General features: G+C 41.1%; 53 protein-coding genes (2 of these 53 running past the window's edge). 44 read left to right on the plus strand and 9 right to left on the minus strand.

Features of this window, described 5'->3' with window-relative positions; all coding sequences use genetic code 11:
- The 4 genes in view from C1721_RS12200 to glmM are tightly spaced (at most 54 nt apart) and all read left to right on the plus strand, a layout consistent with a single transcriptional unit that may run on beyond the window.
- Positions 1 to 154, plus strand: the final stretch of a protein-coding gene (locus tag C1721_RS12200) for a ComEC/Rec2 family competence protein (RefSeq protein ID WP_234347437.1). 962 nt of this gene lie to the left of the window's left edge; only the last 154 of its 1,116 coding nucleotides appear in the window; its start codon lies beyond the left edge, outside the window; its stop codon occupies positions 152 to 154.
- A gap of 40 nt (positions 155 to 194) precedes the next feature.
- Positions 195 to 1,244 (plus strand): DHH family phosphoesterase, encoded by a 1,050-nt coding sequence (locus C1721_RS12205; RefSeq protein ID WP_102408528.1) that lies wholly within the window; start codon positions 195 to 197, stop codon positions 1,242 to 1,244.
- A gap of 54 nt (positions 1,245 to 1,298) precedes the next feature.
- Positions 1,299 to 1,859, plus strand: coding sequence for a BamK family beta-barrel-assembly machinery protein (locus C1721_RS12210; protein WP_102408529.1), 561 nt, complete (start codon positions 1,299 to 1,301; stop codon positions 1,857 to 1,859).
- 9 nt (positions 1,860 to 1,868) lie between these two features.
- Positions 1,869 to 3,257 carry a phosphoglucosamine mutase gene (glmM, locus tag C1721_RS12215; RefSeq protein WP_102408530.1) on the plus strand — a complete coding sequence of 463 codons (1,389 nt, stop codon included), beginning with the start codon at positions 1,869 to 1,871 and terminating at the stop codon, positions 3,255 to 3,257.
- Between the two features lie 110 nt (positions 3,258 to 3,367).
- On the opposite strand, the gene C1721_RS12220 is transcribed toward glmM, so the two are convergent.
- Entirely contained in the window at positions 3,368 to 3,859 is a 492-nt protein-coding gene (locus C1721_RS12220; RefSeq protein WP_102408531.1) for an NUDIX hydrolase, read from the minus strand.
- 182 nt (positions 3,860 to 4,041) lie between these two features.
- Positions 4,042 to 6,078, minus strand: a complete 2,037-nt coding sequence (locus tag C1721_RS12225; RefSeq protein WP_102408532.1) for a DNA topoisomerase 3 — start codon at positions 6,076 to 6,078, stop codon at positions 4,042 to 4,044.
- A 153-nt stretch (positions 6,079 to 6,231) separates the two neighbouring features.
- Here C1721_RS12225 and C1721_RS12230 point away from each other — a divergent pair, with 153 nt between their 5' ends.
- The 5 genes from C1721_RS12230 to C1721_RS12250 all read left to right on the plus strand — a co-directional run bounded on the left by C1721_RS12230 (position 6,232) and on the right by C1721_RS12250 (position 12,714).
- The gene (locus C1721_RS12230) at positions 6,232 to 7,662 is read left to right on the plus strand and encodes a sulfatase family protein (RefSeq protein WP_102408533.1); all 1,431 of its coding nucleotides are present in this window, start codon (positions 6,232 to 6,234) and stop codon (positions 7,660 to 7,662) included.
- Positions 7,659 to 9,233 (plus strand): sulfatase family protein, encoded by a 1,575-nt coding sequence (locus tag C1721_RS12235; RefSeq protein ID WP_102408534.1) that lies wholly within the window; start codon positions 7,659 to 7,661, stop codon positions 9,231 to 9,233. The genes C1721_RS12230 and C1721_RS12235 overlap by 4 nt, the downstream gene beginning before the upstream one ends.
- A gap of 35 nt (positions 9,234 to 9,268) precedes the next feature.
- On the plus strand, positions 9,269 to 10,099 hold the full coding sequence (locus tag C1721_RS12240) for a metallophosphoesterase (protein ID WP_102408535.1): 831 nt from the start codon (positions 9,269 to 9,271) through the stop codon (positions 10,097 to 10,099).
- An 11-nt stretch (positions 10,100 to 10,110) separates the two neighbouring features.
- The gene (locus C1721_RS12245) at positions 10,111 to 11,034 is read left to right on the plus strand and encodes an endonuclease/exonuclease/phosphatase family protein (protein WP_102408536.1); all 924 of its coding nucleotides are present in this window, start codon (positions 10,111 to 10,113) and stop codon (positions 11,032 to 11,034) included.
- Between the two features lie 114 nt (positions 11,035 to 11,148).
- Positions 11,149 to 12,714, plus strand: a complete 1,566-nt coding sequence (locus tag C1721_RS12250; RefSeq protein ID WP_102408537.1) for a carboxylase — start codon at positions 11,149 to 11,151, stop codon at positions 12,712 to 12,714.
- A gap of 127 nt (positions 12,715 to 12,841) precedes the next feature.
- On the opposite strand, the gene rpiB is transcribed toward C1721_RS12250, so the two are convergent.
- Both rpiB and C1721_RS12260 read right to left on the minus strand, forming a co-directional pair.
- On the minus strand, positions 12,842 to 13,276 hold the full coding sequence (rpiB, locus tag C1721_RS12255) for a ribose 5-phosphate isomerase B (RefSeq protein ID WP_102408538.1): 435 nt from the start codon (positions 13,274 to 13,276) through the stop codon (positions 12,842 to 12,844).
- Positions 13,276 to 15,303: a transketolase family protein gene (locus C1721_RS12260; protein ID WP_102408539.1), complete on the minus strand. Its 2,028-nt coding sequence runs from the start codon at positions 15,301 to 15,303 to the stop codon at positions 13,276 to 13,278. Before C1721_RS12260 ends, rpiB begins: the two co-directional genes overlap by 1 nt.
- 245 nt (positions 15,304 to 15,548) lie before the next feature.
- Here C1721_RS12260 and C1721_RS12265 point away from each other — a divergent pair, with 245 nt between their 5' ends.
- A complete protein-coding gene (locus C1721_RS12265; RefSeq protein ID WP_102408540.1) occupies positions 15,549 to 16,577 on the plus strand; it encodes a PDDEXK nuclease domain-containing protein in 1,029 nt (342 codons plus the stop codon).
- A 25-nt stretch (positions 16,578 to 16,602) separates the two neighbouring features.
- Positions 16,603 to 17,181: a GNAT family N-acetyltransferase gene (locus C1721_RS12270; RefSeq protein WP_102408541.1), complete on the plus strand. Its 579-nt coding sequence runs from the start codon at positions 16,603 to 16,605 to the stop codon at positions 17,179 to 17,181.
- Between the two features lie 67 nt (positions 17,182 to 17,248).
- Here C1721_RS12270 and galK read toward each other — a convergent pair whose 3' ends face one another.
- The 3 genes from galK to C1721_RS12285 all read right to left on the minus strand — a co-directional run bounded on the left by galK (position 17,249) and on the right by C1721_RS12285 (position 20,909).
- A complete protein-coding gene (gene galK / locus C1721_RS12275) occupies positions 17,249 to 18,400 on the minus strand; it encodes a galactokinase (RefSeq protein ID WP_102409443.1) in 1,152 nt (383 codons plus the stop codon).
- A 116-nt stretch (positions 18,401 to 18,516) separates the two neighbouring features.
- Positions 18,517 to 19,794 (minus strand): MFS transporter, encoded by a 1,278-nt coding sequence (locus tag C1721_RS12280; protein WP_102408542.1) that lies wholly within the window; start codon positions 19,792 to 19,794, stop codon positions 18,517 to 18,519.
- Positions 19,795 to 19,829: 35 nt separating this feature from the next.
- Complete coding sequence (locus C1721_RS12285; RefSeq protein ID WP_102408543.1) at positions 19,830 to 20,909, minus strand: aldose epimerase family protein; 1,080 nt, start codon at positions 20,907 to 20,909, stop codon at positions 19,830 to 19,832.
- A 209-nt stretch (positions 20,910 to 21,118) separates the two neighbouring features.
- Between C1721_RS12285 and gluP the strand changes: the two genes are divergently transcribed.
- From gluP to C1721_RS12330, 9 genes are all read left to right on the plus strand, one after another.
- On the plus strand, positions 21,119 to 22,336 hold the full coding sequence (gluP, locus tag C1721_RS12290) for a glucose/galactose MFS transporter (RefSeq protein ID WP_102408544.1): 1,218 nt from the start codon (positions 21,119 to 21,121) through the stop codon (positions 22,334 to 22,336).
- Positions 22,337 to 22,596: 260 nt separating this feature from the next.
- Positions 22,597 to 23,550, plus strand: coding sequence for a tyrosine-type recombinase/integrase (locus tag C1721_RS12295; protein ID WP_102408545.1), 954 nt, complete (start codon positions 22,597 to 22,599; stop codon positions 23,548 to 23,550).
- Positions 23,551 to 24,298: 748 nt separating this feature from the next.
- Positions 24,299 to 25,315, plus strand: coding sequence for an MraY family glycosyltransferase (locus C1721_RS12300; protein ID WP_234347440.1), 1,017 nt, complete (start codon positions 24,299 to 24,301; stop codon positions 25,313 to 25,315).
- 74 nt (positions 25,316 to 25,389) lie between these two features.
- Entirely contained in the window at positions 25,390 to 26,229 is an 840-nt protein-coding gene (locus C1721_RS12305; RefSeq protein ID WP_262497565.1) for a sulfotransferase domain-containing protein, read from the plus strand.
- Complete coding sequence (locus C1721_RS12310; protein ID WP_102408548.1) at positions 26,226 to 27,440, plus strand: O-antigen ligase family protein; 1,215 nt, start codon at positions 26,226 to 26,228, stop codon at positions 27,438 to 27,440. The genes C1721_RS12305 and C1721_RS12310 overlap by 4 nt, the downstream gene beginning before the upstream one ends.
- A complete protein-coding gene (locus tag C1721_RS12315) occupies positions 27,403 to 29,121 on the plus strand; it encodes an ABC transporter ATP-binding protein (protein ID WP_234347443.1) in 1,719 nt (572 codons plus the stop codon). The genes C1721_RS12310 and C1721_RS12315 overlap by 38 nt, the downstream gene beginning before the upstream one ends.
- A 15-nt stretch (positions 29,122 to 29,136) precedes the next feature.
- Entirely contained in the window at positions 29,137 to 30,165 is a 1,029-nt protein-coding gene (locus tag C1721_RS12320) for a glycosyltransferase family 2 protein (protein ID WP_102408550.1), read from the plus strand.
- On the plus strand, positions 30,147 to 31,175 hold the full coding sequence (locus C1721_RS12325; protein ID WP_102408551.1) for a glycosyltransferase family 2 protein: 1,029 nt from the start codon (positions 30,147 to 30,149) through the stop codon (positions 31,173 to 31,175). The genes C1721_RS12320 and C1721_RS12325 overlap by 19 nt, the downstream gene beginning before the upstream one ends.
- A 1-nt stretch (position 31,176) precedes the next feature.
- Entirely contained in the window at positions 31,177 to 32,169 is a 993-nt protein-coding gene (locus C1721_RS12330; protein WP_102408552.1) for a glycosyltransferase family 10 domain-containing protein, read from the plus strand.
- Positions 32,170 to 32,641: 472 nt separating this feature from the next.
- Here the strand turns inward: C1721_RS12330 and C1721_RS12340 are convergent, their stop codons facing one another.
- Together C1721_RS12340 and C1721_RS12345 are read right to left on the minus strand one after the other, a co-directional pair.
- Positions 32,642 to 33,118 (minus strand): glucosaminidase domain-containing protein, encoded by a 477-nt coding sequence (locus C1721_RS12340; RefSeq protein ID WP_102409445.1) that lies wholly within the window; start codon positions 33,116 to 33,118, stop codon positions 32,642 to 32,644.
- Positions 33,119 to 33,132: 14 nt separating this feature from the next.
- Positions 33,133 to 33,558, minus strand: coding sequence for an HU family DNA-binding protein (locus C1721_RS12345; RefSeq protein ID WP_102408554.1), 426 nt, complete (start codon positions 33,556 to 33,558; stop codon positions 33,133 to 33,135).
- Positions 33,559 to 33,703: 145 nt separating this feature from the next.
- Here C1721_RS12345 and C1721_RS12350 point away from each other — a divergent pair, with 145 nt between their 5' ends.
- The 24 genes from C1721_RS12350 to C1721_RS12470 form a co-directional block, all read left to right on the plus strand.
- On the plus strand, positions 33,704 to 34,507 hold the full coding sequence (locus C1721_RS12350) for a glycosyltransferase family 25 protein (protein WP_102408555.1): 804 nt from the start codon (positions 33,704 to 33,706) through the stop codon (positions 34,505 to 34,507).
- A 93-nt stretch (positions 34,508 to 34,600) separates the two neighbouring features.
- Positions 34,601 to 34,846: a DUF4248 domain-containing protein gene (locus C1721_RS12355; RefSeq protein ID WP_102408556.1), complete on the plus strand. Its 246-nt coding sequence runs from the start codon at positions 34,601 to 34,603 to the stop codon at positions 34,844 to 34,846.
- Positions 34,847 to 34,867: 21 nt separating this feature from the next.
- Positions 34,868 to 35,539 carry an acylneuraminate cytidylyltransferase family protein gene (locus C1721_RS12360; protein ID WP_102408557.1) on the plus strand — a complete coding sequence of 224 codons (672 nt, stop codon included), beginning with the start codon at positions 34,868 to 34,870 and terminating at the stop codon, positions 35,537 to 35,539.
- 31 nt (positions 35,540 to 35,570) lie between these two features.
- The gene (locus tag C1721_RS12365) at positions 35,571 to 36,644 is read left to right on the plus strand and encodes an N-acetylneuraminate synthase family protein (RefSeq protein WP_102408558.1); all 1,074 of its coding nucleotides are present in this window, start codon (positions 35,571 to 35,573) and stop codon (positions 36,642 to 36,644) included.
- Positions 36,645 to 36,675: 31 nt separating this feature from the next.
- Positions 36,676 to 37,821, plus strand: coding sequence for an N-acetyl sugar amidotransferase (locus C1721_RS12370; RefSeq protein ID WP_102408559.1), 1,146 nt, complete (start codon positions 36,676 to 36,678; stop codon positions 37,819 to 37,821).
- A 286-nt stretch (positions 37,822 to 38,107) separates the two neighbouring features.
- Complete coding sequence (locus tag C1721_RS12375; protein ID WP_159063579.1) at positions 38,108 to 38,800, plus strand: glycosyltransferase family 52; 693 nt, start codon at positions 38,108 to 38,110, stop codon at positions 38,798 to 38,800.
- Positions 38,801 to 38,828: 28 nt separating this feature from the next.
- Positions 38,829 to 39,650, plus strand: coding sequence for a glycosyltransferase family 32 protein (locus C1721_RS12380; protein ID WP_102408561.1), 822 nt, complete (start codon positions 38,829 to 38,831; stop codon positions 39,648 to 39,650).
- A 62-nt stretch (positions 39,651 to 39,712) separates the two neighbouring features.
- Positions 39,713 to 40,606, plus strand: a complete 894-nt coding sequence (locus C1721_RS12385) for a sulfotransferase domain-containing protein (RefSeq protein WP_102408562.1) — start codon at positions 39,713 to 39,715, stop codon at positions 40,604 to 40,606.
- Positions 40,607 to 40,888: 282 nt separating this feature from the next.
- Complete coding sequence (locus tag C1721_RS12390) at positions 40,889 to 41,251, plus strand: hypothetical protein (protein ID WP_159063580.1); 363 nt, start codon at positions 40,889 to 40,891, stop codon at positions 41,249 to 41,251.
- A gap of 327 nt (positions 41,252 to 41,578) precedes the next feature.
- Positions 41,579 to 42,034, plus strand: coding sequence for a hypothetical protein (locus C1721_RS12400; protein WP_102408565.1), 456 nt, complete (start codon positions 41,579 to 41,581; stop codon positions 42,032 to 42,034).
- 4 nt (positions 42,035 to 42,038) lie between these two features.
- Complete coding sequence (locus C1721_RS12405; RefSeq protein WP_102408566.1) at positions 42,039 to 43,403, plus strand: replicative DNA helicase; 1,365 nt, start codon at positions 42,039 to 42,041, stop codon at positions 43,401 to 43,403.
- 1,361 nt (positions 43,404 to 44,764) lie between these two features.
- Entirely contained in the window at positions 44,765 to 45,985 is a 1,221-nt protein-coding gene (locus tag C1721_RS12410) for a DNA primase (protein ID WP_102408567.1), read from the plus strand.
- Positions 45,986 to 45,996: 11 nt separating this feature from the next.
- Positions 45,997 to 46,740 carry a sulfotransferase family 2 domain-containing protein gene (locus C1721_RS12415; protein ID WP_102408568.1) on the plus strand — a complete coding sequence of 248 codons (744 nt, stop codon included), beginning with the start codon at positions 45,997 to 45,999 and terminating at the stop codon, positions 46,738 to 46,740.
- Between the two features lie 36 nt (positions 46,741 to 46,776).
- Positions 46,777 to 47,853, plus strand: coding sequence for a hypothetical protein (locus C1721_RS12420; protein ID WP_102408569.1), 1,077 nt, complete (start codon positions 46,777 to 46,779; stop codon positions 47,851 to 47,853).
- An 8-nt stretch (positions 47,854 to 47,861) separates the two neighbouring features.
- Entirely contained in the window at positions 47,862 to 48,890 is a 1,029-nt protein-coding gene (locus C1721_RS12425) for a glycosyltransferase family 2 protein (protein ID WP_102408570.1), read from the plus strand.
- Positions 48,887 to 50,020, plus strand: a complete 1,134-nt coding sequence (locus C1721_RS12430) for a glycosyltransferase (protein ID WP_102408571.1) — start codon at positions 48,887 to 48,889, stop codon at positions 50,018 to 50,020. The genes C1721_RS12425 and C1721_RS12430 overlap by 4 nt, the downstream gene beginning before the upstream one ends.
- Before the next feature lie 19 nt (positions 50,021 to 50,039).
- Positions 50,040 to 51,014: a glycosyltransferase family 2 protein gene (locus tag C1721_RS12435; protein WP_159063581.1), complete on the plus strand. Its 975-nt coding sequence runs from the start codon at positions 50,040 to 50,042 to the stop codon at positions 51,012 to 51,014.
- 92 nt (positions 51,015 to 51,106) lie between these two features.
- A complete protein-coding gene (locus C1721_RS12440; RefSeq protein WP_102408573.1) occupies positions 51,107 to 52,096 on the plus strand; it encodes a glycosyltransferase in 990 nt (329 codons plus the stop codon).
- Positions 52,093 to 53,250, plus strand: a complete 1,158-nt coding sequence (locus C1721_RS12445; RefSeq protein ID WP_102408574.1) for a glycosyltransferase family 4 protein — start codon at positions 52,093 to 52,095, stop codon at positions 53,248 to 53,250. Before C1721_RS12440 ends, C1721_RS12445 begins: the two co-directional genes overlap by 4 nt.
- The gene (locus C1721_RS12450) at positions 53,247 to 53,801 is read left to right on the plus strand and encodes an acyltransferase (RefSeq protein WP_102408575.1); all 555 of its coding nucleotides are present in this window, start codon (positions 53,247 to 53,249) and stop codon (positions 53,799 to 53,801) included. The genes C1721_RS12445 and C1721_RS12450 overlap by 4 nt, the downstream gene beginning before the upstream one ends.
- 45 nt (positions 53,802 to 53,846) lie before the next feature.
- A complete protein-coding gene (locus C1721_RS12455) occupies positions 53,847 to 54,143 on the plus strand; it encodes an HU family DNA-binding protein (RefSeq protein WP_102408576.1) in 297 nt (98 codons plus the stop codon).
- The gene (locus C1721_RS12460; protein WP_234347446.1) at positions 54,140 to 54,931 is read left to right on the plus strand and encodes a polysaccharide biosynthesis/export family protein; all 792 of its coding nucleotides are present in this window, start codon (positions 54,140 to 54,142) and stop codon (positions 54,929 to 54,931) included. The genes C1721_RS12455 and C1721_RS12460 overlap by 4 nt, the downstream gene beginning before the upstream one ends.
- Before the next feature lie 7 nt (positions 54,932 to 54,938).
- Positions 54,939 to 57,260 carry a GumC family protein gene (locus C1721_RS12465; RefSeq protein WP_102408577.1) on the plus strand — a complete coding sequence of 774 codons (2,322 nt, stop codon included), beginning with the start codon at positions 54,939 to 54,941 and terminating at the stop codon, positions 57,258 to 57,260.
- A 12-nt stretch (positions 57,261 to 57,272) separates the two neighbouring features.
- Positions 57,273 to 57,671, plus strand: partial view of a hypothetical protein gene (locus tag C1721_RS12470; RefSeq protein ID WP_159063582.1) — the 5' portion only. The gene runs 282 nt beyond the window's last position; the window shows 399 of its 681 coding nt (coding positions 1-399); its start codon is at positions 57,273 to 57,275; its stop codon lies off the right edge, out of view.

Genomic DNA, 57,671 nt, shown 5'->3' on the forward strand with positions numbered 1-57,671 from the left:
CTTTTCGGATATGCTGATTGGCTATGGCATTCTATTTTCTGTAATGGCATCTATACGGAAATATACTCCGAAATACCTGCTTTTATGGCTGTTTTTATTGTTAATTAAATTGTTTGCCGAGCTTATTAAAAGGTATTATGCTTTTGGAATATAAAAAAGTAGTACCTTTGGCTGGGAAAATTTAGTAAGATTATATGATTACAAAAATCATTCAGGAAGAAAAGATTCAGAAAGCCAAGAAGTACGTAGAGAAAGGCGAAAATTTTGTTATAGTAACGCATGTATCGCCGGACGGTGACGCTTTGGGATCATCATTAGGATTGTATCATTTCCTGATGGCCTATGGCAAAGATTGTGTTACAGTAATTGTTCCAAACGAATTTCCATCATTTTATAAATGGATGCCCGGAAGTAAGGATATTGTGAATTATGAGAAATATCCCGATTTTGCGGAGCAACTGATTCGTGATGCGGATGTTATCTTTTGCCTTGATTTCAATGAACCGAAACGGATAGAGAAACTGGCGCCTGCCGTTGTTGCTTCTTCCGGGCGTAAGGTTATGATAGACCATCATTTGAATCCTGCGGATTTTTGTCGTGTAACGATGTCATATCCTGAAATGTCGTCTACAAGCGAGATGGTTTTCCGGTTTATCTGCCGTATGGGAATGTTCGATTTGATGGATAAAAATACGGCGGAATGTATCTATACGGGAATGATGACGGATACGGGTTCTTTCACATACAACTCCAACAAGCCGGAAATATATACGATTATAGGAGAGTTGATAAAAAAAGGAATAGACAAAGACAAGATATATCGTCAGGTAAATCAGGTATATTCCGAATCCCGCTTGCGTATGATGGGATATGTACTGTATGAAAAGATGAAAATATATCCCGAATATAATGCAGCTTTGATAACTTTGTCTGAGAAGGAACTGAATCGTTTTCATTATGTTACCGGAGATACCGAAGGGTTTGTAAACCTGCCGCTAAGCGTGGAAGGTGTCAGCTTTAGCGTATTTATTCGTGAAGATTCCGATTATGTAAAGATATCCCTTCGCTCGGTAGGCGATTTCCCATGTAATCAGTTTGCCTCAGCCTATTTTAATGGAGGAGGGCATAAGAATGCTTCCGGAGGGGAGTTTTACGGCACTTTGTCTGATGCTGTAGCTGCATTTGAGAAAGGATTAGAAGAATTTAATCCTAATAAAATAGAAGAATTAAATAAAAATGAGTAAGATGTGACGGAGATTATTTACATTTGCCGTGCATTATATTTTAAAGAATAACAGATGAAAAGAGGTTTTAATATCTTGTTGATTATATGTGCTGCTCTGCTTGCCATATCTTGTAATAAAGGAAAAACGTACACGGATATGTTGAAGGCAGAGAAAAAAGCCATAAACCGGTTGATTGATAAAGAAGGTATTGAGGTGTTGGACGATTATCCGGAAGACGGTGTTTTTAAACCGAACCAGTTTGTAAAGTTGGATAATGATGTCTATCTGAATGTAATAGATTCCGGGAACGGAAATCGTCCGGTACTGGCATCAACGAAAATATTATGTAGGTTTATTGCAAACCCGTTGTTGGGAGATACGACAAGTTTTAATACGCTGACAGAGAGCAACAGCTATCCAGAAGAGTTTACTTACGGGTATAACACTTCAACAAGCGGGCAATATACTTATGTCTTTATAGGTGAAGGATTGGCCAGTGCGTTAGCCTATGTCGGCGATAGTGCGTATGTAAAGATGATAGTTCCTTTTAAACGGTTCACACAGCAGACTTATTTTAACACCAATGGCATTCCTGTTTATTTTGAGAAAGTGAAATTTGTATTCGAAAAATAATCCGAACTTATGACTTTAATTAAATCTATTTCCGGTATCCGGGGCACAATCGGAGGTAGTCCGGAAGACGGACTGAATCCGTTGGCTATCGTGAAGTTTGTAGCTGCTTATGCTACCTTCATAAGAAAAAACACAAAAGCGAAAACGAATAAAATTGTTGTAGGACGTGATGCCCGCATATCCGGTCCGATGGTGAAACAGATCGTACTGGGTACACTTACAGGCATGGGCTTTGACGTTGTAGACATTGATCTGGCTACAACGCCAACTACAGAATTGGCCGTTGCTATGGAGCAGGCATGCGGAGGAATTATTCTTACTGCCAGCCATAATCCGAAGCAATGGAACGCCTTGAAATTATTGAATGAGAAAGGCGAATTTCTGAATGCTGCCGAAGGTAATGAAGTGCTTGAAATTGCTGCTTCCGAAAACTTTGTATTTGCGGATGTGGATCATTTAGGAAAAGTTATCGCAGACAACACCTACAAGCAAAAACATATAGAGAGCGTACTGAATCTTAAACTGGTGGATGTGGAAGCTATCAAGGCAGCCAATTTCCGCGTAGCAATTGATTGCGTCAACTCCGTTGGCGGTGTTGTGCTTCCCGACTTACTTTATGCTTTAGGCGTGAAAGAAATCTTTAAGTTGCATTGCGCACCTCATGGTAATTTTTTCCACAACCCCGAACCTCTACCGGAGAACCTGACAGAGATATCCGAATTGATGAAACATGCAAGGGCGGATGTCGGTTTTGTGGTTGATCCGGACGTAGACCGTTTGGCTATTGTATGCGAGAACGGCGAAATGTTTGGCGAAGAATATACACTGGTTGCCGTTAGCGATTATGTGTTGAGCCATACACCGGGTAATACCGTAAGTAATTTGAGTTCCAGCCGCGCATTACGAGATGTAACCCGTGCACATGGTTGCGAGTATAACGCTGCCGCCGTAGGAGAGGTGAATGTAGTTGCCAAGATGAAAGCAACAAATGCCGTAATTGGTGGCGAAGGCAATGGCGGTGTAATCTATCCGGCCAGCCATTACGGACGCGATGCTTTGGTAGGTATCGCATTATTTCTTACCCATCTGGCAAAGAAAAAGATAAAGACCAGTGAACTGCGTGCAAGTTATCCTCCGTACTTTATTTCCAAGCAGAAAGTTCAGCTTACTCCGGAGATAGATGTGGATGCGATACTAGCCAAGGTAAAAGAGAAATTTGCCCAATATGATATTACCGATATCGACGGAGTAAAGATAGATTTCCCGGATAAATGGGTACATCTCCGCAAGAGTAATACAGAACCAATTATCCGCATCTATTCGGAAGCCCATACCATGGAAGAAGCCGAAGAGTTGGGCGGTCAATTGATACAGATTATAAATGATATGTGCAAGTAAGGAATTATAAGGATATATCTTTTGCATAAAGAAGTCCCGTCTTAACACTTCAAAAGAGCTGACCTTTGAAATGTTAAGACGGGACTTTTGTGTGTAAAGGATATGTCTTTTTAAAGGAATAAACGTTCGAATTCCTTCTCAAAATTAGGCGTGAAAACATTCTTGCTCAGGTTGGCTTTGATTTCTTCTATCGACCAGAAACGGCCGTCGTCCAGTTCTTCTTTATCGGGGGTGATAATGCCGTTGTAGACTGTACGGAACGTATTTACTAACTCCTTTTCTATAGATGATTCAAAAACATAACGAGTGATAAATTCAGGGGTAAATTCGGTAATGCCTAATTCTTCACGAACCTCACGCCGAAGGGCTTCTTCTACCTTTTCGCCGTAATCAATGTGCCCACCTACGGCTGCGTCCCATTTACCGGGCTGAATGTCTTTTGTCATGGAACGTTTTTGCAAGTACAGATCGCCTTTGTCGTTAAAGATGTGCAGGTGCACTACCGGATGTAGTTGTTTGCTGCCGCTATGGCACTCTTGTCGGGTAGCTTTTCCTATTGTCTCTCCTTCTTCATTCACTAAAGGAAACCATTCTGTTTTCATTGTATAATTGTATTTTGCAGGACAAATATAGGGAATAAATCTTATCCCCGTTTCTCTGCTTACAGATTACCCGGCAACTTCCTGCATTCGGTAATACCGGAAGATGGAGGCTGAGCACTGTAATAGATTTATTAGTAATAATGTTGTTAGTAATAACGTTATTACTAAATAATTACATCGCTTTACTTCCCCATCATTTTGATAACCTCTATCAGTTCTTCGTCTGTCAGACCCTCGCCATAGGTGGTGTAATCCAGGCGGAAAGTACAACCGTTCTTGTATTCGGAACAACCGTAAGCTGCTTTGCCTCGCAGGATAGACCCTTTCTTGCAGATAGGGCAAACCGGCTTCTTGGCTCTTGGTTTTCGGGGTTTCTTTTCTTTCTTCGCCTTCTCTTTTTCTTCTGCCTGAGTTTCCAGTTCAGTCTTTTCGATAGTAATTGTATGATTACTCCGGTCTGATAAGACATTGATTACAATCTGCCCCACAAGTTGTTTCAGTTCTTCAAGGAAAGTGCGTGCCTCATAAGTCCCTTTTTCTATCTGGCGGAGTTTCTTCTCCCATAGGCCTGTCAGCTCCGCGCTTTTCAGTAATTCCTCCTGGATAGTGCCGATCAGTTCCGCTCCGGTTGCCGTAGGATATAGATTCTTACGCTCTTTACGTATGTAATTACGTTTGAATAACGTCTCGATGATAGCTGCACGCGTAGACGGACGACCGATACCGTTTTCCTTTAACGCATCGCGCAGTTCGTCGTTGTCTACCAGCTTGCCCGCCGTTTCCATAGCCCGCAATAGCGTTGCTTCGGTGTAAGGTTTGGGCGGCTGTGTCCATTTTTCACCCAGTGTAGGTTTATGCGGTCCGCTTTCTCCTACTTTGAAATCCGGCAATACGCCTTCCTCTTCCGTCGGTTCGGCATCCGGGTCTTTCTGTTCCGCACCGAATACAACACGCCATCCCGGTTTGAGTATTTGTTTTCCGGTTACCTTAAACTCTACCTTCCCTACTTTGCCCAGCACGGTTGTGGTTGATATGTCACAATCCGGATAAAAGGCAGCAATGAAACGGCGTACAATCAGATCATAGACCTTCCGTTCGTTATCCGTCAGGTTGCGCGCGGCAACGCCTGTCGGTATAATGGCATGGTGGTCGGTTACTTTGGAGTTGTCGAATACCTTTTTGCTTTTCGGGATTTTAGCTGCAAGTACAGGAGCTGTCAGCTCGGTATAGTCCACCAATCCCTTTAAGGTATTAGGTACTTTGGGATAAATATCCTCGCTCAGGAACGTGGTATCCACGCGTGGATAGGTAGTTACTTTCTTTTCGTATAAAGATTGTATCAGTTTTAATGTATCATCGGCAGTGAAGGCATATTTCTTGTTGCATTCCACCTGCAATGATGTCAAGTCGAACAAACGGGGAGCGTATTCTTTCCCTTTCTTCTCTGTAACATTGGTTACGGTAAAATCCTCTTGCTGTACTATTTCCAGAAAAGCTTCGCCCTCTTCCTTTTTGGTAAACTTGCCTTTGGCTGCTGAAAACGTGGTATTTCTGTACACCGTTTTTAATTCCCAATACGGCTCAGGCTTAAAGTTATCTATTTCGGCCTGCCTGTTTACAATGAGTGCCAGTGTTGGTGTTTGTACCCGTCCGATAGAAAGTACCTGTTTGTTTTGCCCGTAACGCAAAGTGTATAAACGCGTAGCGTTCATTCCTAACAGCCAGTCTCCGATGGCGCGCGATAAACCGGCTTCATACAGCTTGTTGAATTGAGTTTGTTCCTTTAACCCTTGGAATCCTTCCCGTATGGCCTCTTCTGTCAATGAAGAAATCCACAGGCGGTAAACCGGACATTTGCATCCTGCTTTCTGCATAACCCAGCGTTGTATCAGCTCTCCTTCCTGTCCGGCATCACCGCAGTTTATCACCATCTCGGCATTCTGCATTAATCCTTCAATAACTTTAAACTGCTGTTCGTAGGTAGGATTACTTATCAGCTTGATACCGAAACGGGGAGGTATCATAGGCAGTGAGCCTAAGCTCCAGCGTTTCCAGTTCTCCGTATATTCATGTGGTTCTTTAAGGGTACACAAATGGCCGAACGTCCAGGTTACCTGATAACCGTTTCCTTCGATATACCCGTTCATTTTATGGGTTGCACCGAGTACTTCGGCAATCTCACGTGCCACACTGGGCTTTTCGGCAATACAAACTTTCATCAACTCTTTAATTCGTTTCTAAATAAGTACACAAAAGTACATCATCCCGATCATTTATTCAAATCATCTCGATGATTCGTAAAAAACATCGGGATGATTTTTGGTCTTTCTTTTTATTTAGTTTAGTTTTGTATGACATAAGACACATATACCATGAACAACAAATTATTATTATTGGCTGCAACATCAAGCCTTTCTTTATCTGCCATTGCTGCAAATTACACAAATATCGTACTTATTAATCTGGATGATGCCGGTTACGGAGATTTCTCTTTCAACGGGGCATACGGTTATACAACTCCCAATATAGACCAGATGGCATCGGATGGCGTTCGTTTTACCCATTTTCTGGCCGGACAACCTATCAGCGGTGCTTCCAGAGCCGGTTTGATGACAGGGTGTTATCCTAACCGGATAGGCTTTGCTGGTGCTCCGGGACCTGACTCCAATTATGGCATTCATCCCGATGAGATGACCATGGGGGAGTTGCTGAAACAAAAAGGATACAGTACGGCTGTGTTTGGAAAGTGGCACTTGGGCAGCCAGGAGGAATTCCTTCCTCTGCAAAACGGCTTTGACGAATACTACGGATTGCCGTATTCCAATGATATGTGGCCCTTCCATCCGCAGCAAGGTGAGATATTCAACTTCCCGGATTTGCCTACATACAACGGCAATAATGTGGCAGGTTATAATACAGACCAGAGCCGGTTTACCACCGACTATACGACACGTTCCGTCAACTTCATAAAAAAGAATAAGAATAAGCCCTTCTTCCTCTATCTGGCCCATTCCATGCCGCATGTCCCGTTGGCTGTATCCGACAAGTTTAAAGGAAAAAGCGAACAGGGATTGTATGGAGACGTGATGATGGAAATAGACTGGAGCGTAGGTGAGGTAATGAAAACTATCCGTGAACTGGGACTGGAAGAAAATACACTTATTATACTGACATCCGATAACGGCCCTTGGGCTAACTATGGCAATCATGCCGGTTCGACAGGCGGATTAAGAGAGGCGAAAGCTACTACCTTCGACGGAGGTAACCGCATCCCCTGCATCATGTACTGGAAAGGCCATACCAAGCCGGGCACTATCTGTAATAAGCTGGCTTCAAACATAGACCTTTTCCCAACCTTTGCCGAAATAAGCGGCGCTCCGTTGCCAACCCGCAAGATAGACGGGGTAAGCATCTTGCCGCTGATAGAAGGAGAGAAAGAGGCTAACCCGCGCGAGTCTTTCGTGTACTATTATAACAGGAACGATTTGGAAGCGGTTACCGACGGCATGTTCAAACTGGTATTCCCGCATAAATACGTTACTTACGGAGCTTATGTTCCGGGTAACGACGGACAGCCCGGTAAATTGGCCAATCTGGAATTGCTGAAAGCCGAGATGTACGACCTGCGCCGTGATCCGGGTGAACGCTACGACGTCATCACCCAGTATCCCGAAGAAGCCGCTAAGTTGATGAAGATAGCCGATAAGATGCGTCGGGAGTTGGGGGATAACCTGACCCGCGTAAAAGGAACTGAACGTAGAGAACCCGGATTAGTAAAAAATAAAGAAAGACACGACTTATGAAACCATCCTTATTAAATATCGGATTAACGGCTTGCTGCCTGACAGGCGTCGGCCAGTTGTTGTGGGCTGCCGATAAGGCAAAAGCAGACCAGCGTCCTAACATCCTCTTTATCCTTTCGGACGACCATACCTCCCAATCGTGGGGTATTTACGGAGGAGTGCTGGCCGATTATGTGAAAAACGAGAACATTCGCCGCCTGGCTTCCGAAGGATGTGTACTGGATAACTGTTTCTGTACGAACTCTATTTCCGTACCCAGCCGTGCCGCTATCCTGACAGGTGCTTATAGCCATCGTAATGGCGTTTATTCCCTGAGTGACGCTTTGTCTCCCGAATCGGATAATATCGCCAAGCAATTGCAGGAAGGAGGATACCAAACTGCCATCATTGGCAAATGGCATTTGAAGAAACGCCCTACAGGCTTTGATTATTTCTATGTCTTTCACGATCAGGGAGAATATGTAGACCCCGTATTTAAGTCTGCTGCGAATTGGATTGACGATATGGATGGCAAACAGGGAGAAGTAGTAAAAGGCTTTTCTACGGATATTGTTACAGACCGTACCATAGAATGGGTAAAGAACCGCCGGAAAGACAAACCCTTCATGATGTGTTGTCATTTTAAGGCTACGCACGAACCTTGGGACTTTCCCGAACGGATGAAGCATTTGTACGACGATGTGGAATTTCCTGAGCCGGCCAGCCTGATGGAGTTCGGACCGGAAAAGTCCGGCCGTGCCTTTCGTGGGCAACAACTGGAGAATCTGGCATGGCGGTGGGAGACTGCCTCCAAAGACCCGGACAGCTGGTGGTGCCGTTATCCCGAATTGCCGTTCTCTGCACAAGGACTGGACAAAGAGTCCGCCCGCAGGAAAACATATCAAAAGATGATCCGTGATTATCTGCGTTGCGGGGCGACAATAGACGATAATATAGGCCGCCTGCTTAAAATGCTTGATGAAGAAGGATTGGCGGACAATACGATTGTTGTCTATGTTTCCGATCAGGGTTATTTTCTGGGAGAACACGGATTCTTCGACAAACGCATGATGTACGAAGAATCGCTCCGCATGCCTTTTGTTATCCGTTACCCGAAAGAGATTCCGGCCGGTACGCGCAACAAAGATATTATCCTGAATATAGACTTCGCTTCTTTGATAGCCGACTATGCAGGTGTTTATACACCGCAGGAAGCACAAGGACGTAGCTTCCGCGACAATCTGAAAGGCCAAACGCCTTTCGGCTGGCGCAACGAAATGTATTATCGCTACTGGACGCATCACGATATCCGTCCGGCTCATATGGGGATACGCAACCAGCGTTATAAACTGATGTTCCTCTATGGCGACCGCTTGAATACCACCGGATCGGAAGAGAAGCCAACTACTCCGGCTTGGGAGTTCCACGATTTGCAGGCAGACCCCTATGAAGACCATAACATGTATGATGATCCGAAATATGCCGGTGTGATAAAGGAAATGAAACAGCAGCTTCTTGAACTGCGTAAACAATACGGCGATACCGATTCGGAAACACCTAAGATGCAGGAAATAATGGAGAGATATTATTGATAAGCTTTTATATTAAATTATTAAATGATACACTTATGAGCAAATTTATTATTTATCTGGCCGCGATTTTATTATCCGCTTCTACGGCCGTAGCGCAGTCTGACGCCTTCTATTTTGTGCAGATGTCAGACCCCCAGTTTGGAATGTTGGAGGGCAATAAAGAATTCTCCAAAGAAACGAAGTTGATGGAACAGGCGGTGAAAGCTGTAAACAAGCTGAATCCGGAGTTTATTGTTTTTACCGGCGATTTGGTGAACGACTGGAAAGATAAAAAGCAGATTGCCGAATTTCAGCGTATACTTGGCCAGATAAAGAAAGAAACTCCTGTGTATGTATTGCCGGGCAATCATGATTTCGATCAGAAAGTTTCGGACGAAGCCCTCAGTGCCTATCTGGATGAATATGGTTACGACAGTTTCTCGTTCCATACTAAGAACACATGCTTTATAGGTTTGAATACTCCGGTTATTTTCGCGGATAAGAAAGACGAAGAACAATCTCAGTTGGTATGGATGGAAAGGGTTTTGAGAAACTCGCAGAAATGCAACCATCGTATTCTGTTTACTCATTATCCTTTCTTTGTGGAAACACCGGACGAAGCCGACCAGTATTTCAATATTCCGCTCACTAAGCGCGGCAACTATATCGACCTGTTCAATAAATACAATGTGGATGCCATGTTTGCCGGACATTTACACCGTAACGCCGATGGTTCTTCCGGTAACTTCCGGATGGTAACCACCAGTGCTTTGTGCTACCCGTTAGGAAAAGATAAAGTGGGTTTCCGCATCGTAAAGGTGTATCCCGACAGAATAGAGTCCGAATATTACGATCTGGATAATATTCCTTCCAAAGTGAATTTATAATACGATAGAATATGAAAAAAATAATATACGGCATCTTGTTCCTGTTCTGCGTTTCATGGATGATGCAGGCAGGAAAACCAATGATTGTAGCTACCTACAACTTGAGGTATGCAAACGAAGGAGATTCTGCTAAAGGTAATGGATGGGGGCAACGCTATCCTTACATTGCCCAGTTGATACAATTCCACGGATTTGATATTTTCGGTACGCAGGAAGGTCTTTACCCCCAGTTGGAAGATTTGAAAAAAGCAATGCCCGCCTATGATTATATCGGCATAGGCCGTGACGATGGCAAGCTGGAAGGAGAGCATTCCGCTATATTTTATCGCACCGATAAGTTTGAAGTACTGGAGCACGGTGATTTCTGGCTGTCCACAATTACCGACCGTCCTAATAAAGGATGGGATGCGGTGTTGCCCCGTATTTGTACCTGGGGTAAGTTTCGCGATAAGGAAACAGGATTTACTTTCTTGTTCTTCAACCTGCACATGGATCATGTAGGAGTGCAGGCGCGTGCGGAAAGTGCAAAACTGATATTAAGCAAGATACGCGCACTTCCCGAACAGCTGCCGGTTATACTTACCGGCGATTTTAATGTAAGCCAAAAGAGTGACGCTTATAAGTTGCTTGATTCGTCCGGTATATTGCGTGATTCATACGAGATTGCCGACTTTCGCTATGCGCCGAACGGTACTTTCAATGGCTTTCATACCGACAGGAAGACAGGAAGCCGCATCGACCATCTGTTCCTGACAAACGATTTTGAAGTCTTGAAATATGGTATCTTGACCGATACCTACCGTTCTGAAATTCAAGGCAGCGAGGTGGAGGAAAAGAATGGAAACTTCCCGAAAGAAGTCTCTATGCAAAAGTACCGGGCACGTACTCCGTCCGACCATTTCCCGGTAATGATTGTTGTGGAGCCTAAGGACTAGCGATTTAGAAAATTTGGTTATTCTTAACCAGAAAACCCATGCCAATCTTGTTTAGCATTTGTTATACAATCAAGAGGACTTTTGTCCGGTATAAATGATCTAAATAAGTTTGGTATGGTACGTAAATTATTAATTCGAGATTTAACTCTTCGGGACGGTCAGCAGTCGGCATTTGCAACCCGGATGTCGCAGGGACAGATAGACCGTATACTCCCTTTTTATAAAGATGCAGGCTTTTATGCCATGGAAGTATGGGGTGGGGCAGTGCCCGATTCCGTAATGCGTTATTTAAATGAAGACCCGTGGAACCGTCTGGAAAAAATCAATGCTGTAATTGGTAACACATCTAAACTTGCCGCTCTTTCACGCGGACGTAACTTGTTTGGTTACAATCCGTACACCGATGAAATTATAGACGGCTTCTGCCGTAATGCCATTCAGTCAGGCATCAGTATCATGCGTATTTTTGACGCTCTGAACGATGTAGACAACATTAAATCCACTATCCGATATGTCAAAAAGTATGGCGGAAAGGCCGACTGTGCCGTTTGCTACGCCATAGACCCGCATCATTCGGCTGTAGACCGGATAATGGCCGCCTTATATGGCCATCCGTTGCATAAGCCGGTTTTTACGGATGATTACTTTCTCACGAAAGCCCGTCAGATGGAAGCCCAGGGCGCCGATATTATTACCATTAAAGATATGAGCGGTTTGCTTCCGCCCGGACGTACGGCCGAACTGGTCCGCCTCTTTAAGAAGAACCTGAAAGTACCTGTCGATTTCCATACGCATTGTACGCCGGGTTACGGGCTTGCTTCCGTATTGATGGCTATTGTCAACGGGGTGGATATAGTGGATACGAGTATCTGGAATTTCGCAGGCGGCCCGTCTGCTCCGGCTATTGAACTGGTTTATATTTTCTGCCGTAAGATGGGCATTGAGCTGGATGTTAATATGGAAGCCGTTGCCAATATTAACGCCCAGTTACTGGAAATCCGCAAAGAACTTTCTTCCTTTGATGTCAGTAAAAGTTATCCCCGCTATTTTGATCCGGTGGACGATAAGATACCTGCCGAGATAAACCGTTTTTTTAATGATGCCATCGAAGCTGCGCGTAAAGACAATGAAGATGATGTATTGCTTTATTGCCATGCTATCGAGGAATATTTCAATTTCCCCGAACCTGACGACCTGGTTCGGAAAGCCCAGATACCCGGATGTATGTACACACATATAGTAGCTCAGTTGAAGCAGATAGGACGTTCGGATTTATTGGAAAAGGCCATGTCGCTCATTCCGCAGGTACGGATGGATGCCGGTCTGCCTCCGTTGGTTACGCCTATCTGCCAGATTATAGCCGAACAAGCCGTTTCGTGTGCGCTTGATGAAGAAAACGGTCGCCCGGTGTACAACAATCCGTCCAATCAGTTTGTGGCTTTGGTGAAAGGCGAATATGGCAAAACGCCTATACCCGTTGATCCTGCGTTCCGTTTGAAAATAGCAGGAATCAAAGAAGAAATGCCATACGACGGTTCGGGATACATTATGCAGGAGAATCCTGTTTTGGAAGAGTTGGGTGTGCAGTTGGCGGAAAATGAAAAGGAACTTCTTTTGTTGGAACTTTTTCCTACGGTAGCCCGTACGTTCCTGACAAGGCAAAAGACGAAGAGGCAATAGACGGTCTAAAAGCATATATCTTTAGCAAGTAAAAGTCCCGTCTTAACACTTCAAAAGAGCAGACCTTTGGAGTGTTAAGACGGGACTTTGATGTTCAAAAGATATATCTTTTCAGGTGGTAGGCAGGCTATTGTACCGGAATCTTGTCTATTCTTTTCTGATGACGTCCGCCTTCAAACGGTTCGCTCAGGAAGATATTAACCGCTTTGGCTGCTTCTTCTTTGGAAATAAAACGTCCCGGCATGACCAATATGTTCGCGTCATTGTGAGCCCGCGCAAGACGTGCTATTTCTTCATTCCAGCAAAGAGCCGCACGCACTTTCTGATGCTTGTTCAATGTCATGGCTATTCCGTTGCCCGAGCCGCAGATGGCAATGCCTGGATACACTTCCCCTTTCTCGAAGGCATTTGCCAGTGCATGGGCAAAGTCGGGATAATCACAACTTTCGGCCGAGTAAGTCCCGAAGTCCGTGTAAGGTAACCCTTTTTCGTCGAGCAGTTGTTTTACATACTCTTTTAATTCATAACCTGCATGGTCGCACGCTAAACCTATTGTCTTCATTATGCTAATAATTCTTTTACTTGCTTATAGACATTCTGTCCTGTGAAACCTAATTTTTCGTCCAACACTTTATAAGGCGCCGAGAATCCGAAAGATTCCAGTCCCCATACTTTGCCGTTTGCGCCTGCCAGACCTTCCAGATTGACCGGCAGACCTGCTGTCAGACCGAATATCTTGCTTCCTGTCGGGATGATAGATTCCTGGTATTCTTTGCTTTGGCTGCGGAACAGACCTTCGGAAGGAACGGATACGATACGTACCTTGATTCCGTCTGCGCGAAGCAATGCCGCTCCATCTATCAGCGTAGATACCTCCGAGCCGGAAGCTATCATGATTACATCCGGATTGGCATCTTCGTTAACGATGTATGCGCCTTTTTCTGCCTGCAACGCTTCTTCGTAACGGTTACCCTTGGCAGGTATGTCGTTTACGTTTTGACGGGACAGTATCAATGCGGTAGGCGTATAGATGTTTTCCATCGCCATCTTCCAGGCTACGGTTGTTTCTACAACGTCTGCCGGACGAAGTACCAGCATGGAGTTGTGCCCTTTGTGATTCTTTAGTTTTTCCATCAAACGGATCTGCGCTTCTTGCTCAACCGGTTCGTGTGTAGGACCGTCTTCGCCTACGCGGAAAGCATCGTGAGTCCAGATGAATTTAACTGGTTGCTCCATCAATGCTGCCATACGGATTGCCGGTTTCATATAGTCGGAGAACACGAAGAATGTACCGCAGGCTGCAATGATTCCGCCGTGTAGCGACATGCCTATACATACGCAAGCCATTGTTAATTCGGAAACGCCGGCCTGGAAGAATGCCCCGCTGAAGTCTCCTTTGCGGAAGGCGTGTGTTTTCTTCAGGAATCCGTCTGTCTTGTCCGAGTTGGAAAGGTCGGCGGATGCAACCACCATGTTTTCAACCAGGGTTGCCAATACGCCTAAAACGGTGGCAGAGCCTCCGCGTGTCGGTTGGTTGGGTTTCTGTTCGATAGCCGACCAGTCTATTTGGGGAGCAGCTCCGGAGAACCATTTTTGCATCTTGGCTGCCAGTTCCGGATTCTCTTTAGCCCAGGCATCGCGCACTGCATAACGTTCGGCAACGATGGCTTCCAGTTCTTTGGCCCGCTTTGCATATAATTGGGCAACTTCGGGGAATACGGTAAACGGGTTTTCAGGATCGCCGCCTAAGGCTTTGATCGTTTCCGTCATGGAAACACCGGCGGCAGACAGAGGTTGTCCGTGTGTGGATACTTTATTCTCATAGCTGCTGCGGTCTTCGCCCAAAGCGCCTTTACCCATGATGGTATTGCCTATAATCAGGGTAGGTCTTTCGGTTTCGGCCTTGGCTTCTGTCAAAGCCTTGCGGATTTGTTCCACATCGTTGCCGTTGATGGTGATGACTTTCCATCCCCATGCTTCATATTTCATGGCTACGTTTTCGGTAGTAACCTCTTCCACTGTAGTGGACAGCTGTACGTTGTTGGCGTCGTAGAACATGATTAAGTTATCCAGCCCTAATGTTCCGGCAACGCGTCCTGCCCCTTGTGAGATTTCTTCCTGTATGCCACCGTCTGAAATATAGGTGTAAATAGTCTGGTTCATAACATCGCCCAGACGTGCTTTCAGGAACTTGGCGCCTATGGCAGCTCCTACGGCATAGGTATGTCCTTGTCCCAGCGGACCGGATGTGTTTTCGATGCCGTGCATTACGTCTACTTCCGGATGTCCCGGAGTAATGCTGCCCCACTGGCGGAATTGTTTTAATTCATCTAAGGTGTATTTGCCGGATAGGGCAAGTACGGAATAGAGCATGGGAGACATGTGTCCCGGATCGAGGAAGAAACGGTCTCTGCCTTCCCATTTCGGGTTCTTAGGATCGTACACTAAAAATTCGGAGAACAGTACGTTTATAAAATCGGCACCGCCCATTGCACCCCCCGGATGTCCAGATTTGGCTTTCTCTACCATAGAAGCAGCTAAAATACGGATATTGTCGGCCGCTCTATTCATTATTTTAATATCGTTCATTTTGATGAATTATTACTTTATGTGCGCAAAGATAATTAAACTCTTTGTATCAATTAGTATATAAGTCAAACAATTCAATTTTGCGAAAGGTTTCTAAATCCGACTTGTTTTTGTAGAATGGCCTGATTCTAACTGAAATGGTTGAGAGAGAATGATTTTTTTTCTGTATTTAAAGAAATAAAAATCTTTTTCTATATTTACAGAATTAAAAGACCCTATAAATTGAATACTGATAGATTTATATAATGAATAAAGAGATTACTACTACCATTGATGATAACGAATACTCGTTAATACTGCAACAGGCCGTTGCAGTAATTCATTCGGTGCGAACTACTATCGCCCGCCAGATAAATAATACTGTTAATTCTGCATATTGGAATATCGGAAAACTACTCTTTGATAAACATTTAGAGGGGGGATATGGTAGTGGTGTAGTCAAAAGATTGTCGGTTGATTTAAAAGCCGAGTTTCCAGACATGGGATTGTCGCCCCGTAATCTTTGGTACATGAAACGCTATTATGAACTTTATTATCAGGCGGATATAAAAGTGCAACAAAGCGTTGCACTTTTACCGTGGGGGCATAATACGCTGCTTATTGACAAGGAATTGCCCCTGGAGCAAGTATTGTTTTATTCTCAGGAAGCTATACAGAAAGGGTGGAAGAAAGAATTATTGCTAAATGCTATTAAAATGAATACATATGCTATCCGCCAACAACAACTTAAAAGTAATAATTTCGATGTTGCATTACCAGAATCTCAAGTAGATTATGCAAATGAAGTATTTCGGAGTTCTTACAATTTAGGATTCCTAGGAATAACAGAACCTGTTAAAGAGTTGGAGTTGGAAAAACGATTAGTTGTCAAAATCAAGTCGTTTTTATTGGAGTTAGGCAGAGGGTTTAGCTTTATTGGTAATCAGTATCGTTTGGAATATAATAATAAAGAGTATTTCGTGGATATGCTTTTCTTTCACCGAGGGCTTCGGGCACTGGTTGCTGTTGAATTGAAAATCGGTGCCTTTCAAGCAGAGTATGTAGGTAAAATGAATCTTTATCTTTCGTTACTTGATCGTTTGGAAAAAGGAGCGGATGAGAACCCGTCAATAGGCATTATTCTTTGTGCTGATAAGAATCATCTGGATGTAGAGATTGCTTTACAGGATGTAAATAAGCCGATTGGAGTTGCAGAATATCAATTGTTATTGCCGAAAGAGGAGTTGCAAGCATTGATTTTGCAAGAGATAAATTCTAAAGACCCTATAAATTGAATACTAATAACAAGGAGAAATAAAAATGAATATCAGGTTTGCAACTGTTGCCGATAGTGTATCGTTATTAAATATCTATGCTCAATATATAGATACTCCGATCACTTTTGAATGTTCACTTCCTTCAGAGCAGGAATTTGCCGAACGTATCCGAAGCATTTCAAATGAATATCCATATCTGGTATGTGAGGAAAATGAGGAGATTATAGGATATGCTTATGCGCATCGTTTGAAGGAACGTGAAGCGTATCAATGGGATGCGGAACTGTCGGTTTATCTGGATAAGCGTTATACTTCAAAAGGGTTGGGACGAAAGCTGTATTGTATTTTAATGGAGATATTGAAACTGCAAAGAGTAAAAACTGTCTATGGCTTAGTTACCATACCGAATGTGAAGAGTGAGAAGCTTCACTTGTCATTAGGTTTCAAATGTGCCGGAACGTATCACAATACCGGTTATAAGAGCGGTGCATGGCATGATGTGTCCTGGTTTGAAAAGGAAATAGCGCCTTACCAACCGGAACCTGCGCCTCTTTTATCCATACAGGAAATCCCGAAAGAGAAACTGGAAGGAATATTAAGGAACGCAGAATACACAGATTAACGCAGATCATATTATTGTTGAAAATAGATATGCGTCGGTCTGTGTAGTCTGCATCCGGGCTATTTTATTAGCATAGTTTTCTGGAACCGTCGCTGATTACTACGTCGTACACTTTCGGTTTACGTCCGTATTTAGCTTGGTATGCGGCAGTTGCTTCGGTTATGAAGGCATCGTATTTATCGTCTTTTACCAGGTTGATTGTACAGCCTCCGAATCCGCCGCCCATCACGCGTGAACCGGTAACACCGCATTGCTTGGCTATGTCGTTCAGGAAGTCCAGTTCTTCACAGCTTACTTCATACAACTTGCTCATGCCGTAGTGTGTTTCGTACATTTTCTGTCCTACCGTTTCGTAATCGCCTTTTTCCAGAGCATCGCAAACGTCTAATACGCGCTGTATCTCTTCAATTACATATTCGGCACGCATATAATCTTCGGCAGAGATGTCGCCTTTTACTTCTTCCAGCCAGCCCATATTGGCATCACGCAGGAATTCTACATGCGGATGTTTTTTCTGTATGGCGGCAACAGCTCTCTCACATGACTCACGACGTTTGTTATAAGCGGAAGAGGCTAATTCATGCTTAACCACCGAATCCAACAATACCAGCTTGTAGCCTACCGGATTGAATGGGAAATATTGATATTCCAATGAACGGCAATCCAAACGGATCAAACTGCCTGCCTTACCGAATACAGAAGCGAACTGGTCCATGATACCGCAGTTCACACCGCAATAATTATGTTCCGTTGCTTGTCCTATTTTAGCTAATTCGAATTTATCGAGTTTGCAATCGAACATTTCGTTTAAAGCATAAGCGTATGTGCTCTCCAATGCGGCCGAAGAAGACATGCCTGCTCCCAGAGGAACATCGCCTGCAAAGGCTGTATTGAATCCGCCTATCTTACCACCCCGTTTGATTATTTCACGGCATACGCCGAAGATATATCTGGCCCAGCTTGCACGTGGAGCGTCTTCTTCGTTCAATCCGAATTCTACATAATCTTTCAGGTCGATGGAATAGGCGCGAACCTTGTCCGTTCCGTTTATCTTGATTTCGGCAATCATACCTTTGTCTACAGCACCCGGAAATACAAAACCTCCATTGTAGTCGGTATGTTCGCCTATTAAGTTAATACGTCCCGGTGATGCGTATACTGATCCTGTTGTTCCGTCAAAATGTTTGATGAAACGACTTCTTACAAATTCTATATCCATGTTATTCATGTTTTTATAAAGTTAAATTCAATATCGTTAAATGAAGAAGATTAGTTAAGTTTCATAATCAGATGCCTTAACTAATCTTCTTTTCAATATCCGTTTTTAATAAATGATTATTCTACCGGAATATCTTTATTTACGTTCTTACTACCTATTAACGCATAGTACAGGATATAAGCAAGACCCAGGATAATTACCCAGAAACTTCCTATAAAGCCGCAACCGTCTGCTACAGCGCCCTGAATCAAAGGCAGGATACCGCCACCGCAAACCATTACCATGAAGATACCGGAAGCAGCTGCCGTATATTTACCCAAACCTTCTACTGCAAGGTTAAAGATACCTCCCCACATAATAGATGTACACAAACCGCAAAGGGCCATAAACATGATTCCTACCGGAACTTCCACCATACCGAAGGAGATATCCGACAAGAATACCGGCATGCTTACTTTTGTGCTTTCCGGAGAGAAGATGGCTATCAGGATAAATACAATACCTATTGTAGCGGCAGTTATCAACATCGCCTTACTGGATATTTTAGCACCCAGCGATGCACCGGCCAGACGGCCAACCATCATCAAGAACCAATAAGTACCAACCAGTGAACCGGCGATAGTTGCGTCGATGCCGATTTCAGGAGAAGTGGCAAACAGGTTCATAAAATTAGGAATACCAACTTCAACACCTACGTACAGGAAGATGGCTATTGTACCTAAAATGAAGTGACGGAAAGATAGCGCACTGTGTTTGTCTGGTGTCTTAGGTCCTTCGTGAGCTTTCTCCATGTGAGGTTCAGGAATGTCCATAATGAACAATACGATGAATACAACAGCGAAGATACCCATTGCAAGGAACAATGCTGGGTTGGCATTACTGATCTGTGCCTTAGCAGCGTCACCAATCAGGTAACCTACCAATACCGGAACGATTGTTGCACCGATAGAGTTTACAGAACCTGCAACCTGAATCAACTGGTTACCTTTGTTTCCGCCACCGCCTAAAGTATTCAACATCGGGTTTACTACTGTGTTCAACATACACATAGAGAAACCGGATACGAAAGCACCTGTCAGATAAACGGCATAACTTCCCACTACACCCGACAGATAAGAAATAGCTACACCGCAAAAACCTACGATAATAGCCAACAAAGCTGTTTTCTTGTAGCCGATCTTCTGCAACAACAAACCGGCCGGAATACCCATAAAGGCATAAGCAATAAAGTTTGCAGCGTTACCCAACTGTGACATGAAGTTGCTGGCTGCGAATTGATTTTTAACGATAACGCCAAATGGGTTTTGTAAACCTGTTACAAATGATATCATGAAGAACAAAGCCACCATCATGATAATTGGCAACGTGTAATTTTTTTGTTTGGTAGATTCCATTGTTTTTTAATGTTTTTGATTTATTGAATAATAATTTATTTTTCCGTATTGAATTTGTATATCGTGGTACTGTTGAATATCTCGTCCGGACGGAGTAGGGTAGAGGGATACTCCGGTTTGTTCGGACTGTCCGGATAGTGTTGTGTTTCCAGGCATAGTGCGGCACGTTCGGGATAACGCTGTCCGTTTTTCCCTTCAAAGTTTCCGGTCATCCAGTTTCCAGTATACAGCTGAACTCCCGGTTGTGTGGTATATACCTCCATCACGATTCCTGTTTTCGGAGAGACGCAATGTGCGCAAAATGCCAGTTCGTCTCCTTCTTTATTTAATATGTACGTGTGATCGTAGCCTTTTCCGAAGATAAGTTGTTCGAAGTTTTCGTTAATACGTTCGCCAACCTCATGTGGTGTGCGGAAGTCCATCGGAGTTCCTTCCACTTTTTCTTTCGGACCGTATGGAATAGCCGTGTCATCAGTAGGCAGGTAATAATCTGCATTGATAGTCAGTACATGATCTCCTATATAAGGATCACCTGCTCCTGATAAATTGAAATATGAATGATTGGTGAGGTTCAGAACGGTAGGTTTGTCGGTTACGGCATGGTAGGAAATAACTACTTCGTTATCGTCGGTCAGGTGATAGGTTACGGTTGTTTGTAACTCACCCGGGAAACCTTCCTCCCCATCTTCTGAAATGTATTCTAATGTTACTGTTTGCAGGTCTTGTTGAAGAATATCCCATACCTGGGCATTAAAACCTTTTATACCTCCGTGCAGGCTGTTCGGACCGTTATTGATGGCCAGTTTGTCGTAAACAATGCCATCTATAGAGAATTTCCCTTTGGCGATACGATTGCCGTAACGTCCGCAGATAGCGCCGAAATAAGGTTCTTCGGAGGTCAGATAATCATCTATGGATTTATGTCCGGTCACTACATCGGTCAACTTTCCATTTCTGTCCGGAACCATAAGGGAAACGATTTTAGCTCCGTAATTGGTAATGGTCAGCTCTGCCCCGCTTTTATTCGTAAGGATACAAAGCTTTGTATCTTTTCCGTCTATATGTCTGTTGAAGTCAGTGACTTGCAAGCCAGACAACGTGCGTTTGTTTTCCATGTGTATTTGTCAATTATTCAAAATTGAGTGTAAATGTAACTTTCTTCTTTGTATTAGTGTAACATATAAACAATGTTTTAGAGCATGATTTCCGGTTTAAAGGCGATTATTATGAACAAAAGTTTGCTATTTTGCCTTGGTTTAGTGTACTTTTGCTATCCGGAATGATATTTATATATTTTATGTCAAAAATAATAATTTAAGTGATTATGGAAAAATCAAACTCTACTCCAAAAGGGTATGTTTTCCCTTTGGTTGTAATCGGCATCTTGTTCTTCATGATAGGATTTGCCCTTGGTATTAACGGCCTTATTGTACCTTTCCTGCGTACGGCGCTCGATCTGACTACGGCGGAATCTTACCTGGTACTTGCTGCCACATTTTCAACATTTGTAATTTTCGGTTATCCTTCCGGTCTCGTTATTAAAGCGATAGGGTATAAGAAAACAATGATTTTATCTTTCTTTTTCTTTGCAATCGGATTATACCTGTTTATTCCGTCTGCCCAGAATCACAGTTTTGCCATGTTCCTGCTGGCTTCCTTTATCAGTGGTATCGGCAATACCATGTTGCAGGCTGCCGTAAATCCGTATATTACGATTTTAGGACCGTTGGAAAGCGCTGCCACCCGTATGAGTATGATGGGAATCGCTAATAAAGCGGCTTGGGCTATTGCTCCTATATTTTTAGGCATATTTTTGAACCTGAGTGATGTACAGCTTGGCGATATGACACTTCCTTTCTATATGATTTCCGGTATTTTTGTTTTACTCGGGATCGTGGTTGCATTTGTCCCGCTGCCGGAAGTGAAGGCAGAAGGCGAAGACGAATCGGATGCGGAAGCTGTTGCTTCGTCTTATGCTGCAAATAAAACAAGTATCTGGCAGTTCCCTCACCTGATTTTGGGTCTGATTACCTTATTATTCTATGTCGGTGTCGAAACACTGGCGATGGCAAGTATTGTAGACTATGCCAAATGGATCGGATTGGATAATCCGCAAACCTATACATCTTATACGGTAATCGGTATGGTAATCGGTTATCTGGTGGGAGTATTCTTTATACCTAAATATCTTTCTCAGGAGAGAGCCATGTTTATTTGCGCTATTATCGGTTTGGTCAGTTCCTTGCTGGTCGTTTTAACTCCGGTAACCGTTTCTATCTGGTTCGTAGCCGTGTTAGGTTTGGCAAACTCATTAATGTGGCCGGCTTTATGGCCGATGGCAATGAAAGACCTTGGTAAATTTACCAAAACAGGCTCTTCCTTGTTGGTTATGGCTATTGTGGGTGGAGCTATTTTCCCGCTATTGTTCGGATGGCTTGCCGACGAGTTTGGCAATTTGCAACAGGCTTATTGGATTTGTTTCCCCACTTACCTGCTCATATTCTATTATGCGATAGCAGGTCATAAAATACGCATTCGATAAAAAAGCAAGGTATAGCGTTCTTTTTATCCTAAGTATTAAGAACCGCTACAGAATATTGAATAATAATAAAGAAAGGCTGCCGGAACGACTAAAAACAGTTTCCGGCAGCCTTTCTTTTGAAAACTAACTGTGATAGACAGTTGTTATTCTTTCCGGAAAGTTACATATTTGTGTAATCTATAATTAATAACGTGGATCAGTGGTTAAAGAAGTTAAGAAGCTAAGAAGTTACTGATTCATATAAAACTCATTACTGTTTTATGAATATTGAATGTAAAACGGCAAAGAGTTCTTATGCTAAGAATTTTTTGCAGTACATGGATTATGTGGTTCACAACAAACGTTATGCGGGAAAAGAAGGAACAGCCCGTTTATATGAAGCAACCCGTAACCGGTTCGCTTTATTTTGTCAGAACCGTTCTGTTTCTCTGAAAGGAATCAATGCCCAAGTAGTTAATTCCTTTGAAATGTATCTTCAATCCAATCACTTGAGTGTAAACTCCGTTACGAATTACATGAGCGTGTTTCGTTCCATGTATAATTGCGCTGTAACGGAATCATTGGTTCATCCGGCAACGAATCCGTTTCAGCAACTTAAATTGCGTCCGGTATCTACACATAAAAGAGCCGTTACGATGGATGTGATAATGGATATCGTACGTCTCGATTTAAAAAGTTCGAAGCCACTTTCTTTTGCCCGCGATTTATTTTTGTTTTCTTTTATGGCATGTGGTATGACCTTTGTCGATATGTCTCATCTTACGAAAGGGAATATTGTTAACAACACCATTATCTACCGTCGTGTTAAAACGAAAACGGAAATACGTGTAAGCATAACAACAGGTATGCGTCGTCTTATTGATAAGTATAAAGACATGGATGATACTTATCTTTTCCCTATATTGAAGAAGGATTGCACGTACACACAGTATAAAGTAGCGCTGCGTACCTATAATCGCCGTTTGGAACGCATAGCTTCCATGTTGCCTTATGAAATAAAACTGACCTCTTACGTAGCCCGTCACTCATGGGCAATGAGAGCTAAAGAAAATAATTTGTCGGTAACAATGATTGGAGAAGCTTTGGGACACACGTCGGAAAAAACTACGCGTTTCTATTTAAGCAGCCTGGATCAATCCATATTGGATAAAGCGAATAAAAAGATCGTATCTGTGTTGGATAAGTGGATAATAAAGCCCTCTTGGGGTGATTGACCCTTATTTACGGAATAAGGGTCATTCTTTGAATGATTATGAAAATCATAAAAAATTCGGTGTTGGAAATACCCTATAAAATTTCCGTAAATGTATTATTTTGCAAAGTAAAAGAATAAAATTGACAAAAACGAACCAAAAGAATGTTTTGTGATTGAAACATCATAATTTTTATGATGTTTCACAAAAATAGACGTAAAAATAAAGGATTTTTAGTCAAATTTGAACAGTAAAGCAAAAATCAACCTTGCCAATCTTCCAAAATTAACAATCGTTAGTAAATGAGAAATTTGTGAGTTCTTTCGTTTTCGAGAGAAAGCGAAGAAGTATTGCCATTATTTTCGTATTGTAACTATTGTTTTATCAGAAATGTTATTTAGTCTCAGCGGTCCTTTAAGTATGTTGCAAATAGCAATACTTAGAACGGTTGTTTTTCAAATAATCTTTTCTCTTTTACCTTCTTTTTTATTTTAGAAAACTGATAAACAATCTTTTATAACACAATGACCCTTATTCCGTAAATAAGGGTCATTTTTATTAGGTAAAATTTCACTGTCATCTCTATGGGACTGACGAACATTGTTATATAATAACTTAAACAAAGAAACATATGTTAACTCTTTGCTTGTTAAACTTTTGCAGTATTTTTTTCGCCTTTTCCGATAAAGATCTCAAATGTCTGCTCTCCAACTTGTTTTGTTTTTCCCTTTCATTTTTTTTCGCCTTATATATTCTACCTCGAATATTATTGATTTCCAAAAAGAAACATTTATATGATATACCTGATGAACGGAAAGTCCATTCCGGTTCAGTTCCCCGTTTGGGCGGTTTGGTTTTTGTTCCTGCCATATTGTGTACGTTACCATTGGTAATTGCATTATGCAGTTTACTCAGTTTTCCGTTGAATATTGCTCAGGTGGATCGTATGGTTTTGGAAATCTGCTTTTTAGTGTGTGGCGTTTGCTTTTTATATCTGGTCGGAGCTAAAGACGATTTAGTGGGTGTACGTTACAGGAAGAAATTTTTGGCCCAGTTTATGGTTGCTTCTCTGGTACCCCTATCCGGCATTTATATTAATGACCTATATGGCTTATTCGGTATTTATTCGTTGCCGGCGTGGATAGGTATGCCCTTAACCGTTGTAGTGGTAGTATATATCACAAATGCGGTCAATCTGATAGACGGCATAGACGGCTTGGCAGCAGGAGGCTGTTCTCTTTCTTTTCTAACCTTCGGTATTTTATTTATGATTCGTGGATATAGCATATATGCCATGCTTTCTTTTTCATTGCTGGGTAGTATTTTATCATTTACATATTACAATATATTCGGTTCTGCCGAAAAAGGAACAAAAATGTTTATGGGAGATTCCGGATCGTTAACTTTGGGCTATTTTCTGGCATTTCTAACAATTAAATATACAATGTATATGCCGGAATATTATTTGCCTTATGATATAAGTTCCATTATTATTCCGGTTTCCGTGCTCTTTGTACCGTGTATCGATGCTTTTCGCGTAATGCTGGTTAGGGCTTATTATCATCATCCGCTATTTCTGGCGGACCGAAATCATATTCATCATAAATGTTTGGAGGCCGGATTAACACATTTGCAATCAACCTGTTTAATATTATTATATTCAATTGTTTTAATATTAATGAATGTATGTATGGCTAACTTATTAGATATAAATATTATTGTAATTCTGGATATTTTGAGTCTTGTGTTGTTGGTAGGATGGTTGGATATGAATAAAAAGATATGATTGGAAAAATTAAAAAAATTGTAAGAAGATTGCTGGCGCAATCTTTAATTCTTACCGGTAAGAAAGTCGATTTTATGATAATCGGAACAATGAAAGGTGGGACAACTTCATTGTTTGATTTTTTGTTCAGACATCCCCAATGTGTCGGACATACGAATAAAGAACCTAATTATTTTTATTACCATGATGAGAATAATAAAAAGTATAAAGAATATTTATTGCACTTTTTATCTAGGTGTAAAATAATGCATATATATAATAGTTTATTTTTTGAGGGATCCACGATTTATTCATATTACGATCATATTCCGGCCCGTCTTTATAAATATAGCCCGAAAATGAAATTGATTTTTATGGTTCGTAATCCTATAGATCGTGCGTTTTCCCATTATAATATGGATAGGCAATGTGTTCATGGAACAGAACCTTGGGAAATAAAGGGACTTTATAATAGGGTAGAATGGGAGTCGTATTCAGATAAACAAAAACAACAGGAAATAGATATACTTGAAGATGTGGAAGGATATCCGTTTTCTTATTTCGCATTACGAGAAATGGGAGAGATAAACAATACAGGCTCTGTCCAATCTTCGGCTTTCCCTTATCCGTCGTATTTAAGACGGGGTATTTATTCCGCCCAGTTAAAGAATTATTATAAATATTTTAAACCGGAACAAATATTGATTATTGAAAGCCGTGAATTGAAAAATAATAAAATTGAAACTTTACGGAAAGTCGAAACTTTTTTGGGCATAAAGCATATTGATTGGCTATTGCTTGATTTGCAGGATAAACATATCCGTGCATACGATGTAGAAATGCCCGAAGATGTTCGTTCGCGTTTATCCGAATTTTATGCACCCTATAATGAAGATTTTTATCAAATGATCGGTAAAAGATTTGATTGGGAATGATACGTTTACTCGTTTTTTTGGCTTTATTCGTAACTATACCTCATATAAATAGTGCTTATTTTGAGCTTCCGGATTTTATTTCATACGGAAGTTTTCTAGGAATAGCTATTTTCTTTATTTTACAAGGAAAAGGGCTAAAGATCACTGGATTGTTTTTGCCGTTTTTACTGGCTATTCCGATATCTTTATTGGTGAACGATATCCCTTCTGTTTTTCGTGCTCCGGCAAGAGCTATTGCCTTTCTGGCAATTATGATGGCTATCGGTCCGTTTATCTATAACGATCTTTTTTTACGATTCCGCAAAGAATTATTTACCTATACTCTTTTGATGATAAGATGGATTGTTTTAGTGTCTTTTGTGGGGCATTTGCTGAAATGGGATTCATTTGCTAATGAGCGAGGTTTTTGTGGATTGACCTATATCTCTATGCTTTTAGGCCCTCTGGCCGGAATTGCGGTTTTGAACTATTTATATTGGATATATATGTCAACGGATAAACGAGACTATCTTTTAAATGGCATAAAGATGTTAGTTTCTTTTTTAGTATTGATACTTGCCAGTTCCCGTGCTGCGATAGGTGCATGTTTGTTAGGGATTGCCTTTTTTATGCTTACTGTTTATCGATCTAATTTGTTCCGTATAATGAAGGTGGTGGTGATAGGGCTTTTGCTGGCTGTTTCTACCATATCTATTTGGTGGCCCTATACCGGACAAATACGGGAAAAAATGAAACATGGCGAAAAAGAGGGTAGTTCTACTGCCAGCCGTGACGCTTTATGGGCCGACCGTGCTAATGAGTTTTATCACTATCCGGCATTTGGGGTTGGTTTTGCCAGTTATAACCTAGACCTTATAGAGGATCAGAGTTTTAGTAAACAAGACGGTGACGGTGTTATAGAGCCGGGAAGCAGTTGGCTCTTTCTGCTATCTTCTATGGGATTGATGGGCTTTTTTTCTTTTTTGATCCCGTCATCTTATATGCTTTACCGGGCCTTTATATTGAATAAAGAGAGAATCCGGAATGCTTTTCTAGGTTCGGTTCTGCTTATGCTTATGGTGCACATGCTTTTCGAAGGCTATGTGGTTGCCTCCGGAGCATATCTCTGTTATTTCCTATGGCTTTTTTTATCAGAATGCTACTTGTGTTTAGTTAATTCAAATAGAGTAAATTATGAAATTAATACCGAAGCCGGTAGCTTGCCTTTATAAAATATTGCCGGGCCGTTATCGGAGGAAATTGCTGGCTGTAGGAGCTAGTGTGTTTGCCTCTGCTGTGGTAGATTTAATAGGAATAGGAGTTCTTTTACCGATTCTATTACTTGTTTTGAGTGAAGACAATATGTCGCAAAATAAATATCTCTCTTTATTTTATGAATGGGGAGGGTTTGAAAGCAACCGGTCATTTATCTGTTTTATCAGCATTTTTATTTTTCTGATTTCCGCAGGGAAGCTTTTATTCACTACCTATATGCAATATGCCCAGAATAAACGGCTATTCGAACTTTCCAGTTATTTGTCGCTTCATTTATACCGGTATTATTACGCAAAGGGATTTCTATTTATAAAACAAAACAACAGCCATACTTTAATTAATAAGGTAAATAGCGTTGCCAGTAATTTAATTCAAGGCTATTTTATTCCATTTTCATCTTTAATTTGCGAAATGGTGGTAATTATATCTATTCTGGCAGGAATAATCCTTTTTAACATATACGTTTTTTTATTGGTTATATTAACCTTTGTACCAGTATCGATGCTCTATTACCGGTTTTCACGTGCCCGGATCAGGCAGTATGGCAGGCGGTTGTTTGAACTGGCTCCTCTAAGGGGAAAATTGCTGCAACAAACTTTTGTCGGATATAGCGATATGGAAATGAGCAATTCCTTTTCGCTTAGTCTCGATAAATTTCAGAGCCTATTGCGTGAACAAAATTCACTTTCCATACGGAATACAATTCTCAATAGTTCGTTGCAACGGGTACTCGAGCTTGCGGTTATTTGTTCGGTTATCGTATTGATCATCGCTACGCAATTATTTCAACTGCCCTCCTTAGGTATTATTATTGGTTTGTTTGCTATTGCCATATACCGTGTATTGCCCGGTATCGTAAAGAGTACAGGATATATTTTTACAATGCGCGGCAATTCATTTGCATTAGATTTGTTAGATGATCTGAAAAAAGAAGAAATAGATAATTCTTTACCTGATGAGCAAAAAGAAATTCAGTTCAACCGGACGGTTTGTTTTGATAAAGTCTCATTCTCTTATAAAGAAAATGTACCGGTTCTTAACAACTTATTTTTAGAAATAAAAAAAGGCGATTTTATAGGTATAAAAGGAGAATCAGGTTCTGGCAAGTCAACCTTGTTCCATCTATTCTTGGGCTTTTTAAGGCCGGATTCAGGTATCATTTATGTGGATGGACAGCCTTTATCTCCGGATAAAATGGTTTCCTGGCATCGGAAAATAGGATATGTTTCCCAACAATTGTTTATGATAGAGGGCACTTTGGCCGATAATATCGTTATGGGACAAGGAACTCCGGATAGAAAACGTATTTTGGAAGTCTTAAAACTGGCTTCTTTGGATAAGTTTATTAATACGCTTTCCGACGGGATAGATACTTTTGTCGGTGAGGGAGGATGCCTTCTTTCCGGCGGGCAACGCCAGCGTTTGGGGATTGCCCGTGCATTATATAAAGATGTTGAAATACTTCTTTTCGACGAGGCTACTTCTTCGTTGGACGAAGCTACCGAAAAAGCAATTAACCAGGCAATTATTCACTTATCGGAGCAATGCCGGAGCTTAACGTTACTGGTTATTTCCCACCGTCAGGAATCATTGGCTATTTGCCGGAAGATTGTAGATATAGAATCGTTGCAAAATTGATAAAAAATATCTGTTATGATTGAATTTGGTTATGATGAAAAAACAGAAGCAAAACAGGAACTGATAACTGTTATTGTTCCGGTTTATAATCGTTCTTATTGCCTTCATACCTGTTTGGATTCCATTAAGAACCAATCTTATCCGAATTGGGAATGCGTCGTGATTGACGACGGTTCAACAGACAGCACGTGGGATATCTGTGAAAAATATGTCCGAAACGACTGTCGTTTCAGAGCATACCATCAGGAAAATAAAGGAGTATCCGTAGCCAGAAATAACGGCATTAAGAATGCAAAGGGAACATATATTTGTTTTGTAGACAGTGATGATTATCTCCGGGATAATTGTTTGGAGAGATTGGCATATCATACCTCAAAAGGGATGTTAGCCATGGGAGGAATGCGTGTGAAGGAAGAAGGAAAAGCGGATGTTTTATTTACTTTCCCCGAAATGTGCATATCGTTACATAGCCTCTATGAAGACGAAATTATTTCTTTGCAAGGCACTATGCCATTATATAGCCCTTGTGCGAAACTTTTTGACCGGATTGTAATTGAACATAACCAATTGTATTTTCCGGAAGACATTCATAGTGGAGAAGATATAATTTTTATTTACCGTTATCTACGATTTGTTGAAAAAATATATATAATTCCCGATGATTTGTATATTGTAGTAAAGACAAAAAATTCTTTAAGTACGGCTGCTCCCGATAATTATTTGGAAATACGCCATGCCATATTAAATAGTATAATAGCTTTCTGCATATATAAAGGCCTTTGGAATAAAAAAATGAAGAACTGTATAGGGAATATGTATCTTTATGCAGCTAATTTTTATTTATATGATTGCTATTTGTCAAATAATACTCATTCCTTGATAGAAAAATATAAATTATTCGCCCAAAAAGTTGATGAAATAGATCCTTCCTATCTGCAAGGTTGCCTTACTCATAAATGGCATGTGTTTTTCTTAAAGATGAGTAATCCTCTTATTTTATGGCTGATTATATATACTAAACATATATGGAGAAACAAGTGCTAATAACAATCATTGTTCCGGTTTATAATAAATTACTTTTCTTACAGGACTGCCTAGATAGTCTATTAAGGCAAACATATGGCAATTATGAAATAATATTAATAGATGATGGCTCTACCGATAACAGTGGTACAATTTGTGATCGGTATGCTGATATAGATAAGCGTATCCGCGTATATCATATACCGAATCAAGGTGTTTCTGTTGCCAGAAATAAAGGGCTTGATGAAGCAAAAGGAGAATACGTATGCTTTGTTGATGCTGACGATTGGGTTCGGCCTGATTGGTTGGATGTTTATATCAGAGAGATAAAATACTTTCCGTACGATTTGATATATACGGAAATGCAAAGAGAAAAGGAAGGTGTAAAACCTTACAAGATATCATTACCTAATTTTTCTGCGAAATGTATAGATGATGTTGTAACAGGGCTAATCGTTTTATTTCGTAATAAAGAATTTGGTTTTATGTGTAATAAGTGTTTTAAAAAGTCATTGATAGATATAGGCAATGTGCGTTTTTCTGTAGGAACCAAATTGCATGAGGATGCTTTGTTTACCAGTGACTATTGTAAATATATAAATTCATTATGTATACGTCCGGAGGCTACCTATCATTACCGGATAACTGATGATTCTATTTCTGTAAAACTGATAAATCACTGGTCTTTTGAAGAAGATATTGAAATCTGGTTTATGGTAAGTCAACAACTATTACAACTTCACGGACGATTAGAAATACAGCAAAGAAAAAAGATTTACGCATTATGTGCCGATCTAGTTATAAACTGTTTTTTGGATGCTTATAATAATATGTACGGTCCGGTTTCTCGGAAAAACCGGATTAAATATTTGCGATTGCTGCATATTTATTGGGGATATACTATTATTGTAAATCGTGATTTCAAACTTTTTTCCAGACTAATATCAAGTATAATAAATTTGAAAAGAGTATGGTTGTCGGATTTCTTGTTAATGCTTGTTTATAGAATACGTAATTTTTTTCGTGGTTGATATGAAAAGAACAATACGCTGCGCATTTACTGATTTGGACTCTTGGCCAAACTTTCGTCCTCCATTGCTTGAGGATAATTATGAAGTGATAATAGACACGGAACATCCAGATTATTTATTTTATTCCTGTTTTGGCAGAGAGCATTATAAATATAAAGATTGCGTTAAAATATTTTGGTCCGGAGAAAATGTAGAACCTGATTTTAATGAATGTGATTATGCCGCAACCTGTTCAGAGTGTGTATATGGAGATCGGGCAATGCGTTGTTATAGCAACGATATTTATAAATACTTAAAAAACGGTAGAGTAAATATATTATCTAAAGAGGACTTGCTTAACCGTAAGTTTTGTAATTTTATTTACGGCAATAATTGGTGCGCCGATCCTTTCAGGGTTCGTTTTTTCAATGAATTGTCTAAATATAAGAAAGTGGATTCAGCCGGTCCTTTATTAAATAATATGGGATTTACCGTTCCGCAAGGATGGGATCCTAAAATACAGTTTCAAAGCGGATATAAATTTTCATTGGCTATCGAAAATTCCAGTATGCCGGGGTATACAACGGAAAAAATACTTCATCCTTTCCAGGCTCATTCATTGCCGGTTTATTGGGGGAACCCCCATATAAGTTCGGATTATAATCCGAACTCGTTTGTTAATATAATGAATTTTTCGTCCGTCGAAGAGGCTGTAGAAGAAATCATCCGCCTGGATAATGACGACGATGCGTACCTTGAAAAGGTAACGGCCCCGTTCTGGCCTTATGGAGACAGTTTTGAAGATTTTCAGAGCCAGGAGAAAAAACGTCTTCTCGATTTTTACGATTCTATCTTTAACCAACCGTTAGAACAGGCCTATCGCAGGGCTAAATATGGATGGAATAAGGTAGAACAATCGAAACGACAAAGATTGGAATTGCCTCAACCTTTGCTTTCCATCGTGAAAAGTAGAGTGAAAAGAAAATTGAAAGGGGGGTGGACAAATTTGGGATAGAGGAACTGGAGGCATGTCAATAATCCGACACACCTCCGGTCTTCAAATCTACCTCCGGCTACAGCGAACTTGCCAGTTTCAGTAGATAGCCGCCGGCAGCGCTAGCAATCATAGCCCACCCTAGCAGGTTTACCGGGGTTGTTTGGGGGCCGGATTCGACAGCGCCAGTATCGCTCCGATGGCAGCTAGTGCCACTTCTTGGTTCTGATGGCAAACACACAGGGCAGCCAGTACCGTCAACCAAAGGTTTATCGGATTTACGTTTTCGTTGGAACCGAAAAAACATACCGGCAACGGAAAGAAGAAAGTCTAGAATAGCTTGTAATGGTTTCATGTTTTTTTTTAAAAGTAGTTAGTAGATAGTAGTTAGTAGATGGTAGTTAGTAGATGGTAGTTAGTAGGTAGCCACCGGAGGTGGCTTGTAGTTGGAAGCTTCTTTCTTCTTCTACTTTCTTCTACCAACTACCAACTACTAACTACTAACTACTAGCGAAACGCAGTGAAGCGAAACGAGCGCAGCGAGTTTAACTACCAATTCCCGGTAAGCTTCCCGGTTGTCGCCGTTTACTTCGCTAATGTATTTGCTGTAAGCAATCTCTTTAGCGTAGGCCTCCGGATGAAAACTCATGGAAGCGGCAATAGGGTAGGCCGACCGTATCAAACGGGCGAAGTCCATAAAGCTGTGCAATTCGGATTCATAGATACGGAACAGTAAATGCGAAGGGCCTCCTTCTCCGGCCGGTTCGGTTTTGCTGCCGTCCCAATACAGATTAGGTTTGCCGTAGCCCGTAATTCCGAAAAAGTTATGATGCACTTTTGCCAGATAGCTTTCGCCCCATCCGCTTTCAATGGCAGCTTGCGCCAGGATGATGGCCGGATTCAGTTTGAACCGGTCTCCCGCCTGCGTGGCGGCAGGCAGGAAACGGTTGATGAAGATGTTTTTTTGCATGATCAGGAGGCGTTTTATACGGCATGTGGACGGTCGCATTCTTTTTCAACCACAGTGGCTTTTTCAAATTTAACCTTGCCTTTCATGCTGTTAAGCATGTTTCCCGGAGAAAAGACGATGCGGGGTTTGTTAAACAAGGCGACACTGAAATCTTTCTCGGTTTCGGTTCCCTGGCTGCCGGCTACGATGCGGAAATTACCCAACCGGCCCAGGCGGACAATGTCGCCTTCGGTGAGGCGCTCTTCCATGACGGAAAGCAGGCCTTCGATAACCAGCATGACGTCTCCGGTAAAAGCGGTGCTTCGTACGGCAATCATGTCGCACAGTTTTTCAAAGCTCAGCTTTTGTTGTGAACGGACTTGGGCATAATACAACTTGGCATCTTTGTCGGCATCTTTGTGCATGTCCGGTCTTTGAACTAAACGATACGTTAATGGCATAAATATTAAAATTTAAAAGTGAATAAATTGGTTTGTTTTGACAGCTCAAAGATACGGCAACGTCAAAAGGCGGAATCCGGTTATATCCGGTTAGCTCCGGATAATGCTGTTTATTTCCTAATAAATATAAAAATAACATATAAGAATGTTGAAAACGTATATCGTTAATTTAAAAAGGTCGGTAGACCGTCGGGAGCATATCTTAAAAGAAACGGCCCGATTTCCCTTTCTGGACATCGAATTGGTAGAGGCTGTGGATGGTCGTGAATTGCCCGGCGAGGAAATACCACGGCTTTTTGACACTGAGCATTTTATGGATCGTTACCACGGCCGTATTCCGTTAATGGGCGAAATAGGATGTACCTTAAGCCATCGTAAATGCTACCGGAAGCTTTTGGAGTCGGATGAAGAGTATGCGTTGATATTGGAGGACGACGCCACCTTTTTATATCCCGAAAAAATGGCTTCATATTATGAAGCTTGCCGGAAATTAATTTCCGGCAAAGCGGATGTTATACTGAGCTCATCTCGTTGTCTTTTGTATACATACAGAAGGCAACGTGTAAACGGTTTTGATTTTTATCCTGTTCATACAGCTTTTGCTACGCATGCTTATATCATCAACAGGAAAGCGGCGATGAAGATATTGCAAAAAGATGAACTTCCTTCTATGGTAGCGGATGATTGGTATGCCATTCGTAGAATGGGAATAACCATATATACACCATCTCCTGAGTTATTTTTCACTTTAGAAACTCTTAACTCAACAATCAATTTTAGCGGGGAATTTAAATCCACCCGGAAATCAAGAAGATACATAAAGTATCGCATATATGGCAGATATTGCCAGTTCTTTTATCTTTTGGGTGATATTTTGGGCTTTTTAGGGAATATGAGGAAGAAGCGTTTTAGGATTTCCCGTTACATAGATAAATCAAACGGACTGTAAATATTAAGAGCATAATTATTCTTAATTAATTGTTTTTCTGTTTGTTATTGCTTATCTTTATAAGATAGTAAATGGCATGAAACTAGTATATATATGGTTAATCAAGACGAATTTGAAAACAGCAAGTTTAAGATAAAAAGTTATGGTATTACCGAGTTGGGATTAATGTATAATCCTTCTCTCCAGCCCGATTCCGCACAAAAGGCTTTGAACCGCTGGATTGCATATAATAAAGAGTTAACAGAAGCATTGCATAATACCGGATGGCGGAAAGGACAACGTAAATTCACTCCGTTGCAAACTATGCAGATTATACGCTTTTTGGGTGAACCATCGTGATGCTGAATACAAATTAATGATATGAATAAATATGTTTCCATTATTCCTGCCCGGGGAGGCTCTCAGCGTTTGCCTCGGAAAAACGTCAGAGATTTGATTGGTATTCCTTTAGTTGCTCACTCTATATTGTATTCCCATAAAGTATTGCCGGAAAGTGAGGTTTATGTTTCAACGGATGATTCGGAAATAGCGGCTATATCATACCGGTATGGCGCTAAAGTTATTAATCGTCCGGCTGAATTGTCAGACGCTTATACAAAAACGGATACGGTTATACAGCATGCTGTATCTGAACTTATTTCCTGCGGAAATAAATTTGAATATGTTATCGTCTTGCAACCCACAAACCCTTTACGTCCGGAAGGGATGATGGAAGAAGCATGCAGGATATTGGAAACCGGCCTTTACGACAGTCTGTTTACTGTTTCTCCCTTTGTCCGGAAAATGGGACGGATAATTAATAACGGCTTTAAACCCTGGAATTATTCATTTGGTCAGCGAAGCCAGGATATGGAAACATTATATTATGAAAACGGATTGCTTTATATAGCTCAAACGGAACTGATATTGAAAGGTAAACTGATGGGCGATACTTTATATCCGATGATTGTCGACCATATTTACGGGACATTGGATATAGATACGGAAAGAGATTTTAGGGAAGTGGAGTATTATTGCCGGAACAAGGTCTGATTAGTCATAGCAAAATAACACAAATATAGCAATGATGAGTTATGTTGAAATAGCAGGTCGTCGTATTGGGAAGGATTTTCCGCCTTTGGTTATCGCCGAATTAGGGATTAATCATGAAGGAAACCTCCAATTGGCTTATGAAATGGTTGATGCCGCAGCTCGTGCAGGCGTTGAAGTTTTAAAACACCAGACACATATTATTGATGATGAAATGTGTGCCGCTGCCAGGAATGTTATTCCGGGAAATGCAATGGTTTCTATTTATGAAGTAATGCAACGTTGCTCTTTATCGGAAGAAGATGAAATTCGTTTGCAGAAATATGTGGAGTCTAAAGGCATGATCTTTATCAGTACGCCTTTTTCACGTGCGGCTGCCAAACGTTTGGTTAAAATGAATGTTCCCGCTTTTAAAATTGGTTCGGGAGAATGTAATAACTATCCTTTAATTGAATATATAGCCCGGATAGGCAAACCGGTAATACTTTCCACAGGGATGAATACTATAGAAAGTATTCGTAAAGCAGTGGATATCTTAGACCGGTATAAAGTGCCGGTTATTTTACTTCATGCTACAAATTTATATCCTACGCCATCTCATCTGGTCCGTTTGGGTGCGATGATGGAAATGTCTGCTGCTTTCCCTGATAAGGTATATGGTCTGTCCGACCATACAACAGACAATCTGGCTTGTTTATCTGCCGTTGCTTTAGGAGCTTCTGTTGTAGAGCGTCATTTTACAGACCGGATGGATCGTGAAGGACCTGATATTGTTTGTTCTATGGATGAAAGGACGGCACACGATTTAATCGGGCAAAGCCGGATTATCCATCGTATGCTTGGCGGGCATAAAGCCCCCTTACCGGAAGAACAGGTGACGATTGATTTTGCGTATGCCACGGTAGTGACAATCCGTCCCGTAAAAAAAGGAGAGCTGTTTACCCGTGAAAATATATGGGTGAAACGTCCTGGAATGAATGGAATATTGGCGGAATCGTACGAAAGTATATTAGGCCGGCAAGCTTTGGTCGATATAGATGAAGATATTCAGTTATCGGAAGAAATGATTGGAGATGAAATGGTGTTTTTTGAAATTGAACCAGTCTAGACTGGTTCAATAAAAATTAATTTTTATTGAAATGAGGTATTGTAAAAAATGTTTGATGACAGACCTTCGTCCGGGCATTAAATTTGATGAAAACGGTGTGTGTTCTGCCTGCAATAATTTTGAAAAACAAAAGCATACAGATTGGGATGCCCGTTTGGAAGAACTTCGGATCTTATGCGACAAATACCGAGGTTGCAATGGTAAATCGTATGATTGTGCAGTGGCAGCTTCCGGTGGTAAAGATTCAATTTATCAACTTTATTACATGAAGGAGGTCATGAAAATGAATCCTGTTTTATTGTCGGTCGGTAATTATGATTGGACTGATACAGGCCGTAAAAACCTGGACAACATTGCCGAAGCATTTAGTGTGGATCTTATTTATCTTCAACCTAATACCCGTCTCTCAAAATTGATGGCCCGCAAAACATTCGAAGAAATGGGCTCTCCTGCCTGGTATATTGATGCTTTGATTTACGCATTTCCTTACCGTATGGCTGCCCAAATGGGATTGAAACTGCTGGTTTATGGCGAAAATATCAATTACACGTATGGCGGTAAATACGATTACGAAACCCCATCGGCGCGGATGCAGATGGCTAATGATGTAGTGAAGCCTGTTTGGAACAAATTGCTGGAGGATGGCTCTGTAACGGAAGAAGAACTGAACTCTGCCCGAATGATGACTCTTGAAGAATACGATGCAGCCGGAATGGAAGCCATCTATATGAGCTATTATGTGCCGTGGGATGCCCATCACAATTATGAAGTAGCCAAGCGCTTCGGATTCCGTCATCTTGATCATGAGCACATGCGTGAGGGTACTTTGGAGAACTACAACCATATCGATTCAAGTGCCTATGCTTTGAGCGGATGGATCAAATATATTAAGTTCGGCCATGCTGCCGCAACAGAAATGGCTTGCCGTTGGATTCGCGCCGGCCATTGTACGCGTGAGGAGATGATCCCGTTAGTGAAAAAACATGATAAGAAACTGGATCAGAGCATAATTGACGGATATCTTGCCTATACAGGAATGACTCCGCGTGAGTTTTGGAAAATTATGGATAAATGGTATAACCGTGATATTTTTTATCAGGATCGTGATGGTGTATGGCACGAGAAATTTGAAGTTGGGGTAGGCATGGTAGAAGGCAAACGTTCGGCCCTGTTCTAAAATCTCTGCCCGAATCGGATGCCGTTTTAAAAAATAAAGTATCAGCCTGGTTAATATGAAAATATTTAGAAGCTATAAGTCGGTTGTTTATGTGGTTAATTTATATGGAATACTTCAGTATTTACTTTTAACACACTATAAAATAGAGGAAACACTGTTTATTATTTATTGTCCTATAGTGAAGGAGTGCATTGCTTTTAAATGTCGAATACCCTGGCCGTTCAGATTGGTGCCGAATAAGAGATATAAAATCCTTATTCAGTCATTTTTTATTCGAATATATTCCATGTTTTTTTCGGAAGCTGATGTTTATATCTCAGGTGATTTTCTGTTTACAGCTTTGATTAAAGACAGATTCGCTCATGTATCTTATTTGGAAGAGGGAGTTAAGGACTATATTTATCCAAATGAATTACGTGGTAGTCCGAAATGGTTTAAACAAATAATTTATGGGAAACCGGATTTTATTCATGGTTACTCAAAAAAAGTAAAAAAAGTGTATATGTCCGGCATCTTGCCTGTGCCCGAAGATCTCGCTAATAAAGTTGAGATATTTGATTTGGAGGCTTTATGGGAAAAAAAGAGTGAGGGAGAAAAGAGGATGATAAACTCGTTGCTTATGCCGAATATCGATGTTTTTAAACAAATTGAGTCACGGACTATTTTATTGCTTACCCAGCCTCTTTCGGAAGATCAGTTGATTTCATTTGATGATAAAATAAGCATTTATAAAAGCTTGGTTTCCGGGTATGATGAAAAGCAATTGGTTATTAAAATGCATCCCCGGGAAAATACGGATTACAGAATGTATTTTCCGGATGCTTGTATTATAAATTCTCCATTCCCTGTTGAGCTTTTGGTTCTGAATAAGAAAGGACGTTTTAAAACTGTAATAACCGTAAATTCCACTGCTATTTATGCGTTTGGCGATAACGTGGAAAAAGTAATTAGCGGATTTTCTTACTTGTGGGAGCGTTAGATAACACATAACGATAAATAGATAAATAATGGCTATACCTAAAAAAATTCATTGGTGCTGGTTAAGCGGTGATCCTCTGCCTGCAAATATCCGGCAGTGTATAAATTCATGGAAACGGATAATGCCGGATTATGAAATTATTTGTTGGGATAAGGAACGATTTGATATACAAAGTGTACCGTTTGTAGAGCAGGCATATGCCTGCCGCAAATATGCATTTGCGGCAGATTATATACGTTTATACGTGTTATACACGGAAGGAGGAATTTATTTAGATTCGGATGTTATGGTTTTCGAGCGTTTTGATAAATATTTAAAATGGTCGGCATTTAGTTCTGTCGAGTTTTTGTGGAAGGTATGGCATCGTAGAAATGATGAAGACAGGTTCCAGAAATACCAAGGGTATGGTATTCAAAGTGCAATAATGGGAGCTGAAGCCGGAAATTTGTGGATAAAAGAATGTTTGGACTATTATAGCGATAAATCCATTAGGTTGGAAAACGGAAAAATTAAAGGGATAAATATCATTACGGAGATTATGGCCAGCATCGCTGAAAAATGGGGATTTAAGTATGATGTCTTTGAAGATCAGTATTTAAAAGACAATATCGTTATATATACTCCGTTTACTTTTGCAACATTATGGGAAATGGTGAGCTTCCGAACTTCAGCAATACATTTAGGGGAACAATCATGGCTGGTTGACGGTGTTTTAGCACGAAGAAAAGATGAAAGATTAAGGAGAAGGTTGGCTCGTTTATTATGTAGTAAGTATCGTATTTTTGCTGTATTATATTATTGGATATTTACTGAAGAACGGAAATTTATTCGGGAAATTAAGAATGCATAGGTCTCTATTCTAACCGATAATCAGGAAATAGCGGCTATAGAAATAAAAACATATAGTAAGAAATGAATTATTTTTGGCGCAAGATAGTGAGCATTTTATCCTTATTTCTCTATTATACGTTTGTTTATTTACTGGGAGGAAAAAAGATACAATTTTCTATAATAGGAGGACAAAAATGCGGAACAACTTCTTTGGCTTCTTTTTTGAAAATACATCCTGATTGCTCCTCCTTGCAAGGAGGAAAAGAACCGAGGTTCTTTTCTAAGTTCTATATAGAGAATAATTTGACATGGCGTCTGATGCAGAATATGTTTCCGAGAAGAAAAATATTTGACAGGAACTATTTATTTTTTGACGCGACCACCGAATATTGCTACCTGGAAGAAGTGCCGGAACGGATCTATAAATATAATCCGAAAATGAAACTGATTTTTATGGTTCGTGAGCCGGTAGGACGCGCTTTCTCGGAATATATGATGGATTATAATTACGCACAGGTAAATCGTCTGTTTTGGGAAGATCCGGAAGGAGAATACATGAGCCGGCTGAAAGATGCGGAACACTATCCTTTTTCATGGTTCATTGATGAAGAATTGCGCAAAATAGAGGAAACCGGTTCCGTGTCGTCATCGGCATTCCAATATCCCGACTTTTTGCGCAGAGGTATATACAGCATACAGCTCGAACGGTATTATCGGTATTTTAAACCGGAGCAAATATTGATACTGGAAGATAAGGAACTTAAACAAGACCGGAAACAAACACTGTACAGGATAGAAGAATTTTTGGAAATCCCGCATATAGACTGGCCTGATGATGCGTTGGCAGATAAAAATATAGGAAAATATCATTTTTCTTTTCCTGAAAATTGCCGCAGCAAACTAAACGAATTTTTTGCACCTTGGAACGAACGCTTTTTTGAAATGATAGGCCGTAGAATGGACTGGGGAAAATAAAAGAGCTATCTTTTGAAAGCAAAAGTCCCGTCTTAACATTTCAAAAGTCTGCTCTTTTGCGAGTAAAAGTCCCGTCTTTGAAGTACAAAAGATATATCCTTTGGAAGAGGAAAAACAATGTGTTAAGAAAGAATAAAGCAAAGCAGGACGGATTTGGCAGGAGGCCTTAAATTTACGAAGAATGATTACTAAAAAATTTTTTATAGTCTGGGAGGCGTCAGGTTGTCGTTTCCGCAATTCCGGAAAGCAATAGAAAAGAGTGATAATAAACAGTTGATTATTATGGAATGTGCCCTGTTTTTACGCCAGCCCGAACAGCAATCGAAAGAATGCTGGAGGAAGTTTTCGAAGCAATTTTTTAAGGTTTATAGAGAGGAGATTTTTGCTTATCTGGGGTATAGTCCGGAGGTGTTAGACGTGCAACGGACCGTTGTGAACAACAAGCAATTATTTCTGGCCGTGATGTCGGTATTATACCGCACCGGAATGTATGAAGGGACAAAGGAGGAACTGGCCGGTTCGTTGTATGCCGTATTCAATACGGGCGACAAGTTTTCAACGCTTCTGCGATCTTTGTACGACGATTTGGGTGAATATGAAGATGTTTTACAGTTTTTTAAGAGTTATAAAAAGTACGAATGTTGAGTTTTTAACTTATTAATCGGCTGAATGTGAGTTTGTCTTGTTTTGCTTTTTCTCATATTCCGCCTACTACGGCCGGAAGACGTTTGGAGGTACTTTTGCCGGTGAAAGGTAAAATGATGTATCCCGAATTTGAAAATTTTTTGCAGAAGCCTTTTTATGTATTAATTATTATATTATTAATTTTATATTATATAGGGTGGTACAAACGGTTGTCAAAGTAATGGATCGTAACCAGACTAAATCTGTTGTGAATTATATAGTTAACTATGTCGAAAACTTGTCATTTTACCTGTCACGTTTTATTTAGTAACAAATAAGCCAAAAAAAATGACAAAACGAAAGGAAATGTTTACTTCCGACGTTCGGAAGTGTGGGTATCTCAATGTAGGCCGTAGTGAGTTGAAAGCTTTATTTTCGCCAAACTTGGAACTAAGGGAATTATCAAATGTTTTATTATGCGTTCAAACCTTTGCCAACTTTGGTGAAGGAGAGGTCTTTATAGGAGACTTTACTTATTTTTGCCATCGTGGAGAATGGATTACTTCACTCAAGGAAATAGCTTTACGGACGGGGGTGGAGCGCCGTCGTGTAAGTAAGCATTTGAACCGTTTGGAAAAACAAAATCTGCTACGTATAGAAACTTTGGGCAATTACAAACGCATTATTCTTGTTAATTATGGCAGCCTGGAACATGTTTCCAATGTTCCGGCAGATCAGGATATAAGCCTTTTTCAAAGTGCGTCCTCTTTGTATTCACCTTCACAAATGATAGGAGAGGCATAAGGAGATGGAAAAGAATCAATTGATGTTGACAGAACAGGCAGTTATAGCCGGTTTGCTGAGCCGTCCGGGTTCGGTTTATGATGTGTCCGGCCGCTTGCGTGCGGAGATGTTCGGAAACCAAGACTTGGGATTTGTTTACCGTTCCATTCTTTCCTTGATGGACAAAGGGGTGGGAATAGATATGCTGACGGTGGAGAATGAAATGGAACGCTTGGATAAGGCGGCTTACGACCGCTTGAACGGTCTGTCGTTCCTGTCGGAAATGTTGGTGGCGGTTCGTACCGATCACCATATCGTGTGGCATGCCAACGAGATCGTCCGGAAGTATCTGCTTCGTTTCCTTTCCGCCAAATTGCAGGAGAAACAACTGGCCGCTTCGCTGCCGGATGCGGAAGTGCCGGAACTTCTGAAGGGGATAGACGATGTGACCGACCGGGTGCGGAGTGAACTGGCTTCGGAGGCTTCTATTGAGGATGCCGGCAGTGTTGCTTTGCGGGTGCTGGAGATTTCGTATGGCAACCAGTGGAGGCGTGAACAGGGCGACGACAGTTGCATCGCTACCGGATTGAGTGAGTATGACGCCTTGACAGGCGGTTTGTTTGAAGGCGAACTGACGGTACTGGCCGCCCGTCCTTCCATGGGAAAATCGGCCGTAGCTTTGTGGATGGCCTTGCGGGCGGCACGGAGCGGAAAAGCAGTCTCTTTCTTTAGCGTGGAGATGAGCAAGGATCAGATAGGTACGCGGTTGCTTTCCATGATAAGCGGTGTGGATTCCGCCTGTCTCCGCTATAAAGGGACGAATGAACAGGAGAGGGGGTTGCTGGGGAAGGCTCAGGAGGAGTTGGCACACCTGCCGCTCACTATCGAATATTGCGGCTCGGACACGATAGACGATATGCGCGCCAAAGCGATGATGCTGCATAAGCAGGGCAAACTGGACTTGCTTTTTATTGATTATCTGAACCTGATAAACATAGGCGTTGCAAAGAACACGTTGCAGGAAACTACCGACCTGGCCTTGGGAAATATAGCCCGTAAGGCGAAGCTGATGGCGGAGGAGATGCAGGTGCCTGTCGTGTTGCTGGCGCAGCTGAACCGTGAGAGCGAGAAGCGTCCGGCTCCGCACTTCCCGGTGTTGAGCGATTTGCGTAACTCGGGGGCTATCGAACAGGTGGCGGATGTGGTAACGTTCGTTTACCGTGCCGAGAAGTATAATATTACTTTCGACAAGAATACAAAGGAGGATCTGCGGGGCGTAGGGTTGTTGCTTCTTGCCAAGAATCGGAACGGGGCAACGGGGATTGCCAGATTCAGGTATAATCCGGCAATGAGTTGCCTTAGCGATTATTCTGCGTCACTTTTCTCTTGACTCAGAGTAATGTCACTAAACAAAAACACCCTGCAATCAGGATGAGATGGCGGATCAAGTCCGCCAAGACAGGGAAGTTGGCTTTAGTTTCAAATAGCGTGTCATTGCGGGCTTGACCCGCAACCTCATACTAAACAAAAACACCCTGCAATCAGGATGAGATGGCGGATCAAGTCCGCCAAGACAGGGAGGTTGGCTTTAGTTTCAAATAGCGTGTCATTGCGGGCTTGACCCGCAACCTCATACTAAACAAAAACACCCTGCAATCAGGATGAGATGGCGGATCAAGTCCGCAAAGACAGGGAGGTTGGCTTTAGTTTCAAATAGCGTGTCATTGCGGGCTTGACCCGCAACCTCATACTAAACAAAAACACCCTGCAATCAGGATGAGATGGCGGATCAAGTCCGCCAAGACAGGGAGGTTGGCTTTAGTTTCAAATAGCGTGTCATTGCGGGCTTGACCCGCAACCTCATACTAAACAAAAACACCCTGCAATCAGGATGAGATGGCGGATCAAGTCCGCAAAGACAGGGAGGTTGGCTTTAGTTTCAAATAGCGTGTCATTGCGGGCTTGACCCGCAACCTCATACTAAACAAAAACACCCTGCAATCAGGATGAGATGGCGGATCAAGTCCGCCAAGACAGGGAGGTTGGCTTTAGTTTCAAATAGCGTGTCATTGCGGGCTTGACCCGCAACCTCATACTAAACAAAAACACCCTGCAATCAGGATGAGATGGCGGATCAAGTCCGCAAAGACAGGGAGGTTGGCTTTAGTTTCAAATAGCGTGTCATTGCGGGCTTGACCCGCAACCTCATACTAAACAAAAACACCCTGCAATCAGGATGAGATGGCGGATCAAGTCCGCCAAGACAGGGAGGTTGGCTTTAGTTTCAAATAGCGTGTCATTGCGGGCTTGACCCGCAACCTCATACTAAACAAAAACACCCTGCAATCAGGATGAGATGGCGGATCAAGTCCGCAAAGACAGGGAGGTTGGCTTTAGTTTCAAATAGCGTGTCATTGCGGGCTTGACCCGCAACCTCATACTAAACAAAAACACCCTGCAATCAGGATGAGATGGCGGATCAAGTCCGCCAAGACAGGGAGGTTGGCTTTAGTTTCAAATAGCGTGTCATTGCGGGCTTGACCCGCAACCTCATACTAAACAAAAACACCCTGCAATCAGGATGAGATGGCGGATCAAGTCCGCAAAGACAGGGAGGTTGGCTTTAGTTTCAAATAGCGTGTCATTGCGGGCTTGACCCGCAACCTCATACTAAACAAAAACACCCTGCAATCAGGATGAGATGGCGGATCAAGTCCGCAATGACAGAGAAAATTGGCAATTGAAAAAATAATGAGAGAAAACATAAAAACATATTTGCTTCATGTCATACAAATAGAAGACGTTATTTCCCGCTATCTGCCATTATCAAAGGCCGGTAGCGGTGGAAAAACGTTGACTGGCCTCTGTCCCTTCCACGATGACCACCACCCATCGCTCCACGTTAATACGCGCGACGGCTACTATAAATGCTTTGCTTGCGGCGCGGGCGGGGATGCCTTTAAATTCGTGCAAGAGATGGAAAAATGCAGTTTCCCGGAAGCATTGAAGAAACTGGCAGGATGGTACGGACTGACGGATGACTGTTACGCTCCCGCCCTGCGGATTCCGAAACACCGTGCTTCGGTGCAAAAAACGGTTGCCATGCCGGTAGCCAGTGTTGACCGGATACAATATTTGCTTCGCGACAACCGGATGATACAAGGTTGCCTGGCAGGATATACACACCCTAATCCACTGTTGGCGGATACATACCGCTCTTTCGGGATAGGTACGGCTCCCGATAGCTTGCCTCAGAGCTTCCGTTTCTTGCAAAGGCGTTTGGTCTTTCCTGTTCATAACGAACGGGGTGGACTGGTAGCGTTCTCCGGCCGTTATCAGGGAGATGCCAAAAAAGACGGGGTAGCGAAATATGTCAATTCGCCGGAGACAGCAGTATATCACAAAAGGGAAACGCTGTACGGGCTTTATCAGTCTGAAGAAGCAATTACCCGTCACGGATTTGCGTATATCACCGAAGGATATAAAGACGTGCTGGCCATGCACGCTGCCGGTTTCACCAATACCGTTGCGTTGTGCGGTACGGCATTTACGGACGAACAAGCCCTGTTGATCGGAAAATATACAAAGCAGGCCGTTGTTATGCTGGACGGCGATGCGGCAGGCCGTTCTGCTTCCGACAAAACGGCATTGAAACTGAAAGAACATGGTTTTACGGTGGGGCAGGTATTCCTGCATCCCGAACAAGACCCGGATTCTCTGCTGGCTTCGTTGCCTGAAAATGATTTCCGCCATTATATCCGTCAGGTTACCCGTTATAGCCGTTTGGAGGCTTATGAACGTTCGCTGGCAGTCAGAGAATACGGGCTGTTGAAGCAGCTGCCGTTGGTCTTTACCGTAGAAGAACGTATCTCCCTTTTATCGGAGATTATGAAAGTAAGACGGCGTTTGGGCAAGGTAACGGATAAGTTGGAGCATGCGGCGGTAACAGTAATAGGAACATATAACAAATAATATTGCAAATTATGATTGTTGATGAAAAACGTAAAGTTCTTTATTTGCATAACCCAAAAACAGGGGGAACTTTTTTAAGAAATACTTATATTAATCAGTATGGTGAAACGGATGCTACAAAGTGGTGGGGCGTCTATGAAGAGACATATAATACAGACTTAGGCCATATTACTTATAAAGCAATCCCTCGTTTTATTCCGGATTGGAAAGACTACCGGATTTATGTGATGGTTCGTAATCCTTATAATCGTTTTGTTTCATCATTGAAAGAGACTATCGATATGAAAGTGTGGAATGTATATAGCCGTGAAATAATGAATCGGAAATTTTCATATATCTATGGTGCTGACTTTCGAGGCCTTTCAAAAACACAACAGTATAGTAAATGGATTAAGATGATGTTGCTTTATACGTTGAACTGGAATTATGAGAAAAGTATCCATTCATTGCTGACGATGGACCTCAAGCAACTCTGTCTTTGTTTGCAGTCATGGAGCTATTATAAACAGGATCTGATTATCCGAAACAGACGGATGCCCTGGTTGAATCCGCAAGCTGATTTTATTGGAGAGAGAACAGAAGTTTTATATTACGAATTGCCGGAGGATTGGAAAAGATTGGAGAATGCTTTTGAGTTACAAGGCCTTGTAACTAATCTTTCTGTTCAGAAAGATTATGAATTGGATATTGAAATAAAAGAGATTATACGCCAACTCTATTTTGAGGATTGGAATTTGTTTGACAAATACAGATAAGAGCAGGAAATGTTTAATGCATAAAGAAGATATATTATGTTAACCGGTAATAGTTATAAGAGTGAATCTATGGATTCCGAGTTCTATGTACCTATCCCATTACCCTATAAAGACCGTCCGGTAGGGGTAAGCGGCTTGATGCGCGTAAAAGATGAAGAAGAGTATGTGGAGGCTTCCATCGACTCGGTGATAGATGTGTTGGACGAGCTGATAATCTGTTATCAGGAATGTTCGGACGATACTCCGAACATTTTGAAGCGTAAACAACAAGAATATCCTGACAAGATCAAACTCTATTATTATGCGCCTACAGTATATGCCCATAACCTGACGCCGGAAGAGTATGAGTATGCCTATAATTTGCCGGACGATTCGCCGAATTTATTGAGTGGCTATTACAATTATACATTATCGAAAGCTACTTACCGGTATGCCGTAAAGATAGATGCCGACCAGATCTATTTTACGGATGAAATGAAACAATTGTGTGACGCTTACCGGTCGGATAAAAAGATGAAATTATCCTGGCAGGAAAAGTTGGCAGGAAAATGCTTGCCACCCCCTAGCATGTTATTCACATGGAAAAAAAGAGTATGTATACATTTCCTGTCTCTTATAGGTAATTTCGAGACTTATTATTGGCAGTTTGTATTAAAGACAATAACCAATGAAAAATGTATTGCTTTTTTGAGTGGTATCCAACTGCATCGGATAGGTGAAGAATTATTTGCAGGGACGGGTGACAGATATGGAGGAAAAGCTAGTTTTTATAACGGAACAGAAGATCTTTGTTTCTTTGAGATAACTTCTGATACTTATTATTATTTAGGTCGTGGATCTAGTTTTTGCCATTCACTTATTGAAGCATTTTACATAGGAAATGGTATGAGGTTATATGCCGGATTTATGTGGTTTCATATGCGCGGCTGCAAAAAAGCCTTTATAAAATACAATGTAAAACTTAAACCGGTCTCTTATGAATGGTTTAAGCGCGTTTCGTCTCAAAAGTTAAAACATACCGGTATTGGAGCATTTTCAAAAAAGTATGAGGTCTATTTCTCGTTTTTTCATGATTATTTTAAATTACCGGATATCCATAAAATTATAAAATAAATAACAGAATGAGTAGAGTTGACGTGTCAATTATTTTATCAGTTTATAACCGGGAAAAATATCTTTGTAAATGTTTGGATTCCATATTGTATCAGTCGTTTACCGATTGGGAGTGTCTGGTAGTGGACGACGGTTCAACAGATGGTTGCTCTGCTATTGCTGAAGAATATGCAAAGAAAGACAGCCGTTTTAGAATTTTCCATCAGGAAAACGGAGGAGTATCCGCAGCCCGGAATAGGGGATTGGATCATGCTACAGGGAAATATATATCATTTGTAGACAGCGATGATTTTATTGACATTGATTATTTGCGAGCGCTGTATGAAAGGATGACGACAAACGGTTTATCTATGGGTGGCTTGAAGGTTTCTCATTTAAATGGAGAAATGCAAGAGAGGCTACCAATAGCGGATTGTTTTTTAGTAGATAGAACCAATGAACAAAAGCTGACGGATTTATATGATTCATGGTTGTTATATGCTCCTGTTTGTAAATTATATGATCGTAATTTAATTGAAGCCAATGGACTTCGTTTCTGTAAAGAAATCAATTATGGAGAAGATGTCGTTTTTAATTTTACCTATTTACTGTATGTAGATACAATATCTGTCGTTCAGAAGCTGCTTTATAATGTGGTTAAAGTTGAAAATTCATTATCTTATATAGGCAAAGTATCTCCGATGCGGGTACATAATGCAAACTTTGAGGCTGTTGTTAGATTTTATAAAACGAAGAATATATTAGGTGAATATAGCAAAAATATTATAGGAGGACGTTATTTCTTTTGGACTTGGATGATGTGTAGATCTGTCCTTCGTAAACATGGTGAAATGTCTTTCGCTGAAAGATATAGATATTTAGCTGATGCAATGAGTGAAATAAATAAAGAATATTTATTTAATAGTCTGAAGGGGTACTTTCTTTATAGCTTATTATTGAAATCGCCGTTGTCCGTTTTTCTCTATTTTGAAATAGCGTATTTATGCTATAAATTAACAGGAAAGTTAAGTGCTGAGTTTATGAATGTGGGATTATGAAAATACAGCATGTTATTACCTCTATGGGGATGAATTGGGGCGGACCGGCGTTGACTACATTGCTTGTGGTACGAGGGCTTCGGAATATACATATAGATGCAAGTATATTGACTTATGGCGTAGGAGATGGAGATAAACCTGTATCCGGTGAGGATTTTATTGTTAGCCTTCCTTCTCTCTCGGCTTGGCAACAAACTGCCGGCTGGTCCTTACCTATGAAAAAAGCTTTAAAGAAAACGTCGCCGGATATTTATCATATACAAGGGCTTTGGCAGTATCCTATCTATGAAACAGCCCGGGTAGCGCAAAGAAAGAATACTCCGTATATTATTACGTTACACGGGCAATTATACCCTCAGGCTTTGGTTCTTTCGTCGCTAAAGAAGAAGATTGCGCTGTCGTTGTTTCAGAGGCGTCAGTTGCAGCAGGCAGCCTGTATTCATGCTACGTGTATGGAAGAATATCGTTATTACCGCGCTTTGGGCTTTACGAATCCGGTAGCCGTTGTGCCTAATCCGATAGATTGCAATGAATATCCTTTGTATTCGCGTACCGATAATATAAAGCGGGTTGGGTATTTGGGACGTATCCATCCTCGTAAAAATATACATCGCTTGATTGATGTATGGGCTCGTTTAGAGATAGAAGACGGAGTGCTTCTGATTATGGGCGACGGAGATGCGGCTTATTTAGAGCTGCTGCATGAAAAAGTACGTAAACTGGAACTTCGGAATGCGTTCTTTACAGGGTTTGTGAAAGGGGAGAAGAAACAGCAATTGCTGGCTTCTTTGTCGTGTCTGGTTGTTCCTAGTGATTTTGAGAATTTTGGTATGATCATACCGGAGGCTTTATTGCAAAATGTTCCGGTAATAGCCTCCACCGGTACTCCCTGGGAAGAACTTAATACCTATAACTGCGGCTGGTGGGTGGATAATGATGCGGATACTTTGGTAAATACGCTTCATGAAGCTTTATCATTGAATGAGGATACCCGTTACGAAATGGGTAACCGGGGAAGGGAGTTAATGCTGCAAAAATATTCAATGGAAACAATTTCTATTCAAATGAAACAAATGTATGACTGGGCAATCGGTAATACGTCTAAACCTGAGTTTATATTTGTAGATTAGAAATAAACGCATGTGTAATATGAATACTGTTTCGTTTATCGTTCCTGTATATAATAGAGCTCATTGTATCCGAAAATGTCTTGATTCGATATTGAATCAAACATGCCTTGATTGGGAATGTGTTATTGTGGATGACGGTTCGACGGATAATACATGGAATATCTGTACTGAATATGCCGGCAAAGATGACCGTTTTATAGTATACCGTCAAGAAAATAAAGGTGTATCGGCTGCGCGTAACAAGGCGTTGGATCTGGCAAAGGGACAATATGTTGCTTTTGTGGACAGCGATGATTATATAGAACTTGATTTTTTGGAAAAACTTATGCAAAATGTTACGGGGAATATCATGCCTGTTGCTTGTTTATCGTTGGACCAGAAAAGTCTTTATTCTTTTTTTTCTTCTGAACAGAAGTTGAAGTTAAGAGACGGAAATGAACGTGCTTTTGCAGAACTTGCTGAAACCGGATTATTATACGGTCCGGTAGCTAAGATATACGATCGTTCGATTCTGGAAAATAATCATATCCGTTTTCATACGGATGTTTCGTATGGAGAGGATGTTATTTTTAATTTTACCTATCTTCAATATATTAGTGAAATTCACGTAATACCGGAGCGTCTTTATAATGTAATACAAACTTCGGATTCATCAGTTATGCACCCCGAAAAACAATCTTTTGAATCTCATTTGCTGCGTTGGGAAGCTATATATCGTTTTTTCTGCGTTAAAAACATGAAGACCGGATTGTCTGAATATCTGAATGGCGCTTATTATGGGGTTATATGGTTGGGGTTATATGCTGTACTTTACAAACATAAAGAACTATCTGCCATATCCCGTTACAGATATATAAAGAATATAGCGAAATCACGCAAAAAAAGACCGATGGAAGGAGCCGGATTCGATTTTCCGGCATGGAAGCGCTTTCTGATCAATCATCCGTTTTTGTATTGGCTTCTTTCTGAATTAAAATACATGATGCGTAAATAAGAGAGTAAACGGTGATAAATAAAAAGAAAGCGCTGTACGGATGGTTTTCGGTCCTTTATGAAAAAATAAATATCATATTTATCGGTTGAGTCATGAAGATATCGTTTATTGTACCTGCGTATAATGCAGGACGTTATGTTCTTCAATGTCTGCAAAGCCTGTATGACCAGAATCTGCATCCGGATGATTTTGAGGTGATTGTGGTGAATGACGGTTCTACGGACGGGAGTTTGGCTGTTATAGGGGAGTTTGCGGTAGGCTGGAGTAATCTGGTTATTATAAATCAGGAGAATCAAGGGGTATCTGTGGCTCGTAATACAGGGTTGAAAAGAGCAAGAGGCAGGTATGTTATGTTTGTAGATGCGGATGATTATCTTTTGCCTTTATCAATCGGACAGTATTTGAATAAGATTGAAATGTATGATTTGGATTTTATACGGGGAGAATATACGGTTGTTGATGAGAATGGTAAGTCTCTGCCTTTTTTAGATAAACGAAAATATCGGGAATCTTGTAGCAATAAAGTTTTGGATGGTAAGGATTTCTGCCGTTTTGTTTTTCGGGAAGAATTTTTTGTTTGGTTGTATATTATCAAAAAAAGTTTTCTTGTAGATAACGACTTGAAGTTTCTAGTGGGTATCAGTATGTGTGAAGACCTTTATTTCTTGCTGCAAATGTGTCTGCCTGCAAAATCTTGTATGTATCTGAGTACAAATTTGTATGCTTACCGTATGAGTTCGCATTCCGCTGTTGCTTGTTTGAATAGAAAAAAACTGGAAGATTTTTTATGTGTATTAACCCATGTTTATGCCGAATTTGGAGATAGCGATATACAGAAAACCGTACATTCTGTTATTTCCCGCGGCGTTTGTATGATTGCTTATAGTACGGCTTCTTTGCCAAAGCAAGACCGGAAAAAGATGGTTGAACAGTTGAATGCCTCTCCTTTTTCTATATTACCGGTGAATGGGACATTCCGGCAAAAGCTTCAGGTGCTGGCTTACAATTTGTTTTCGGTAAGCGGTTTTATTTTCTTGAAACAACTGAAAGATTTTATTTTCCAACATAAAACAAATCAATGAATATAGTTTATTGTATTCCCAGCTTGTATGGTGCGGGCGGGATGGAACGCGTATTGACCCGTAAAGTGAATTACCTGGCGGCAACGGGTAAGTATGCTATTACGATCGTTACGGTAGAACAGGACGGGAAGCCTGTTTATTTTCCTTTGGATGAATCTGTTAAAAGGGTGGACCTGGATGTCGATTTTAAATCTCATTATAACAGGAACCTGCTTGCAAAAACCTATCTGCATTATAAGAAATTAAAGCTATACAAAAAGAAACTGGAGGCTTATTTAAGAGAGTATCCGGCTGATATTTGTATTTCGTTATGCGGGAAAGAAATAGATTTTCTGGCATCGATGGCAGACGGCAGTGTGAAAATGGCGGAAGTTCATTTTGCCAAAAATTTCAGGAAGCAGTTTCTTTTATCTGTCCATAGGGGCAAACTATGGGAATGGATTGGGGCCTGGCGGACGCAAAGCCTTGTACGCCGAATTAAGAAATTAAGTCATTTGGTGGTTCTGACGAAAGCGGACAGGTTGGATTGGCTGAAGGATTTCGCGGAAGTTAGTTATATCTATAATCCGATAGAACAGATGGCGGATGGTTTGCCGGAACAACCGGAGCGTAAGTTTATAGCGGTGGGACGCTTGGAACCGCAAAAAGGTTTCGACCGTTTGATAGAAACCTGGTGCATGGTTGCATGGAAACATCCTGATTGGGTATTGCATATTTGGGGAGAAGGAACTTGCCGGGAACAATTGGAAGAGCTTATCGCCCGAAAGAATCTGGAGAAAAATGTATTGCTGAAAGGGACGACGAGGGATATACGGAAAGAATATTTGAATAGTTATGCGTATGTGATGAGCTCCCGTTATGAGGGTCTTCCTATGGTATTGCTGGAAGCATCTGCTTGCGGGTTGCCATTGGTTTCGTTTGATTGTCCGTGTGGCCCAAGCGAGGCCATACAGAACGGATTAAACGGTTTCTTAGTACAGGCAGGCGATTGTGAAAAGCTTGCAAAATATATATGCTACTTAATAGAAAATAAGGCCGTTCGCGACAGGATGGCTAAAACTTCTTATGAGATGTCAAAGCGATATGATATTGAGCCAATCATGAATCAATGGATGGATTTGTTTGATTCACTTGTAGCCCGTTATAAAAAATGATCCGTACTGTTTTACTCTACCTGCTTTATCTGAAAGAGAAATTCCGCTTGTGGAATAAGGTTTCTTTCCGGGGATTTACGGTTGTCTATGCTTATAAAGATTCCCGTATTATATGGGGGAATAAGGTCATAATTAACAGCCATCCTTTATCTAACTTGGCGGGTATGCGCCAGCGTGCAATCATTGTAGCGCGCTACGGCGGTACGATCCGGATAGGCAACGGGGTGGAAATGTCTGGCATGACCATTTATGCCTACCGGCAGATAGTGGTAGGCGACCGGACGATGATAGGCGCTAATACGATTATAATGGATACGGATTTCCACCCGTTGCAAGCGGAGTATCGGCACGGTACGGACCGGTCTTTGATCAAGCGTAAGCCGGTTTCCATTGGAAAAGACTGTTTTATCGGCATGAACGTAACAATTTGTAAAGGAACTGTACTTGGCGACCGTTGTGTGGTTGGCGCCGGAAGTGTGGTTTGCGGAGAGTTCCCTGCCGACTGTATAATTGCCGGAAATCCGGCTAAAATAATTCGGATATGTAAATAATGTATTTATCGTAAATAAATAAGTAATGACAAATAATTCAATACTATGAACAAGCAAAATTTAGTAAAAGAGATCTCCATTAGAATGAGGGTAAATCAAAAAGAATGTAATCGGTTTTTAGATTGTCTTTCGGATGTCGTTATAGAAAATTTACAAAAGGACGATTCTGTAAAAATCCCTAATCTGGGGCGTTTGTATCCCCGTTTGCAAACTACTCGTCCGGGACGTAATCCTCGCACGGGAGTGAGTTGTCCTGTTCCGGAACGTATGAATGTTAGATTTAAAGCATCGTTAATTTTGTTGGAGGCGTTGAATTCTGAAAAAAAGGAGAATAAAAGATGAAAAAAGTAATAGTTTCTATTTCCGGTTTCATGCTGCTATTTGTCTTTCTTGCTTCATGCGGTTCGGTGAAAGACATTACTTATTTGCAGACAGACGGTTTGCTTTCCAAAACGGAGATTGTCGATACGTTTGAGTTGCGTATACAGAAGGATGATATTTTGGATATAAAAGTTAGCAGTATCGATAAAGATGTATCGGAACCGTTTAATCCACAGTATGTAGGAAGCTCAAGTTATTATAACAATAACTATAATTGGAGTTATAATCAACTCGGCTTTTTGGTAGATAAAGAGGGGGCTATCAATTATCCTGTATTGGGAAAAATAAAAGTGGCCGGTTTATCATGCAGGGAATTGATCGACTATTTGCAAGACCGTCTTTCCAGGGAAGGGTATATAAAAGATCCTATCGTAATGGTGCGTTTTCTAAATTTCCGTATTACGGTATTGGGAGAGGTTAACCGTCCTGGTACATACAATATCAATACCGAACAGGTCACTTTGTTCGACGCGTTAGGGCTGGCCGGCGATTTGAATTTGTATGGCCGTCGTGACCGTGTAGCGGTTATCCGTGAAGATAAAGGAACGCGTACTATCTTATATCATGATCTCCGTTCTTTGGACGTTATGCAATCTCCCTTCTTCTATTTGAAACAAAACGATGTGGTTTATGTGGAACCTAACCGGGTAAGAGGGGAGCAGAGTGCACAGAACCAATTCTCAAATATAGGTACATGGATTACGATGATTAACTTCTTGACTACTATGGGACTTCTTATTTTTAAATAGTAAATATATGAATGGCAAATATAAAGTGAGCGATTTGCAGGGCGAGGATTTTAATATCCGTGTGGTTGTTGATGTTTTAAAAACAAAGTGGTATTGGTTTGCCATCTCCGTTTCTGCCTGTATGTGTGTTGCTTGGTTTTATAATCAAATTTCACCGGTACTATATGAAGAGAAAGCAATAATATTGATAAAGACTGAGGAGAAAACAGATGCCGCTTTTATTGAAAAACAGTTATTTTTTCCGAAAGGCAATTTGGATAATGAGCAAATTATGCTGAAGTCTCGTTTTCTAATGTCTAAAGTGATTAACCGTTTGGGGCTTGAAACGGAATATAGTGTAAAAGACGGATTCCGCAAAAAAGTGTTATATCCGAATATTCCTATTTCTGTAAAATTTGATTCTTTATTTAATAAAAACGTTTTTTTATCTGTGACGCCCTTGTCTGAAACTTATTATCAAATAGGGGATTTTTCGGAAGAAGCGGATCGGTTAGTGAAGGGAACCTTCGGAATACCATTAAAAACTTCTGTTGGAGAATTGAATATAATACGGACACCCGATTTTGACTCAACTTATATAGGAAAGACTATTTATGTGAATTGTTCGACATTGCCGTCCGTTGTTTCAAATTTTACGAGTCCTTTATTTGTAAAAAAAGTAACGGATGTTTCTACTTTGATGAATATAACCTATAAGGATACGAATCAAGATCGTGCTGCTGCTATAATAGAAACTTTGGTAGATGCTTATAATGATGATGCTAAACAGGATAAAAATCAAATACTGTTCAATACATCATTGTTTATAGATGACCGTATAAAAATAATTAATGAAGAACTAGGCTTGGTAGATAGTGATATAGAAAATTATAAAAAGGAGAACGGCTTGACCAATCTTGTGTCGGAAGCTTCTATGTATCTTACTAATAATAATGTAAGCCGTCAGGAGATAATCCGGTTGACCAACCAAATGGAACTGGCTCGGTTCATCAAGGAATATTTGAATGATCCGACTAAGCAGTTCGAACTGCTTCCTGCCAATAACGGTATTATGGATACAGGGGTGGAATATCTTATCAGTCAATATAATGAAAATATGCTTTTGCAAAAGAAACTTACCCAGGTTTCGGGTGACCGGAATCCGGCAGTAGGGGCCTTAAATAACAAACTGGCGTCTTTAAAAAAAGCAGTGATTTATTCGCTGAATAATATATATCGTTCTTTGCAGATCAAGCTGAAGGATATGGAGCGTCAGGAAGAATTGACTGCCCACCAGATTGGCACAGTTCCGGAGCAAGAGCGGTATATCATATCTGTAGAGCGCCAACAGAAGATAAAGGAAGAGCTGTATCTGTATCTTTTAAATAAACGGGAAGAGAATGCCTTGAGTATGGCAACGATTGAAGATAAGATACGCATAATAGATACGCCTTATAGTGCAGGAGTGGCTTCGGGCATGAGTTTTATGACTTTGTTGCTGGCCGCTGTAATAACAGGGATACTTATACCAGGTGTGTGGTTTTATATTCAACCGATGCTGGATGTCAGCGTTCGCAACCGTAAGGATATTAAAGGCGTATTAACTATTCCATTTTTAGGAGAGGTCCCTCGTAAAAAGAAAATGAAAGGGGTAATTGTTCTCGATAAAGATGCAAGGGATGAGGTTTCGGAAGCATTCAGGATTCTCCGTTCCAATCTAGATTTTGTTTTGTCACCGAAAAATGGGGCGCAGGTAATCATGTTTACTTCTGCCAATCCGGATTCCGGTAAAACGTTTATCTCTTCCAATCTGGCTGTTTCGTTATCCATGACGGGCAAACGCGTTTTATTATTGGATATGGATCTTCGGAAAGGTTCGGGGCGTAAACAGGATGGCAGTATTTATCCGGGTATCTCTACTTATTTGTCAGGAAAAGCAGCCGACTGGAAAAGCCTGGTACATGCGCCGAAAGAATATCCTAATTTTTATGTTATTCATTCCGGTCCTGTTCCTCCGAATCCGGCGGAACTTCTTTTAACTCCGGGATTGGATGAGTTGGTACGGAATGCGAGGAAAGAATATGATTATATTTTGATAGATACGGTTCCTTGTGGCATAATGGCTGATTCCCAGATTATTAATAGGGTTGTGGATATGACTGTCTATGTTATACGGGAGGGACTGATGGACCGGCGCATGTTACCGGAGGTGGAACTTTTATATAAAGAGAAAAAGCTTTCTAACATGACGGTAATTTTGAATGACGCAGGGGCTAAAAGCGTACCTTATAATTATGGCTATGGATATGCCTATCAATATGGCGGAAAGAAAAAACGTAAACTTATATAATTTTATATGTATATGAAGAGCGGAAAAAATGTTTTCTTTTTTATCTTATTTTTCCTGTGTCCTGTCTGTTTATTGCATGCCCAGTCGGAAGAATCTATTCATAAATATGTTTCGTTACGCAAACAAACATCTTATGTACGGGATAATAAAGGATCTTGGACTGTCTCTTTAGCAGGAGGAACAAATGTTTATTTTGGAGAGAATGACTTATCATCCGGAACAAGTCCGGATAAACGTTTGTCGCCGTATGGTAAGTTGACAGTCTCTTGCTGGTTGTCTTCCGTATGGGGATTCCGCGCACAAATAGATGGCGGGTATTTCAAAAATCAGGCGGTGAGAGAAGAAGACGATAGAAATAAAGGCGAATTTTACTTTATGGATGGGTATTTGCAGGTGATAACCAATATTATG

This window comes from Parabacteroides bouchesdurhonensis (assembly GCF_900186615.1).
GTDB classification, from domain to species: Bacteria; Bacteroidota; Bacteroidia; order Bacteroidales; family Tannerellaceae; genus Parabacteroides; species Parabacteroides bouchesdurhonensis.

Excerpts from the sequence above, each read along its gene's own strand:
- C1721_RS12205 (WP_102408528.1), top strand. The coding sequence starts at position 195 with ATGATTACAAAAATCATTCAGGAAGAAAAGATTCAGAAAGCCAAGAAG.
- C1721_RS12210 (WP_102408529.1), top strand. The coding sequence starts at position 1,299 with ATGAAAAGAGGTTTTAATATCTTGTTGATTATATGTGCTGCTCTGCTT.
- glmM (WP_102408530.1), top strand. The coding sequence starts at position 1,869 with ATGACTTTAATTAAATCTATTTCCGGTATCCGGGGCACAATCGGAGGT.
- C1721_RS12220 (WP_102408531.1), bottom strand. The coding sequence starts at position 3,859 with ATGAAAACAGAATGGTTTCCTTTAGTGAATGAAGAAGGAGAGACAATA.
- C1721_RS12225 (WP_102408532.1), bottom strand. The coding sequence starts at position 6,078 with ATGAAAGTTTGTATTGCCGAAAAGCCCAGTGTGGCACGTGAGATTGCC.
- C1721_RS12230 (WP_102408533.1), top strand. The coding sequence starts at position 6,232 with ATGAACAACAAATTATTATTATTGGCTGCAACATCAAGCCTTTCTTTA.
- C1721_RS12235 (WP_102408534.1), top strand. The coding sequence starts at position 7,659 with ATGAAACCATCCTTATTAAATATCGGATTAACGGCTTGCTGCCTGACA.
- C1721_RS12240 (WP_102408535.1), top strand. The coding sequence starts at position 9,269 with ATGAGCAAATTTATTATTTATCTGGCCGCGATTTTATTATCCGCTTCT.
- C1721_RS12245 (WP_102408536.1), top strand. The coding sequence starts at position 10,111 with ATGAAAAAAATAATATACGGCATCTTGTTCCTGTTCTGCGTTTCATGG.
- C1721_RS12250 (WP_102408537.1), top strand. The coding sequence starts at position 11,149 with ATGGTACGTAAATTATTAATTCGAGATTTAACTCTTCGGGACGGTCAG.
- rpiB (WP_102408538.1), bottom strand. The coding sequence starts at position 13,276 with ATGAAGACAATAGGTTTAGCGTGCGACCATGCAGGTTATGAATTAAAA.
- C1721_RS12260 (WP_102408539.1), bottom strand. The coding sequence starts at position 15,303 with ATGAACGATATTAAAATAATGAATAGAGCGGCCGACAATATCCGTATT.
- C1721_RS12265 (WP_102408540.1), top strand. The coding sequence starts at position 15,549 with ATGAATAAAGAGATTACTACTACCATTGATGATAACGAATACTCGTTA.
- C1721_RS12270 (WP_102408541.1), top strand. The coding sequence starts at position 16,603 with ATGAATATCAGGTTTGCAACTGTTGCCGATAGTGTATCGTTATTAAAT.
- galK (WP_102409443.1), bottom strand. The coding sequence starts at position 18,400 with ATGGATATAGAATTTGTAAGAAGTCGTTTCATCAAACATTTTGACGGA.
- C1721_RS12280 (WP_102408542.1), bottom strand. The coding sequence starts at position 19,794 with ATGGAATCTACCAAACAAAAAAATTACACGTTGCCAATTATCATGATG.
- C1721_RS12285 (WP_102408543.1), bottom strand. The coding sequence starts at position 20,909 with ATGGAAAACAAACGCACGTTGTCTGGCTTGCAAGTCACTGACTTCAAC.
- gluP (WP_102408544.1), top strand. The coding sequence starts at position 21,119 with ATGGAAAAATCAAACTCTACTCCAAAAGGGTATGTTTTCCCTTTGGTT.
- C1721_RS12295 (WP_102408545.1), top strand. The coding sequence starts at position 22,597 with ATGAATATTGAATGTAAAACGGCAAAGAGTTCTTATGCTAAGAATTTT.
- C1721_RS12305 (WP_262497565.1), top strand. The coding sequence starts at position 25,390 with ATGATAATCGGAACAATGAAAGGTGGGACAACTTCATTGTTTGATTTT.
- C1721_RS12310 (WP_102408548.1), top strand. The coding sequence starts at position 26,226 with ATGATACGTTTACTCGTTTTTTTGGCTTTATTCGTAACTATACCTCAT.
- C1721_RS12315 (WP_234347443.1), top strand. The coding sequence starts at position 27,403 with ATGAAATTAATACCGAAGCCGGTAGCTTGCCTTTATAAAATATTGCCG.
- C1721_RS12320 (WP_102408550.1), top strand. The coding sequence starts at position 29,137 with ATGATTGAATTTGGTTATGATGAAAAAACAGAAGCAAAACAGGAACTG.
- C1721_RS12325 (WP_102408551.1), top strand. The coding sequence starts at position 30,147 with ATGGAGAAACAAGTGCTAATAACAATCATTGTTCCGGTTTATAATAAA.
- C1721_RS12330 (WP_102408552.1), top strand. The coding sequence starts at position 31,177 with ATGAAAAGAACAATACGCTGCGCATTTACTGATTTGGACTCTTGGCCA.
- C1721_RS12340 (WP_102409445.1), bottom strand. The coding sequence starts at position 33,118 with ATGCAAAAAAACATCTTCATCAACCGTTTCCTGCCTGCCGCCACGCAG.
- C1721_RS12345 (WP_102408554.1), bottom strand. The coding sequence starts at position 33,558 with ATGCCATTAACGTATCGTTTAGTTCAAAGACCGGACATGCACAAAGAT.
- C1721_RS12350 (WP_102408555.1), top strand. The coding sequence starts at position 33,704 with ATGTTGAAAACGTATATCGTTAATTTAAAAAGGTCGGTAGACCGTCGG.
- C1721_RS12355 (WP_102408556.1), top strand. The coding sequence starts at position 34,601 with ATGGTTAATCAAGACGAATTTGAAAACAGCAAGTTTAAGATAAAAAGT.
- C1721_RS12360 (WP_102408557.1), top strand. The coding sequence starts at position 34,868 with ATGAATAAATATGTTTCCATTATTCCTGCCCGGGGAGGCTCTCAGCGT.
- C1721_RS12365 (WP_102408558.1), top strand. The coding sequence starts at position 35,571 with ATGATGAGTTATGTTGAAATAGCAGGTCGTCGTATTGGGAAGGATTTT.
- C1721_RS12370 (WP_102408559.1), top strand. The coding sequence starts at position 36,676 with ATGAGGTATTGTAAAAAATGTTTGATGACAGACCTTCGTCCGGGCATT.
- C1721_RS12375 (WP_159063579.1), top strand. The coding sequence starts at position 38,108 with ATGTTTTTTTCGGAAGCTGATGTTTATATCTCAGGTGATTTTCTGTTT.
- C1721_RS12380 (WP_102408561.1), top strand. The coding sequence starts at position 38,829 with ATGGCTATACCTAAAAAAATTCATTGGTGCTGGTTAAGCGGTGATCCT.
- C1721_RS12385 (WP_102408562.1), top strand. The coding sequence starts at position 39,713 with ATGAATTATTTTTGGCGCAAGATAGTGAGCATTTTATCCTTATTTCTC.
- C1721_RS12390 (WP_159063580.1), top strand. The coding sequence starts at position 40,889 with ATGGAATGTGCCCTGTTTTTACGCCAGCCCGAACAGCAATCGAAAGAA.
- C1721_RS12400 (WP_102408565.1), top strand. The coding sequence starts at position 41,579 with ATGACAAAACGAAAGGAAATGTTTACTTCCGACGTTCGGAAGTGTGGG.
- C1721_RS12405 (WP_102408566.1), top strand. The coding sequence starts at position 42,039 with ATGGAAAAGAATCAATTGATGTTGACAGAACAGGCAGTTATAGCCGGT.
- C1721_RS12410 (WP_102408567.1), top strand. The coding sequence starts at position 44,765 with ATGAGAGAAAACATAAAAACATATTTGCTTCATGTCATACAAATAGAA.
- C1721_RS12415 (WP_102408568.1), top strand. The coding sequence starts at position 45,997 with ATGATTGTTGATGAAAAACGTAAAGTTCTTTATTTGCATAACCCAAAA.
- C1721_RS12420 (WP_102408569.1), top strand. The coding sequence starts at position 46,777 with ATGTTAACCGGTAATAGTTATAAGAGTGAATCTATGGATTCCGAGTTC.
- C1721_RS12425 (WP_102408570.1), top strand. The coding sequence starts at position 47,862 with ATGAGTAGAGTTGACGTGTCAATTATTTTATCAGTTTATAACCGGGAA.
- C1721_RS12430 (WP_102408571.1), top strand. The coding sequence starts at position 48,887 with ATGAAAATACAGCATGTTATTACCTCTATGGGGATGAATTGGGGCGGA.
- C1721_RS12435 (WP_159063581.1), top strand. The coding sequence starts at position 50,040 with ATGAATACTGTTTCGTTTATCGTTCCTGTATATAATAGAGCTCATTGT.
- C1721_RS12440 (WP_102408573.1), top strand. The coding sequence starts at position 51,107 with ATGAAGATATCGTTTATTGTACCTGCGTATAATGCAGGACGTTATGTT.
- C1721_RS12445 (WP_102408574.1), top strand. The coding sequence starts at position 52,093 with ATGAATATAGTTTATTGTATTCCCAGCTTGTATGGTGCGGGCGGGATG.
- C1721_RS12450 (WP_102408575.1), top strand. The coding sequence starts at position 53,247 with ATGATCCGTACTGTTTTACTCTACCTGCTTTATCTGAAAGAGAAATTC.
- C1721_RS12455 (WP_102408576.1), top strand. The coding sequence starts at position 53,847 with ATGAACAAGCAAAATTTAGTAAAAGAGATCTCCATTAGAATGAGGGTA.
- C1721_RS12460 (WP_234347446.1), top strand. The coding sequence starts at position 54,140 with ATGAAAAAAGTAATAGTTTCTATTTCCGGTTTCATGCTGCTATTTGTC.
- C1721_RS12465 (WP_102408577.1), top strand. The coding sequence starts at position 54,939 with ATGAATGGCAAATATAAAGTGAGCGATTTGCAGGGCGAGGATTTTAAT.